The organism is Negadavirga shengliensis, from assembly GCF_042652345.1.
GTDB lineage: Bacteria > Bacteroidota > Bacteroidia > Cytophagales > Cyclobacteriaceae > Negadavirga > Negadavirga shengliensis.
The window spans coordinates 57,672-115,342 of record NZ_JBHSJJ010000007.1; the positions used below are offsets into that span (position 1 = coordinate 57,672).

The window sequence follows — 57,671 nt, forward strand, 5'->3', positions numbered from 1 at the left end:
CGTCCAAGCAGACCATGGCTGCCCTGAACCTTCAAGCAGATAGGCATACTGAACCTGCTTTTTATCATGGAATCCGGGAACGGCAAAATTGAATTTAAGATTGGTCACATGATGAGGAAGAAATAATGGAGCGTCTTTAGAATTGTGAATTTCACCATTGTATCCCTCCTGTTCGAGCGAATAAGTAATGCTTCTAAATACTACCCCGCTTTTATTTTTTTGGCTACCATAAGTGAGATCAAATGCAAAAAGTCCCTTTCTCGTACCCATCAATACCAGCGACCGGTCAATGGGCAAGATACATTCCATCGATCTATTAAACTCTCCCTTCAGCATCGTGAACAGTCCTTTATTCAGTTCCGGTGAATTGCTCAGTTCCAGGTATCCTGCCTCATCATCATGCACAAACCAAAATTTACCCTGATCCTCCAACACCTTTCTTACGTTGAGTTCGGTTCCAAAATATCCATTCAGTTGAGATTGGGGAACAAATTGATTATTGGAATCATCAAATGTAAAAATACCGTGATTAGTCGTGAAGATGGTTTCTCCATTGAATTCGAATACATTGACACTGTATGGAGAAGGGAGGCCATTTTGGTCTTTATAATGTTCTATTCCAGCCACTTTCGTAAAACCGTCGTTTAGCCTGATTCTATACACTCCCTTGTATCCATGACAAACCCAAAAAGTATTCGAGGCCTTACTTTGTAAAATATCCCTTGATGATTCCTCAAAACCTTCGATTTTCTGTATCAACCCAAACCTCTTGTTTGAGCCGTATTCTAAAAGATACAAGCCGTCATAGGCACAGGCCAGATAAAGTTGACGTTTGCCGTTTATTGGTATTACTTTCCACACCCCTTTGAGGTGGGGTAGGCTATAGGTTTCGCCATCGGGACTGATTACAAATACACCTTTATCATGGCTTACCAGGACATTCCCTTCAAACTCCTGCAACGTCCAGGCCTGTCCTTCCATTCCTTGAACCTTTGAGAATCCCAATTTGGAAAAGTAAGCTGATTCTGAAGCCTTTTCAGAGGCATAAACCCCCTGATTGCTGGCAATGTAGACTTTATTTTGGGCAATTTTCACATCATAAACTGAGGCCTCTTCAAACACAGTGGTCACGGGTGATGCTAAATCAATACAATCCAACCCATTATTCAACAGGGCCCAGATATTCCCCTCACCGGTTTCATAGATATTCAATACGGTCTGGTCCTGAAGTTGTTGGAAGGCTTCAGTCACTTCCAGTTTTTCCGCCAGGGAATTGAGAATCAAAATTTTTGAACTCAGTGTCCCCAAAAAGTAAAGACCCTCTCTGGATTTGTGGGCACAGGTGATCAGATTATTTGAATGAGGAGCTATGACCCTCGTCATGAAACTTAATGCGGATGAATCCCTGTCCAATTTCAGTATGGAGCCTTGTTTGGTGATGACGAGTAGTTCATTTTTTTCTCTTCCCTCCAGCAAGGCTACAATGTCCTCGCCTGAAAGCTGGTGTTTTGATAACAGGTTTTCGTACTGAAGGTTATCAAAGTTAATGGTTTTTAAGATACCGTTATCCACGAGATAGAATACCCCGTTTGTTACTGTTGAAAAAGTGAAGGCCTGATCTGAGGGAAGCACTGTAGCCCTGTGATTGGAAACAGCAATCAACATTTTGAAGGAGCGGAATACAATATGGTCCTGAGCCTCTTGAATATTCCAAACTGACTCAAAATTTTGATTTTCCCTGTTGATTAATTCCAATAATGACTCAAATTCATAAATCCCATACCTATTCCTCCTGATCAACCCGAACTCGTTAAACCCTCCTGCATATACATTTCCATCAGAAGCATGGTACAAGCTCCTCACCGAGGAACCATTTGGCAGGATTACCTTTTGCCAGGATTCGCCATCAAAAACCAAAGCCCCGTCATTGTTCCCGAAATACATGACTCCTTCGTTGTCTTCACACATCGCCCAAAACTGGGGATCTGCATTGAAATCCGATCTGTTGTAATGCACAATATTGGGAGCTCCGTTGAATTCTCCTAAAGAAGACACACCAGTTGTTGAATTGGCCTGTGCAGGAAACACATCGCACCCTATGAAGAAAAATGGGATCAGCAGCGCCAGTAATCTACACGTCTTTAATTTTTTCATTCTTTCCGAAAGCCAGCTTCATATCAGCCGCGAATTTAACAATAGTATCAGATATCTGTTTCATGAAGCTGGTTAAATCCAAATAGCGTAATCATTCTTCTCCAAAAAATCCTCCTATTCGAAATACAATTATACAAAAAACGAAAAACTTAAACCATTTATTTTCAAAAGTTTATGAAAAAATGAAGTATAGATGACGTAAGGCCGGTTTCAATGAAGTGATTTAAGTGTAGTGATAAATATGGGCGGGAATAAAAGGCAAAATATATTTGACCGGGTGTGCATTTTTGCTACTTGTCAAAAAATCATTTAACAAATTAAAACCCATCACATATTTATGAAAAGTAAAATTTTACAAAGCAAGATAATAGCGGTCTATATGACCCTATTATTGTTTTCCTTAGCTGGCTTTCCGCATGATTTACATGCCCAGTCCAGGAGAATCAGCGGAACGGTGCTGGACGAAGCCAGCTTGCCCCTGCCTGGTGCAAGCATTTTGGTCAAGGGAACAGGAACAGGAACTGTTACTGATTTGGACGGAAAATTTTCGCTGGACTTATCGGATGACAACGCCATCCTTGTTATTTCATTTATTGGCTACACGAGTCAGGAAGTCAATATAGCCGGACAAAATCAAATCCATATTTCCATGAGTCCAGACGTAAGCTCCTTGGAAGAAGTGGTAGTGGTCGGTTATGGAGAGCAAGCCAGGAAAGACATTACCGGATCTGTCGGCGTAGTCGGTTCTGAAGTTTTTGATGCCCGGCCAAACAGCCAGTTTGGCAATTTAATCCAGGGCAAAATGGCCGGAGTTCAGGTGATCACCCCATCTGGCAAACCATCTTCAGGTTTTAGCATCAGAATCAGAGGCACCAACTCCATTTCCGGCAGCAGTGATCCTTTGTATGTAGTGGATGGTGTGCCCACTACCGATACCAGGACCATCAACCCGGCTGACATTGAAAACATATCTGTTTTGAAGGACGCATCATCGGCAGCCATTTATGGGGCGCAGGGAGCCAACGGTGTAGTACTGATCACCACCAGAAAGGGAAAAGCCGGTGCCCCTAAGTTTGAATTCAACTCTTATGCTGGTTTCTCCCAACCATGGAGAACGCTAGAGGTCTTGAATGCTGAGCAATACAGAGATTTGATGACAGAGTTTGGCCAGAATACGGATTGGAGCAGGTATACATCAAATACGGATTGGCAAAAAGAGGTTTTCCAAAATGGATCATCGCAGAATTACCAGTTGTCAGTATCAGGAAAAAACGACCAGACAACCTACTACATTTCCGGTGGCTGGACGCAGCAGAAAGGTGCTGTCAGAAGTTCCGAGATGGACAGGTATAATTTTAAAGTTAACCTGGAGCAGTATATGAACAGTTGGTTGAAGATCGGGACAAACTTCAACTACATGCAGTACCATGACGTTGATGTCGCCGACAATCAGGCTGTAAATCAAGGTGGGGTTATTTTAGGCATGCTTTCCACACCGCCAAACATAGGCATCTATAATCCTGATGGGACATTCACCAGCAATCCGTTCCAAGATTGGGAAAACCCCATATCAAGTACCGATGGCTCCCAAAGAGGCTACAAAAACCAGAGAGTGTTGGGTAATATCTATGCTGAAATTGATTTCACTCCTGAATTGAGATTGAGAAGTAATGTGGGCATCGATCAGAACACAGGGGTTTATGACTATTTCCTGGACCCCTTCCGCACCAGTTACGGCAGGGCAACCGAGGGTATTGCCAGAAACAATACCGATCACATGAGCTATCATATCATTGACAATACTTTAAGCTACAGAAAGATCTCTGGTAACCATAATTTTTCTGCCCTTTTAGGGTCTGTCCTGCAGAAATATCAGTGGGAAAATAACCACATCGAAAGAAGGGGATTTGCCAATGACGTGGTCACGACTACCAATGCCGGATCCATCATCCAGTCAGCCGGCAATACAAAATCAGAAAAAGCAAATGCCTCATTTTTAGGAAGAGTCACCTATGATTTCAATGAAAAATATCTGCTGACTGCAAATTTCAGGGCTGACGGTTCCTCTTCGTTTGGCCCGGGTAACAGGTGGGGATATTTTCCTTCATTCTCTGTTGGATGGAGATTATCACAAGAACAGTTTATGGAAACTATCAGTCCGGTGGTTGAAGATTTGAAAGTCAGATTTGGTTGGGGTATCGTAGGAAACGATCAAATCTCCAGTTCCAACTATGCCTATGTAGGCAGGGTTTCCTATGGCGCCAATTATCCGTTTGGGGGTGTGATATTCCCCGGAAGCTACCAAAGCTCTATTGAAAACAGGGACTTAAAGTGGGAGTCTACAGAACAGTTAAGTTTAGGTATAGATGCGACATTCTTGGATTCAAGGTTGACGATCATGGCAGATGCTTATATCAAAAACACTTCTGATTTATTGCTGAACGTCCAACTTCCGAGATCTACGGGCTTCAATCAGGGAATCCAAAACATCGGTGAACTGCAAAACAAGGGCTTGGAGCTCCAAATCAGCTCGGTGAATAGCCAAGGCGCCTTGAGATGGGAGACCGATTTCAACATTTCCATGAACCGAAATAATGTCGTAAACATTATCGGGGAGGAAATCATCGCAGGGGGTATTGCTGGGAGAGGTGATGTGAGTTATTCTGTTGAAGGCCAGCCCTTGGGGATGTTCTATGGGTATGTCTACGGAGGAGTGGACCCGGCAACAGGGAATGCATTCTATATCGATAAAAATGGAGAAAGCACTTTCACGCCTGCTTCCGATGACAGAAGATTTATCGGAAACCCGCATCCTGATTTCATTTATGGCATGACCAACACCCTGTCCTTCAAGAATTTTGACTTAAGCATATTCTTAAGAGGTGTGCAGGGAAATGATGTGTTCAATGCCACCAGAATGGAAACCGAAGGAATGACAGATGCCAAAAACCAAAGTTTGGCAGTGAAAGACAGGTGGAGGGCACCGGGTGATATAACAGCTATACCAAGGGCTTCTTGGGGCAATACCAACAACTCCAGAATTTCTACCAGGTTCGTTGAAGACGGATCTTTCTTGAGAGTTCAGGCACTGACTTTAGCATATAATGCTCCGGGAAATATTCTTGATAAGATGAAGCTTACCGGATTAAGGGCCTACGTGACAGGAGAAAACTTATTGACCATCACCGGATACAAAGGCTTTGATCCTGAGGTCAATGCCTTTGGAGCAAGTAATACCGTCATGGGGGTAGATTTTGGCACGTATCCTCAATCGCGTAACATCATCGTTGGTCTAAACCTTTCATTCTAATTTAATCAGTCATGAAAATCAAGTCAATACATATTTTTGCCGCAGCCTTATCAATGGCGTTGGTTGCCTGTGATGATTATCTGGATTTAGACCCGATATCAGAAGCGACCTCAACAAATGCGTACAACTCTGCCAGTGATGCCGAAGCGGCACTAACAGGAGTCTATGATTCTTTTCAAGCTGAATATTATATCTGGGATAATGTGATTTTCTCGGATGTAATATCTGACAATCATTATGCCGGCGGAGATAATCCCGAAATTTTCGCCGTGGACAACCTTGACATCCAACCTGTCAATAACAGGCTTTTCAATAACTGGAGCCAAATCTATAGTGCCATTGCCAAAGCCAACGTGGTTTTGCAAAAAGTCCCTGAAATCGATGATCCTAAAATTGATGTGGGAAACAGAAGAAACCAAATTCTGGGAGAGGCGGCCTTTTTGAGGGCTTATCATTATTTCCAGCTTGTAACGCTGTGGGGAGGAGTGCCATTGATTTTGGAACCTGTCACCTCTACCAATCCAGCTGAAACGCAAAAACCCAGAAATTCAGAAGCAGAGGTATATTCCCAAATCATTCAGGATTTGGAATTTGCTCTGGCTGACCGGTTGCCTGACAGCTATGGATCAGATGCCGGGGTAAACAAAGCCAGGGCCACAAGAGGAGCTGCGAATGCCTTGATGGCGAAAGTGTATGCCCAAATGCCCAATAGAGATTACGCCAAAGTCCTGGAACATGCCGATGCCGTTATAAGCAGCCCGGCAGGCTATCGTTTATTGGAAGACTTTAGAAATCTGTTTGATGGCAACAATTACAACAATGCCGAATCTATCCTGGAGGTACAATTCATCGGAGGACCGGAAGCCAATTTTGGCCCGCAATTGCTCCTGCCCCCCTCGATAAGCGGGGATACTTGGAGGAAATTTGTGACTCCTTCCAAAGATCTGATCGCTGCCTTTGACGAAGCAGGGGATCTCATTAGAAAAGAAGCCAGCGTATTGTTCGAGAGTGCCCCTTGGGCGGATGAATTTTGGTCCTTGCAGGTAAACGGCATGGTTCCTTTCGCCTATAGATGGAAAGATGCCAATGGTTGGGCAAGCACAAACAGGCAATACATCTTCAGGTTAGCCGACATCATCTTGTTGAAAGCTGAAGCTTTGAATGAACTGGGAAGAACCGATGACGCTTTGGTTGAACTCAATAAGATCCGGACCAGGGTTGCCTTACCGGCAATTAATTCGGCAACGCCTGCTGAATTCAGACAACTGGTAGAAAATGAAAGACGTCTGGAATTGGTCCAGGAGGCTGAAAGGTGGAATGATCTGAAGCGTTACGGCAGAGCTGTGGATGTAATGAACAGTCTCGTTGAAATCGATTTGCGCACCAATCAACCCAAGGTTTTCAACATGGATGAAAGTAAGCTTTTGTTACCTATCCCTCAACAGGAGATCAATAGAAACCCCAAGTTGAATCAAAATCCAGGTTACAATTAATCGACACCCAAAAGATGAAAAAACATATAAATTTATACTTCAGTTTCCTATGCCTATTTGTGGGGGCCTGTGAGATGGACGGTAATATGGAGCCGATCGGAAATTGGACCATGACAGAACCGACTCTGGTGACTTCAGAGGAAGCGATAGTGCTCAATGAAAATGAACCTGACGCACAAATCAGTCTTGAATGGACTCCTGCCGTCACCAGTAATAGGTTTATCGTTTCCTACAGATTTATGTTGGTTCCCGAAGGCGGCACAGATTTCAGCGATGCCTTGATGGAAATTATTCCGGCAAACTCCGGAAGGGCTTTATCTGTAGCGCCAAAGGCTTCTGACATCAATTATGCACTTTGGGCGGCCTGCTATCCGAAAGGAGAAGCTGTAGAACTGGAATGGGTCGTCATTGCAAAGGCGATAGAGAAGGAAACCATCACCAGGCAAGCCGTTTCCATTACTCCCTATAGCACGGAGTATATTCCTTCTTCCCTGTTCGTCTCAGGATCGGCAACCGAAACGGGCCCCGCTACAGGTGATGCCATTGCTATGAACGAGAGAGTGAAAGCGGATGGAAGCAGAACCGGTATTTATGAGGCGTATACGGCATTAAAAGGGGGTGAAACATTGTATTTCAGAGATAAAGCCGAGGTTGGCTCAAGAAAGTTTGGTGGTAACCAGGGTATACTTGAAGCTTGCGGTGAAGCCATAACAGCACCTGAATCAGGGGAATACCGGGTAATTGTCAACCTAAATGACAACACCTACGAGTTCACCAAAATTGACCGATGGAGTTTGGTGGGAGACGCCGTAGAAGGCGGATGGGGAGGAGATGTCCCGCTTACTTATCAGGGAAATGGGAAATGGAGTGCGGAACTTGATTTCTTCAAGCCCTACGAAACAGCAGGATTCCTTTTCCGGGCTAACGGAGACTGGGGAAAGTTGTTGAAGAGAATCAAAGGCACTGACACCGATAACAATCTGGGAGGACAACTGGTGATGGAGTCCGTTGCCCCATCTTTAGGGATAGAATTTGAGGACATTCCAGGTCCGCTTGAAGGCAATTATACGGTTACTTTGGATCTTTCTTCATCCGGTCCAAAATACTTGCTTGAGGCCAATGAAATCGTCTCTCCACCGGTAAATTCCGACGCAGTGATAGGAAAGACAAACAATCCTGATGGGGATGCGGTCACGGGTAATTTTGATTTCGGGACTTTTGATATGCCTGATAAACTTTATATGATTTCCGATGGCCAACCGGTTGCTGAGTTTACTAAAGACGGGACTGTTTTCAACTCCGAAAAGTACCTTGCCTTACAAGAGGGCATGACTTACTTCTTAAACTCAGAAGCTGATGGATCCGGAACCAACTACAATGAATTGGGAGATGGTTCAATAAGTATAGAAAGAAGCCAGGCTTATCAAATATCAGTGAATTTCGAGACAGGGAAGCTTCACTGGAAATATTACAACATCAAGGTTTTCCATTGGGATGAAGTGAATGGGGGGTGGGATGCCAGAGATGAGGTCAGAATGACTTATATACACCCCTACCAATTTGAAGTAACTGCAAATCTTAAGGGTGGTTTTGATGTAAAATTGAACTCTCCCTGGGATATTCAATTTGGAACTGATGCTAAGGCATTAAGTGGTACCATGACCAATAACGGACCGAATTTCAAGGGAATCACCCAATCGGGACAATATAAAATCAGTATCACTGTCGCTGAGGATTACAGCGAGTGTAGCTATGAATTTGTAAAACAGTAATCAAATTTTCCGGCAGTGCGATTCGATCTATTGAATCCCGCTGCCGGATACTTCAATATATCAAACCATGTGGATCAACACACAAATAACAAAATTTGGCTTACCCATCCTCATCCTTTCTCTGGCAGCTATGTCCTGTAACGGCGGGAAAGCTGAACATCACAATCCGGTATTTCAACACATCAGCAAATGGGAAACAAGCGGGGATCGATCCTTATTGCTGGAGAAGAATACGGATGATTTTCAAATTTCTTCCAATGATACAGAACTCCCAGTTATTCAAGTAAGCGAGTCAGAGATCTATCAAGAAATGGACGGTTTTGGTTTTACGCTCACAGGAGGGAGTGCCATGTTGCTTCAGAGCAAACTCTCGGGGACGAAAAGAGCCGAGTTACTCCATGAGTTATTTTCAAGATCAGAAGAGGCTGTCGGCATCAATTTTCTAAGAATCAGTATAGCTTCCTCCGACTTGGATGAATACGTCTATTCCTATGCTGATGGAGAGAATAACCAACCGGATCCCGATTTAAAGACGTTTAGCTTGGCATATGATTCTCTTTATCTGGTGCCTGTCCTTCAACAAATACTTAAAATCAATCCTGATTTAAAGATCATGGGTTCGCCTTGGAGCCCTCCAGCTTGGATGAAAACGAACAACAGCCCTATTGGTGGGAAATTGAAACCTGAATATTATGCTGCTTACGCACAATATTTTGTCAGGTACATCCAAGCCATGAAAGCGGCGGGTATTCCCATTTATTCGATAACCATCCAGAATGAACCTGAGCATCCCGGTAACAATCCCAGTATGCTGATGGAAGCGAATGAGCAAGCTGAATTTGTAAAGGCACACTTGGGACCGGCATTCGAAAAAGAGGGAATCGATACGAAGATCATCATCTTTGATCATAACTGTGATAATCCAGGATATCCGATTGAAGTGCTTAACGATACCGAAGCCAGAAAGTATATCGACGGGTCTGCGTTTCATTTGTATCTTGGAGATATCGGGGCTTTGTCAGAAGTGAAAAACGCGCATCCTGACAAGAATCTTTATTTCACGGAGCAATGGACTTCCTCCAAGGGAAAATTCGATGAAGACCTGCACTGGCATACCAAAAACTTAATCATAGGGGCGAGCAGAAACTGGGCTAAAACCGTCTTGGAATGGAACCTTGCCGCAGATCCTGATCAGAAGCCTTTTACTCCTCACGGAGGTTGTTCCATGTGCCTGGGTGCATTGACTATTGGAGAAGATTCGGTCAGTAGGAATGTTGCTTATTACATCATTGCCCAGGCTTCGAAATTTGTTCCTTCAGGATCGGTAAGAATTGCATCCACCCCATCCGAGGATCTTCCCAATGTGGCGTTCAAAACGCCTGAAGGCAAATATGTACTCATTGTATTGAATGAAGACAGTTCGGATAAAGAATTTACAGTTTCATTGGGTGAAGCGGCTGTTTCCAGTTCGGTGAAGGCTGGCGCTGTAGCAAGCTTTGTATGGTAAAAATCAGGTTATGGGTTCAATCAGTGTGAGACTTAGGGACTTGGTATCTCTTACGATAGGGACTTTATTGCTTGTCCATTTGAACGCTTGCTCTGGGGATGGCCCGCCGGGCTATGAGCCTCCAAAACAGGCGGAGGAAATCGGAAAAGCCTCTCTCTGGCTGACCACGGGAGATCGCAGTAAATTGCTGAACCAAGAGACGGATATTCCTATTACCAAACTGGATGATTCAAGCCTGCCTGCCATCACACTATCCTTAGAAGACAAAAAGCAGCACATTGAGGGATTTGGAGCCGCCTTGACCGGCTCCGCTGCTTACCTCATCCAGCAAAAAATGAATCCTTCGCAGCGGCATGCCTTGTTACAGGAGCTTTTTGATCCGGGCGTTGGTATAGGGCTTTCTTATTTAAGAATGACCATAGGATCATCCGATTTCTCCTTGAGTGATTACACTTACAATGATCTTCCCCATGGGCAAACAGACTATAATCTGGAACGCTTTTCGATTGAAAAAGACCGGGAGGATGTGATTCCTGTTTTTAGAGAGATTATAAATATTGCTCCAAACCTAAAAATCATGGGTTCCCCTTGGAGTCCGCCGGCCTGGATGAAAACCAACAACAATCTGAGGGGTGGTAAATTAAAACCGGAGGCCTATGAAGTGTATGCTGAATATTTTGTTAAGTACATCGAAGCTTTTCAAGCGGAAGGCATAACTGTTGATGCGGTTACGGTTCAAAACGAACCCCTGCATTTCACAGCCGGATATCCCTGTATGGAAATGAATTCGGAAGAGCAAAATGTCTTTATCAGGGATTTCCTGGGTCCAAAATTCAAAAGCAAGGGAATCAGTACAGACATCATCTTATATGATCATAATTGGGACAACACCCATTTCGCCATTTCCATTTTGAATGATCCGGAAACAAGAGAATACGTCTCCGGATCAGCCTTTCATGGGTACGCAGGCCATGTTGACGCTACGGGTATCGTCCACAGTTCGCACCCGGATAAAGGGCTGTATTTTACGGAAATTTCAGGTGGTGAATGGGCAACCAACTTCAGTGACAATCTACAATGGAACATGTCCAATATTTTTATTGGGACCACGAGGAACTGGTCAAAGAATGTCCTGATGTGGAACCTGGCCCTGGACCAGGATTTTGGGCCGAAAAATAATGGCTGCCAAAACTGCAGGGGCGTGGTCACCATCAACAATAACAATGGTCAGGTTACCAGAAACGTAGAATACTATTCATTAGGTCATTTCTCAAAATTTGTAAGACCCGGCGCCTGGAGAGTGGGAAGTAATACTTCCGGTAATATGGACGGAATCGAGCACGTCGCGTTTTCAGATCAATCCGGAAAGAAAGTTGTAGTAATTTCCAACAATAACAATGAAGCCAAAGAATTAAAGGTCAAAGCGGACGGGGGACAACTCATTTACAATCTTCCGGCTAAATCTGTCATTACTTTGGTTTGGAATTAAATTATATAGAAAGTTGCGATTACGGAAAAAAAGGAAAAGTACTTAAAGGCTCAGGTTCATTATCCAAATCAGGCCAGTCCTTTTTAAATAACGAAATTATTATTATTTTAAAATATTTTTTTTGTATTTAAATTACGTTTTTATATATTTGAATCAACCAGTATTTTCAAAAACCGCTACTACTTAGCATTCGTTTTTAATTTAAGTTTTTTATTATGATCGGCATATCCATATTTTCCAACGAAGAAGGATGGGAGAATTCTGCATCAGAGCCAGATGTTTTGTTCTCCAATTCCGACCTGATTGTTACCCACAACAGTAGCTATCAGTATCCCATCTGTTTCGAAAAAGCCCCAGGCAATATTATGTTAATATTTGAAGGCAAAGTATATGACAGACCTACATCAAACTTGATGGCGGATATTAAAAATCTCATCGATTGCGAAGTCGCCATCGAAAGGTATCTATTCGAGGTAGATGGCGAATTCTATTTGTATCTCATTGACATCGACCGTCTAACGGTAAAGGTTTTTGGTGACCATCTTAACCGGCTGCCACTTTTTTACGGATATAGAGAAAACAAATGGGCTGTATCAAGGGATATTGGATTCGTCCGGCATTTTTTAAACGCCTCGATCAACAAGCTCCATCTGGCCGAATTTCTGGTGTTTGACTACAACCTGGGAGATCACACCCTGTTTAACGATGTATTCCACCTTCAAATTTCCAAAAAACTCAAGGCGGATTTATCGTCCCGGAAAATCAATGCCCACCATAAAACTTTTTATTATGATTTTTCCCAAAAGCACATCGAAGACGTAGACGACAAGTTGTTCGATGAAATGGCGTCTGTTTTTCTAAAAGCTTCAAAACACCGTGCAAGCCAACACAACATACTGTCCCTGAGCGGTGGCATGGATTCAAGATCTGTTGCAGCGGCGCTATGTAGAACCCGTGCGGAGGTTATGGGTGTCACTTTCGAGGATGAAGAAAAATCAGCTTCCGAGGATGTGGTCATCGCTCAAGAGATCGCCCGGTCACTTGATATAAAATGGAAAAAGGTGAGCTTATCGACAGACAATTTCCATCATGACGTAAAGGAATCCATCCGGTACAAGTTAGGCATCCAGCCGGCGAGGTATTATTTTCTCAACCAGTTTTGCCAGAAGGTCCGTGATTTATTTGGGACCAAAATCACTTTTTTTACAGGGGACGGAGGGGACAAAGTTTTTCCCGATCTGTCAAACGGGATAAATTACCATAATGACAATAAGCTCTTCCAACAGATTATAAAAGAAAATTATGAATTTCCTATTGCCCAGGCTTCCAAATTGACGGGGATCCCCCGAAAGAAGCTGGAACTCCATATAAAAAACACCATAGCCGGATTTCCAGGCAAAAACAGTGGTGATAAGCATGAGTATTTTGTTCTTACTTGCAGGATGAAACGGTACATCTTTGAAGGAGAAGATAGAAACAGACGCTTTTTTTGGTCCACAAATCCATTTTTAAGCAAGCCTTTTTTTGAATTGATGATGAAAATAAGCAATACAGTAAAACAAGACGGGAATTTTTACAAAAACTTTGTCCGCCGGCTTGATAAAGATGTGGCGCAAATCAGGGATGAGAATTATTCCAGTGGCAAAATTTCTGTGGGCAAGGGTTTTTATCAGTTTGCAAAAGATAGAGCGAATTCATTTTTGAGCAGGAAATATAAAGAAAGGCTAAAAGCTTTGTTCGAAGGGAGAAAATCTTCGAAAACTGTGGAACTTTATAAAACCCTTATCCAGGAATACAAGACAAAAGATGTTCCATTAGACGTGGATCAAGTCGAAAAAAGTCTTCGGCATTATAGCACGGGGCAGTTGTCACTAATTGCTACTACCCTGATGGTCAGCCAATATATTTCCAAAACTTCCCGGCGCTAATGAACGGATTTCTTTTGGGGCATGTAATAATAACTTTATTCCAACGGTAAGAAAACTTTGTCTTGCAAATGTTTTCATCAGTTAATCTGGTTATATTGACACTTGTCCCAACACATTCAGCCTTTGAAGCGCTATACACCCCATACCATTAAAGTCCCTAAGTTCTGTGAGGAAAACGGTTTTTATACCACCAAACAGAGGTCTTATAATATGTCCAGAATCAGGGGAAATGACACCAAACCCGAGCTGCTTCTAAAAAAAGCTTTATGGCATGCAGGGATGCGCCACCGCAGCAACAAACGCAGGTTGCCCGGCAAGCCCGATATTACCTTTATCAAATACAAGCTGGTTATTTTTATCGATGGTGCTTTCTGGCATGGACACGATTGGGAAAGAAGAAAGGAGAAAATAAAATCCAATCGCGGTTTCTGGATTCCCAAGATAGAGAGGAACATGCAGCGGGACGGAGAGATCAATGCTTTTTATCTTTCCAGAGACTGGACAGTTTTAAGATTTTGGGATTTTGAGATAAAAAAAGAATTGGGTTCCTGTGTAAAACGTGTGGCTGATGCCTATCACGCAAACCATTTATAGCAGGGCTCAACCTCTGCCCTCTGGAAGTGATTTTGAGTCTGATCGTTTAAGGATCTTGTCAAAAGTTGGTTACCTTGCAGGAAGGGTATCTTGATTTAAAAAATTAATTCATATACGTTTTATTAAAAAAATGATGGGCCAAGCGACATTAAAAGATATAGCCAAAGCATTACAAATTTCTTCATCAACTGTTTCCAGAGCGTTGAAAGATTATCCTGGGATCAGTTTGGAAACCAGGAAAAAAGTGAAGGAGTTGGCGGAGAAACTGAATTATCGCCCCAATGCAGTCGCCTTGAGCCTTAGGAAAAACAGATCATTCACTATCGGTGTGATCATTCCTGAGGTGGTTCATTTTTTCTTTTCTACTGTGATCAGCGGCATAGAGGAAGTTGCCATTAACAATGGGTATAACGTGATCCTTTGTCAAACCAATGAAAACCATGAACGGGAAAAAAAAATAGTGGAGACCATGATTTCCAGCCGGGTAGACGGGGTATTGGTCAGCTATGCGCGTGAAACCCATACTTTTGAGCATTTCCAAAAAATGAAAGACATGGGATTACCTGTGGTGTTTTTTGACAGGATACCCGATATGGATGATACCGTAAACGTGATTGTCGATGATGGCAAAGGTGCTTATCAAGCTGTGAAACATCTTTTGGACCAAGGATATGAAGACATACTCCACCTTTCCGGACCTAAGAACCTGGCCATCAGCAAACTCAGGGAAGAAGGATGTAGAAAAGCTTTACGAGAGGCAGGCAAAGTCCTGTCAGAAGACCGTATCATTGAATGCCCCAACGGAACTATAGGGGAAAGCGAAGGTATTTGCAGGAGGATATTTGCCCACTCTCCGCCGGATGCCGTTTTTGCCTCGAATGATATTGCGGCTGCCGGTGCCATGCGGGCCGCTAAAGAAATGGGGATCAAAGTTCCGGATCAGTTAGGAGTTATGGGATTCAGTAACTGGCAGTTCAGTTCCATGGTAGATCCGCCCTTGTCCACGGTTTCCCAGCCCGGTTTTGAAATCGGTGAGAAAGCAGCTTCCCTTTTATTGGAAATGATAGAAAATCACCGGTACATCCCCAGGACCGAGGTTTTGGAAACCCAACTCATTGTAAGAAAATCCACGTTGCCACAAAAGACCGGTTTTTTTGATTTTTCAGCTTCCGGCCAGCAGGCGGGGCTTGAATAATTACGCTGGCCATTCCGGCAGCAACGAAATCGGTAAAACCTTTTATTCCAATTCAGGTTTTTTACTCCTACATTAGTTAATAAATTAGTCCTGAATAACTGTGACAGACCGGAAGTGATATTTTATTCCATACCTTATGCGCTATGACCGCTATTTCCCTTTCACCAGACATTGTTATCCCCGGATCAATATTGGAATACAGTCCATGTGATACGGGCATTATTGGCAGAACCGAAAATGGATGCTTTAAACTTACAGTTTATTCGGCCAATATCATCAGGGTCCAGGTCAGCAGGGCCGGTAATTTCGCAGCTAATCCCTATTCGGTTGTCTCGCAACCTGTAAAAGGACTACACGGGTTTTCCGAAAATCAAGATCACATCCTTTTCAGCACCGCAGCTGTCTCGGTTTTTATCCAAAAAAGCAATTTTGCACTTACATTTAAGAATAAGAATGGAGAAATCCTCAATGAAGATGTCCCGGCCTTTGGGATAAACTGGCTGGGGACTGAAGTTAGCTGCTATAAAAAACTGCGCAGATGGGAAAAATTCATTGGCCTGGGGGAAAAAACCGGCGGACTAAACCGCTACGGCCAGGCTTATGTCAACTGGAATACCGATCATTTTTCGTATGGCATAGAAGATGACCCGTTATATATTTCTATCCCCTTCTATATCGGACTTCATCACCATCTTGTCTACGGCATCTTCTTTGACAATACACACAAAACGGTTTTTAATTTTGGAGCCAGCAACAATCATTATGCTTATTTCAGCGCTGAAGATGGCGACATGGATTATTATTTTTTTCAAGGTGATACAGTATCTGATATCATTACGGGCTACACTGACTTGACGGGGAGGATGGAATTACCACCTCTTTGGGCACTGGGATACCAGCAATGCCATTATTCCTATTTTCCCGACAAAGAAGTCATGAGGCTTGCGCAGACTTTCAGGGAAAAGGACATTCCAGCAGATGTCATTTACCTAGACATCCATTATATGGAGAAATTTAAAGTTTTCACTTTTGACAAGAAGAATTTTCCCGACCCTAAATCCATGATAAGCACTTTGAAATCACACGGGTTTAAAGTCGTGGTGATATTGGACCCGGGTATAAAGATTGAAGACAATTACGATCCTTATATGGATGGACAGGATAAGGATGTATTCCTGAAATATCCAGATGGCAGTACTTATGAAGGGCCGGTTTGGCCGGGATGGTGTGCTTTTCCTGATTTCACCAACGGCAACTCCCGGAAATGGTGGACTGAAAAAATGCGTTATTACATGGATCTGGGAGTAGATGGTTTTTGGGTAGACATGAACGAACCTTCCGCCTGGGGTCAATTTATCCCCAACATTGTCCAGTTCAACTATGAAGGTGCGGGAGGCAGCCACAAAAAGGGAAGAAATATATACGGCATGCAAATGGCGAGAAGCAGTAAAGAAGGGGCACTACTTCATTCTCCCCAAAACAGGGCCTTTGTACTAACCCGATCCGGATATTCGGGTGTACAACGTTTTGCCGCGGTATGGACAGGAGACAATGTAGCCAGTGATGAACATATGCTGGCTGGAATAAGGCTTGTCAACAGCTTGGGAATTAGCGGAATGGCATTTTCCGGATACGACATAGGCGGATTTGCGGGCAATGCATCAGCCGGCCTATTCGCCAGATGGATCGGCATTGCTGTTTTCTCTCCTCTATTTAGGGTACATTCAATGATCAATAGCCATGACTCAGAGCCATGGTCTTATGGAGAGGAAGTGGAGGAAATCTCCAGAAACCACATCAAACTAAGATACCGTCTGCTTCCTACTATTTATAATGCTTTCTACAAAAGCTCTTTAGATGGCTTACCTATTGCGAAAAGCCTTGCCGTGGATTACCCTTTTGACGATCTGGTGTTCCACGGCAGTTATCAAAACCAATATTTGTTTTGTGACAGTTTTCTGGTAGCTCCCGTTGATAGCCATAAGGAAATTATCAAAATATACCTGCCTCAATCAGAGTGGTATCATTTTTTTGACGACCGAAAATACAATGGGAACCAGGAAATATATTTCGACACGCCTTTAAATTACCTACCTGTTTTTGTAAAAGCGGGGTCCATAATTTTTCTACAGGGTAACGTCGCTCATTCTGGAGACCCCCACGACGGGATATTAAGAATCCACTTATATAAGGGAAACGGCGAAACCCATCAGATCTTTTATGAAGACGATGGGATATCCAACGCCTACAAATCGGGAAAATATTACCTACGAAACATATATCTCAATCACGATTATCAACACCTTAGATTGGAGACAATGGAGGGAGAATATCAAAGCAGCTATCGAATACTAAAGCTTTATTTTCACGGATTTACAGCTCAATACGCGGAAATAAACGGAAAAGAGACCATCCTCTCCCATGAAGACGTCCCTTTTTTGGATAAAATCAATGAATATGACCCTTTCCCCTCGGGGAGGCACCCTTATAAGTACTGCCTTGCGGTCCCCTGTCTTGAAATCAACCACGATCATGATCCCATCCATATTCAATTAAAGTAAAGACGATGGCGCCGACACAAAAAATCCGGACCACAAGGCTTTCCTTTTGGCAGATTTGGAATATGAGCTTCGGATTTCTCGGAATACAAATGGGCTTTGCTCTCCAAAATGCGAATGCCAGCCGGATTCTCCAAACATATGGAGCCTATATGGAACACCTCTCTTTATTTTGGTTAGTGGCACCCATAACGGGAATGATCGTCCAGCCGATCATTGGGTATTACAGCGACAGGACATGGACAAAGTTAGGACGGAGAAGACCTTACTTTTTAGCAGGTGGGGTATTGGCTGCTATCGGATTGATCCTGATGCCCAATGCTTCCATGTTTACCGCTTACTTGCCGGTCCTGTGGATAGGAGCTGGTTTTTTGATGATCATGGATGCGTCATTTAATGTGGCCATGGAACCATTCCGTGCCTTGGTGGCCGATAAACTCCCTACGGATCAACGGACTTTAGGATTCTCGGTACAAACCATGCTGATTGGTATAGGTGCCGTTCTCGGCTCCTGGTTACCCTATGTGCTTGCGGAATGGGTTGGGGTAAGCACCACGGCTTCGGAGGGGATCATACCGCAAAATGTGTTTTTTTCCTTTATCATCGGCGCGCTGATATTGGTCGGCAGCCTGATTTGGACTGTAGTGAGAACATCAGAATCCCCTCCAGATTGGGACCACGAGGGTACTGAAATCATTACTCCTGGCACGGGCCTGCGCAACATCTTTACTGATTTTTGGGATATGCCAAAGGCCATGAAGCAGCTTGGATTGGTTCAGTTTTTTTCATGGTTTGCCTTATTTTCCATGTGGGTATATACCACGCCCGCGGCCGCCCAGCATGTATGGAACTTGCCCCCTACAGATACTTCTTCCCTTGAATTCAACACGGCGGCAAACTATGTTGGGGTAATATTCGGAGTATACAACCTGGTCTCGGCTGGATTTGCTATCCTACTTTCGGTAATTGCCTCTAAAGTAGGAAGGAAGGGCACCCATTCCTTATGTCTTGGCGCAGGCGGATTGGGTATGGCCTCTTTTTTTCTAATCACAGACCCTTCCATGAAGTGGATGTTGAACATATCGATGATTGGTGTGGGAATTGCGTGGGCAAGCATTTTGGCTATGCCTTACGCCATATTGGCGGGATCTATTCCTGCCCGAAAAATGGGCATATACATGGGGATTTTTAATTTCTTCATTACAGCCCCTCAAATTGTCAATGGACTTGTAGGTGGCTGGTTAGTGAAACATCTTTATGGTGGCCAGGCTATATATGCATTGTTGACCGCTGGTATTTTTCTCTTCGTGGCTGCCGTCTCTGTGATGTTTGTGGAAGACGAGGATGATGTGACCGGTATGAGCCCGAAAAAGAAAAACAAAGGCCATTCCGGTAAGGCGGGAAAAAACAATCACTGATTTGTTAAAAGGCCGGTATCTCGGGGATCTTACCTATTTTGCACAAAAAACCCGAGTCAGGCACTTGAGCCTGATCCGGGTTAGGTACGGAAAAATCGGGTTATTTTTTGTTTTTATTATAGTATTCCAGTGCTTCGGGCATCTGTTCGTTTAACCTTTCGATCCTCCTGTTTGGACCCGGGTGGGTAGATAAAAATTCAGGAGGCCTTGCTCCTTCGGCACGGGCATTCATTCTCTCCCAAAATTCGGGAGCCTCTCTGGGGTCGTATCCGGCGATGGACATGAAAATTAACCCCAGCTGATCTGCCTCCAATTCCTGATCCCTGGAAAATTTGAGCATCCCGACCTGCCCTCCAAACCCTACGGCCTGCAGAAAAATAGTTTGTGTCAGGCTGGGGTTTTGGCCCATAGCAGCCTGTAAGCCGCCCAGCAAACCGTTTGCCACCATTCCCTGAGACATTCTCTCTCTGGCATGGTTAGCGATGGCATGGGCTACTTCATGCCCCATTACCACTGCCACGCCTGTCTCATCTTCGCAAATAGGCATGATCCCGGTATAGAAGGCCACTTTTCCGCCAGGCATGCACCATGCGTTCACCTGATCGCTTTCAATCAAATTAAACTCCCAGGCAAATCCCTCAGTGACTTCGGAATAATTGTTTTCCTTGAGATAATTTTCCACAGCCGCCGCTATTCTTCTGCCAACATTGATCACTTTCTGGCCATCAGCTGTATTAGTGACCACTTTACTTTCCTTCAATACCTGATTGTACTGGTCATATGACAGGGGAAGTATTTCCGTATTGCCGATAATACTTAGTTGTCTTCTCCCACTTAGGGGCACTTTGGCACAACTATATACCAGAATCCCTAAAAATAATAGTACGGTTAGTTTTTTAAACATGATAATATGCGTTTTCGATCGAATGCAAATTACCAAAAAAGATGCCAGAAAAATCAGTACTATTTTCAAAAATTCGTATTTTGAATGAGGGAATCAATTCGGCCCTCCCCGTTGACAAAATGCTGTAATCCCATGTCCGATCTAAATGCACAACAAGAAAAATTCCGCAAAAATATGCTAAGGCCTTTACCTTTTTTTTGGTTTATGCTGACCAAACTGCCTTCTATAACGTTCTGGAATATTCGTATCAAGCAATTGGGCAAAAATGGCTGCCAAACGATCTTACCGTTTACATGGCGTACGCAAAACCCGTTTCGTTCTGTTTATTTTGCTACCCTGGCCGGAGCGGCCGAACTGGCTTCAGGAGCACTTTGTATGCTGCACCTGACAGGAAAAAAAGAATACTCCATGCTCGTCACGGATTTTGAAGCCACTTTCTCCAAAAAAGCCACAGGCACTGTCTCCATGACATGTGAGGATGGTCCGTTGCTTCTACAAACGTTGGAAAAATTAGAAAAACCGGGCGACGTCCAAACCCTCAGGATGGCTGTCACCGGCACCAATGAAAACGGAGATGTCATTGGGAATTTCGCCGTCACCTGGTCCTTTAAAAGAAAAGGGTAAGGGCAGGTCATACCCTCTCCGCCTCATGCTTTTCAATGGTCTGTACAAGTTGGTGTGCAGAAACCACCCCGGATTGCCGCCATAAAGGTTCCCCTTTCCGAAACAAAATCAGGGTAGGCACTCCTCTTATCTGAAATTTATTTGCGGCTACGGGGTTTCTGTCCACGTCTATTTTGATAATTTTTGCCCTGTCGCCAACTTTAGCGGCCACCTCCTGGAGGATAGGTTGCATCATCTGGCAAGGGCCGCACCAAGTGGCGTAGAAATCGACCAGTACCAGCTTATCCCCCTTTATCAGTTCAGAGAAACTCTTCGTATTTGACATTAGTTCAACATTTTAAATTTCCACACAAATTTACGACCTGATCTCCCCCTTTGTCAGTAACCTAGATCACAAATCCGGGATCACATCATGGGATGGCATCGTACCGTTCTTGAAACAAACGGATATGGTGCTCCATATGGCCCGCCAATATATAGGCGATGGCCCTGAGCGACATAGGGTGAGCATCCACCAGTCCGGTTTTTTGCCAGTCATCTTCCCTTAAAGAATCCATAAAACACGCCCAGGAAAGCCTGTTCAGTTCAAAGGATTGAATCAATAGGTCTTTTTCCATTCCGTTGAATCCTGCTGAATCCACAAACTTATCCTGATCGAAACCCGGAAGGAAGGTTTTTTCGTCCCGGGCTATACAAACGCCCCTGAAATGGAATACCTTCTCGGTATCTATCAAATGTCCCAATACTTCTTTAAACGTCCATTTTCCCGGCGCATAGCTTTTTAAAGCGCGTTCTTCGTCAAGTTTTTCGTAGTAGGCTTTGATAAAGGCAGTCTGTCTATCCAGCATCCCATCAATATCAGTTCCTATTACTGAGGCAATGTATCTTTCATAATAAGGTTTGTACTCTTCCGGACCGGGAGCCATTAATCCCTGAATTCTCCCCATAATTTTACTATTTTTGTTTCTATTCTAGAACAATACCACAGCAAATATGAATCCATTATTGGAAAAGTTTAAAACGCCCTTTGAAACAGCACCCTTTCACCTCATCAAAAATGAACATTATTTACCGGCTGTGCAAGCCGCAATAAATGAAGCCAAAAAAGAAATTGAAAAGATCAAGAAAGTGTCCGATCCGAATTTCGAAAATACCGTGGAGGCTCTTGAAAATTCTGAAAGCGGGCTTTCTGTCATTTCAAGCATATTTTTCAATCTCAATGCTGCCGAGACCAATGAGGAAATCCAGAAATTGGCGAGAGAAATATCACCTCTCCTGTCTGCCCATAGCAATGACGTATTGCTTGACGAACAGCTTTTTGAAAAAGTGAAATGGGTATACGACAAAAAAGACAACCTAACCCTTGAAATTGAGCAACAAACCCTTTTGGACAAGATGTACAAATCTTTTATCCGGAATGGGGCCCTGTTAGATGAAAGGGGAAAAAAGCAGCTTAGAGAAATAGACCGGAGCCTATCCCAACTTGGCCTTAAGTTTGGAGAAAATGTTCTCAATGAAACCAATAAATATGAATTGGTGATAGAGGATGAGGCCGATTTGAAAGGGCTTCCGGAAAGCGCCAAAGAAGCAGCAGCCCAGCTGGCAGAGGAGAAAGGGAAAAAGGGGAAATGGGTGTTTACATTGGCTTTTCCCAGTTATGTGCCTTTCATGACTTATGCGGAAAACAGGAACCTTCGGAAAGAGCTTTTCATTGCCTATAACAGTAAGGGCTGTAAGGGGGATGACTTGGACAACAAAGAGATCATCAAAGAGATATTGAAATTAAAGGATGAAAGGGCAAAGCTACTTGGATATAAAAATTATGCCGAATTCATACTGGAAGAACGTATGGCCGGAAGCGGGCAGAAAGTACTTGATTTTCTTTATAATCTTCTTCAAAAAGCCAAACCCAAAGCGATATCCGAAATGGCCGAACTGGAAGCATTCGCCAAAAAACTGGACCGGATTGATGCACTTAAAAAATGGGATATCAGCTATTATGCGGAGAAACTGAAAAAGGAAAAATACGAGGTAGATGACGAGTTGTTAAAACCCTATTTTGAACTCAACAACACCATCGAAGGCGTGTTTGTCACGGCTAAGAAGTTATACGGTATGGAATTTATACCTAACGCCGACATCCCTGTTTATCATCCTGAAGTGACAGCATATGAAGTGAGGGACCAGGACCAAAAGCACATCGCAGTATTCTATGCCGACTTTTTCCCACGGCCGGGGAAAAGAAACGGGGCTTGGATGACGTCGTACAGGGGTCAGAAAAAAACAAACAAAGGTGAGCAAAGGCCACATATATCGATCGTTTGCAATTTTAGCAGGCCCACGAAGAGTAAACCCTCTTTGCTTACTTTCAATGAAGTAACTACGCTTTTCCATGAATTCGGGCATGCCCTTCACGGCATGTTGGCTGAAGGCCGATATGAGTCACTTTCTGGCACCAATGTATATTGGGATTTTGTGGAGCTTCCTTCTCAAATATTTGAAAACTGGTGTTATGAAAAAGAATGTTTGGATCTTTTTGCCAAACATCACGAAACCGGGGAAAAAATCCCGTTGGACCTTATTGAAAAATTAAAAAAAGCCGCCAATTTCCATCAGGGTTACCAGACAGTACGCCAAATCAGTTTTGGGCTGTTGGACATGGGGTATCATACCTCGAATCCCGCTGAAATTGACGAAATAGCCGAGTTTGAGAAAAAAGTAATGAGAGACACAGAATTGCTGGAACCTGTCGAAGGCACGTTGATGAGCAGCGCGTTCTCCCACATTTTCCAAGGAGGCTATGCGGCCGGATACTATAGTTACAAATGGGCTGAGGTGTTGGATGCAGACGCCTTTGAACTTTTTTTGGAAAAGGGAATATTTGACCCTGAAACTGCCTTGGCTTTTAAAAACCACATTCTGAGTACGGGGGGAAAAGAGCATCCGGAAGTGCTGTACCAGCGTTTTAGAGGAAGAGCACCTAAACCTGATGCCCTATTGAAAAGGGCAGGTTTACTTCATTAAAACAAAACTAAAAAGGGGCTTATGAGGGGAGCCCCTTTTTAAAAGTACGTTTGTAAAAAACATTTATATTGTTGGTGGAAAAATCAATATAAAACAAATTTGCAAATTCATTTTAAATGATGATAAATCCAATTATCAACAACCATATTAACGCGGACACCATAATAAGTACAGTAAATTGTTTATCTTTCATAGCCCCGAAATTTTAACGGTGGAACATTGGGTTTAAATTACAAATAATTTGGCTCAAAAGCAATAATACCCGATGTTAAACGCGAAAAATATGAGGAAAGGCTAGAGAAAATAATTTCATAAAGCAGTCCAATACATAGGAATAATTACATTATTTCTAAAAAAATGCTTAAAAAAATGGAATTTTGTCAATCAACCCTCTGTAATGATGGATATCACTGAAAACACGATAATGTGTCAGATTCCGTGATGGGTTTCTCTAATCAGTGGTAAAGCTAATCATTTTATTACCAGGATATTAGACAGATCAGCTCTCCTGGTTGGATTCGGGAAGAAAGGTCAATTCATGATAATGCTTCTGGTTCTTTGACATATTCTCCGCGTTCCATCGGATCTTTTTGGACTTAGGGTATTTTCTTACCGGACAATCCCTGACCTGACAATAATGACAGCAGGATTCGGGAAGACATGGATCGGCATGTACAAATACCTCTGTATTGCCTGGCAGGTTTTCTTCCAAAACTTCCTCCACGCGATGCACCTCATCATGTACCTGTATCAAGTCAAAATAATAGGGCAGCGTCAAGTGCAAATCTATATGGCTATCCCCGCCATACTGCTGCACCCTCATGTTATGGATATCAATCCAATTTTCCTTCCTGCTATCATTCAAAACCTTCACTGTTGTGTTGATGGCTTCAGGGTTCGTTTCATCCATCAAACCGGCAACAGATCTACGCACCAAAAAATACCCATTGTAGATGATATAACCGGCAAACAAAATTGAAAAAACGCTATCCAAGAAAAACATACCGGTAAAATAAATGATACCGATCCCAAATATCAGCACAAAGCTACTGATGGCATCAGTAAATATATGTCTTCCGTCAGCTTCCAGGGTCAGGCTGTTTAACTCCCTGCCCTTTATTTGTAAAACGTAGCCCAGGACGCCGTTCACCACTCCTGAAAAACCAACCAACGCCATACCATAAGGCAGAAAAGCAAGTTGCTGGGGATATATTAATGAATAAACAGATTGATAAATAATAAAAATTCCTGCCAATATGATAAGGGTACCCTCAATACCCGCACTGAAGAATTCGATTTTCCCATGACCATACGGATGATTTTCATCTTTCGGAAGAGAACTCAGGTAAACACTATATAAAGCAAAACACGATGCTACCACATTCACAATGCTTTCCAAAGCATCTGTCAGTATAGCATTGGAACGTGTGATATAAAAAGAATAAAACTTGATTACCAACAAGATCAAACTTACGGTAACCGATATGATGATAAGACGCCTCTTTACTGAATCCACTAAACGACCTTTTTGGGTAACTATCCGTCAAAATTAAATTAATTTTATTTTAGGCACAATCTAAAAATAATATCTAATCAGGGAAAAGAAGGGGAGCTGACGGAGATACCATCTCCTATACACAAAACAGCTGAGAAGAAATAGGGACAATTGTGAGGCGATAAAACCCCAAAAAACAAAAATTATCTTAAAAGCAAGGTTACATGCCATCAAAATACATAAACATGATTGCTTCCTGCTTTTAAGATAACCCTTTTATCACCGTTAGTTTTCAAAGCTTTTACTCAAAAAGCATTCTTTTGAGTTCATCCTGAGCAACTCCGGTTCTTTTCTGAAGCCTTCCGAGCAATTGGTCTTCCTGTCCTTCTACATACATCAGGTCATCGTCCGTTAACTCCCCGTATTTGGCTTTTAGCTTACCTTTAAGCTCATTCCAGTTTCCTTTAAGTTTTAATTTAGTAGACATGGTTGTAATTAGTTTAAGTGAAAAATTTTATTATAATTTGTATAAAATTGTACAATAACTATTCCAAACTACTTTTTTTTATGAATGAAATCAAATTACCCGGGTACCTGAAAGCGCTTGTTGTTCTTTTATTGATCATTGTGATCATATTCATCCTAGTCATTGGGAGAGGGCTCTTGATTCCTCTGATGCTGGGAGGATATATTGCTATGTTGATGATCCCCGCATGCAATTGGATGGAAGAAAAAAAGATCCCAAGGGTATTGAGTGCCGTAATCGCCCTCCTGACTTCCATTGCGGCAATTGTTGGGATCGCTCTTTTGGTGATTCTCCAGATAAGGAATTTCGCGAGGGACTTGGATGATGTGAGTGAACGGCTGAACCGGTATCTGGCCGACATAGACGCATTTGCCACGGAAAAATTCGGTGCCGATCTGGGCATCAGCAACGGAATGGACAAAAGCCAGATCTTCCAAATTATCGAATCAAACAGTGAAACCTTATCCAACTTTCTGCTGAATACCGTAGGCTCTCTTACCGGGGTAGTCCTTGTTCCGGTATTTATTTTTTTCATGTTGATATACAGGGATCATTTGGGCAGTTTCATGGCCAAATTTTTCAGGGATAAGGACAACGGTTTGGTCAAAGCAAAAATCAGCGATCTAAGAAAAGTAGTACAGTATTACATCATCGGCATGTTTAAAGTCATGGCCATCCTGGCGGTACTTAATACCGCTGCCCTGTATATGATAGGCGTTAAGCATGCACTTTTTTTTGGCCTTTTTGCTGCTTTGCTTAACATCATTCCTTATCTGGGTCCTTTTCTTGGCGCCATTCTTCCCTTTATTTTTGCTTTTCTTACCATGGATGGGCTGATCTATCCGTTTTTGGTAGTAATTTGCTTTACCATTATTCAGTTGATAGAAAGCAATTTTCTGACGCCAAAAATCGTGGGCAGTAATGTCAATCTAAATGCTTTGATTACCTTTCTCGGCCTGTTGGTAGGGGGCGCCATTTGGGGAGTAATAGGGATGATCCTGGTAATTCCTACCCTGGCGATATTAAAAAGGATTTTTGAACTCAGAGACAGCACCAAACCCTTCTCTTTTTTGTTCGGAGAAGAGGATGAAATAGAAAATGACTAATTGATGCGCTACTCATTGTTTTTGCTATTATTGTTGCTTATTTCCTGCGATAGCCAGGAAAACAAAAAAGGAAGGTTTTTGCTGAAGGGCAATGACAAACTTCAGGAAGGGGATATCACCGGGGCTTTGAAATTTTATGATGAAGCCCTTCGCATCGACAACCGGTTTTACGATGCCTATTATAACCGCGGCCTGGCTAATTTAAAACTTTTGAATTATCCAAAAGCCATCGAAGACTTCAGCAAGACCATAGAAATCCACCCTGAACACCATGCTGCTTATCAGCAGAGGGCTATGGCTTACCTTGATTTTGGGGAGAATTATAAGGCGCTCGCGGATGCCGAACAACTCCTGCGTATCAAGCCCGAAAGCAGTGAGGCTTACTTTATCCAAGGACTTACCTACACGGAGCTGAAAAACTATCCGGAAGCCTTGGCTGCCTTTGAAAAAGGAGTCCACATGGACCCGGACAACCCGGAATGGTATATCAACCGGGCCACTGTACATTACTACCTGCAACAATACGACGACTCCTGGGATGATTTAAAAAAAGCCAAACAACTGGTCCCCTCCCACAGCTACATTTACAACATGGAATCGCTGGTCTACTTTGAGCAAAACCAGTATGAGGAAGCATTGAAGGCCATCGAAAAAGCCATATCATTAGATAGAGACCAACCTTATTATTACAACAACAGAGGACTTTATAAAATTTTCCTGGGGCAGTTGGAAGACGGGTTGGAAGACATCAATTATAGCCTCAAGCAAGATAACAAGAACTTATATGCCCTGAGAAATAAAGGATTATATCATTATTTCAAAGGGGATACGCAGCTGGCCAGAAAATACCTGGAAGATGTATTGGCGAAAAACCCGGATATTCCTTTGGCTGCTTTCTATATAGAGCAAATGGATTGACTAGATACCAAACTCTACCTGAAAAGCACCTGTCCAGTTGCTTTCCAGTCCCTGTATACTTGTGACCCCTTCCAGCCACCGGTAACCTAAGTTTGCCTGGACTTTTATTCTATGACCATTTAAGTATTTGGTGTATCCGAATAATAACTCGTCGATATGGTTTTCAAAAGCAGACATATCAGCAGTAGGAGAAATAAAAGCATACCGTATCGCCACTTCCGATTTCTGACTGATCATCTTACTTACCTGGTTATTCATCCCATGGCCCGTTAATGCATACCTGATCTCGCCTTGTTCATTTTGGGTAAACGGGTGATCTGCCGTCCTGTGCAAGTACTCGGACAGCACTGCCCAGCCTCTGTATTTAAAAACCGCATCTATGATAAGGCTGTTGAGGTCGGTTTCTTCATACAAGGGCAAGCCGACCTGCCCACCTGACCGGGTAGCCTTATGGTTTTGACTGTAGGTGAGGGCCAAAGAAAGCTTAGGGGTAAACTCAAATTCCAGATCACCTTCCGAATAGTCCCCGCTATTGATAAAACTACCAAAAGGGAGGTATTCCATTCTCCCGGTATAAGCAAAGCCTTCATTATTATTGTATGAATTCCTTCCCTGCCCCGTAGTAATAGCACCTTTCAAAGACAAAAGAGAATTTCCCATCAGAGGTTGGGTATAGTATCCAAAAAAACCGAAATCCCTATCTATGTTAAAAAAGGCGTTTGCCACAGAACGGTCGGCGAACTGCAAATTTCCTGAGCTCACTACCCGTTGGCGGTTGCCGGGAAGTTTTGACTGTCCGAAACCTACGTAGAAATTGCGGTTAAAGGTATAATAAATGATGGCATCCCGCAGCGGCTGGGCAGTATTCCCGAATTCCAGATCCATGTCCGCCCTGGAGAAGGCCATTTGGACATAATATTGCAACTTTGGACTTACCACAAACCCATCCAGTCTTAACCTCATCCTCCTTACCTTGAAATCATATTTGTCCACCGCGATGTTATCCCCTCTTACATTATTATATCCTGCACGGTTCTGGATCCTGAATCTTAAGTTCAATAAAAACAATGAGTCCTTTTTAATACCCAAACCTTCTTCCACGTCTATGAGCGGCCGTTCGTCGGATTCAACCTGTTGCGCCCGGCCCTCGGTACTGAAAAAAACAATGCCTGTAAAAAACAGAAAAAAAATAGTGACATGGATAGTGACATGATCTGTCTTCAAAACCTGACTCATATATTTCATTTTAATTTTTCAAAACTAATAATCCTACGCAAGCCATCAAAAAAAAGGCCATGGCGGGGAGCCATAACCTTTTTTATTTTATTCCAACGGTCAGGTGTCCCTGTAATCAGACATCTTCCCATTTTTGTCGGAGCATATTGCTACACTAGATCGCGTTTTCTTTCACTAAATTCAAAGCGGATCCTGCCTTGAACCAATTGATCTGGCCTTCATTATAGGTATGGTTTACCTTGATTTCATCTTTGCTGCCGTCACGGTGATTCAACACAACGGTCAACTGGCGGCCCGGGGCAAAAGATTGCAAACCCACGATATCAATGCTGTCATCTTCCTGGACCAAATTGTAATCAGCCGGATTATCAAAGGTCAGGGCAAGCATTCCCTGCTTCTTCAGGTTAGTTTCGTGGATCCGGGCAAAAGATTTTACCAAAATGGCCCTTACCCCCAAAAATCTGGGCTCCATAGCCGCATGTTCTCTGGAGGATCCTTCCCCGTAGTTTTCGTCTCCGACAACCACCGATCCGATATTATGCAATTTATACTGGCGCTGGACGGCAGGCACCTCTCCATACTCCCCGGTCAACTGGTTTTTCACTTTATTGGTCTCTTCATTGAAGTAATTGACCGCTCCGATCAACAGGTTGTTGGAGATATTATCCAGATGACCTCTGTATCTCAGCCACGGACCCGCCATGGATATATGGTCCGTTGTACATTTACCTTTGGCTTTAATCAACAATTTAAGTCCTGCTAAATCTGTTCCTTCCCAAGGCTGGAAAGGCTCTAGCAATTGCAGCCTTTCGGATTTTGGATCCACGATTACCTCTACTCCGGATCCATCCTCAGCGGGTGCCTGATAACCTGCATCCTCTACAGCAAACCCCTTAGAAGGCAGTTCCAAACCTGCGGGCTCATCCAGTTTCACTTCTTTTCCTTCCTCATTCACCAATACATCCCTCATGGGGTTGAAGGTAAGGTCTCCGGCGATGGCCAAAGCTGTTACCACTTCCGGAGATGCTACAAATGAATGCGTATTGGGATTCCCGTCAGCTCTTTTGGCAAAGTTCCTGTTGAAAGAGGTGATGATGGAGTTTCTCTCCTGCTTTTCGGCGCCATGTCTTGCCCATTGTCCGATACAAGGTCCACAGGCATTGGCCAAAACAACGCCTCCCATGTTTTCAAATATTCCCAAAAAGCCATCTCTATCCACCGTGTATCTCACCTGCTCAGAGCCTGGGGTGATGGTGTATTCGGATTTGGCCTTCAGTTTTTTATCCACTGCCTGCTGTGCCAAAGAGGCCGCTCTGGATATATCCTCGTAAGAAGAGTTGGTACATGATCCTATCAGGCCCACCTCGAGTTTTTGCGGCCAGCCATTTTCTTTAACCGCGGCGGCAAATTTTGAAATGGGCCATGCCAAATCCGGAGTAAAAGGGCCATTTATATGCGGCTCAAGTTCAGAAAGGTTGATTTCGATTACCTGATCAAAATACCTTTCGGGATGGGCATACACTTCGGCATCCCCGGTAAGGTGCTCTTTTATGCCGTTGGCAAGATCAGCGACCTCTGCCCTTCCGGTCCCTCTCAGATAAGCTTCGGACTTCTCATCATATCCAAAGATGGAAGTGGTCGCCCCGATTTCGGCGCCCATGTTACAAATGGTCCCTTTACCGGTAGCTGAAAGGGATTGGGCCCCTTCTCCAAAATATTCCACGATGCTCCCCGTACCGCCTTTTACGGTGAGAATACCTGCCACTTTCAGGATCACATCTTTTGCTGCAGTCCATCCGGAAAGTTTTCCTGTCAATTTCACGCCGATGAGTTTTGGAAACTTGAGTTCCCAGGGAAGGCCAGCCATCACATCACAGGCATCAGCCCCTCCTACTCCTATCGCCACCATTCCTAATCCGCCGGCATTCGGTGTGTGGGAATCCGTCCCGATCATCATTCCCCCTGGAAATGCATAATTTTCCAATACTACTTGATGGATGATGCCCGCGCCGGGTTTCCAGAAGCCCAGTCCATATTTGTTGGACACGGATGAAAGAAAATCATAGACTTCTCTGTTTTTGTCCTTTGCCTTTTCCAAATCTGTATCAGCCCCTACTTCAGCCTGAATCAAGTGATCACAGTGCACTGTGGAAGGAACGGCAACCTGTGCCCTGCCGGCCTGCATAAATTGAAGCAATGCCATCTGCGCGGTAGCATCCTGCATGGCCACCCGGTCAGGCTTAAAGTCCACATAAGAAACACCTCTTTCATAACCCCTTGACGCCTCCCCTTCAGAAAGATGTGCATAGAGAATTTTCTCTGTAAGGGTAAGTGGTTTTCCGACCACTTTTCTTGCGGCAGCTATACGGTTGGGAAACCCAGCGTATACTGACTTTATCATCTCTATATCAAATACCATCGGAAATGAATTATATTTATTGTTGTTTTAGAAGTTTCAATTGGCCGCAAAGATATAAAAATCATGCACATATCGCCTACAATGCCACTTTTATCTGCTTATTTATAAAGAATATAAAATACTTTTAGGGAAAAAGGGGGCTACGCATGACTATATTTCACTGGTATTTGCCAAGATCCAGAAGAAATTTCATCGTATCTACCCGGTCCGCATAATCAGCTACACCGGGACATTGGGCAGCTCCAAAAGGAATGCTGCCACTGAACCAGCCTTCTCTACTGACTATGCACTGGATTTTGTCTCTGTTCAAACGCAGATTGTCTTCCAGCCATTCCAGGTCGGGATAAATTTGATAATAGGCAACCGCAATCGGAGAAACGAGTTCTTCACTCTCTTTTAACAAAAGAAATCCATTGTCCAAATGGGGTTCTTTATTGACCAAATAGATGGATTTATTGTAATCGTAATTGTTATTGTATTTATGATGATCTACTTTGGTCCGGTAGTCTTCCATCGCCTGCAAGAACATACCCACGTGGGCCTTATCAGGAAAGAAAATTTTGGACACATTGCGGCAGCCCAACCCGTAATACTGAAAAACATCCTCTGCCAAAAGGCCCCAATCGCTTTTAATTTCCAGCCCATCAATTATGGCCACCGAAGTGCGGTTTTTTCTGATAATATGTGGGTATTTGCCGAAATAGTATTCAAAATAGCGGGCTGAGTTGTCACTCCCTGTGGCAATATAAGCATCCATCCCCGACAGTCTTTCATCAAAAAACACCTTGTCTCTAAAACCGGGCGCAATGGAAACCAAAAGATCCATTAGGAAAGGGATAAGCACAATATCGGTAGAACTTAATTTAACATGCGCTATGTGGCCAGCCATCAGCACGCACAATAAATCATGAAAGCCTACCCCGGGAATATTGCCTGCCATGATAATGCCTACATGCTTGGCTTTACTCAGCCCGGTATCGTACTGGTTCAACCAATTTTCCAGCTGCTCTTTGGAAAGATAATGGGCTATACCCTTCAAAGCCTTTTTGGATTGCTCTTCCCGGAACCAGGAATTGTTATTTTCTATTCTCACCAACAGGGGTTCCAAACTTTGCTTATCAATTCCATTTATTTCTTCCCCTAATGAGATGAAAGCTGAAAGCCTTTCTTCCAAGTTCATACTTATTGGATGGTTAGTCATTGCGTACGGTGATGCCATTAATTTAAGGGATACCTGACATCGCTTTCCCAATCTGCAAAGATAGGAAAAGGGAATAAAGGCGGGCAGCGCCAAGTGTTTAAATTTGTTTAGCATAACAAATAATGTATAAATATATTTCCATTGGCTTGTCATTTTCCTTGTGTGATTGTAATTTGGTTAGTAGTTTTGCGTCGAAACAAAAAAGAGGAGCAATAATGGCTATAATGATAACTGACGAATGCATCAACTGTGGTGCATGCGAACCTGAGTGCCCGAATACCGCCATTTACGAAGGAGGGATAGAATGGACATGGGGCGGCGGTACCAGCCTTAAAGAAGTTACGTTAGAAGATGGCACGGTAGTGGACGCTGACGAAAAGCAAGAACCATTATCAGATGAATTTTATTATATAGTTACCCAAAAATGTACGGAATGCACAGGCTTTCACGAAGAACCTCAGTGTGCCGCCGTGTGTCCGGTGGACTGTTGTGTGGATGATCCTGACCATAGGGAAAGCGAGGAAGAGCTGCTTTCGAAAAAGAAATTTCTCCATGGAGAATAACATTGCAACAGCAATATATGCCTTTCATATTCACAAAATTGTCTTTACAAACAATTAATTTGGATATTATCACAAAATCTGTAAAAAAAAAGCTCTGATCACTTGAATTTTATGGATGAAATGATTTAACTTGGCATAAAATTCATTTTTGATAACATAAAAGTTTGGACAGTGGAAGATAACAAAGATTACGACAGGGATGAGATTTTCTCCAAAAGGGTAAAGGCCGGAAAGAGGACCTATTTTTTTGACGTGAAATCTACCCGCTCTAATGATTATTACTTAACCATTACGGAGAGCAAAAGAAAAGTCAAGGATGACAACTTCTTTTATGAAAAACATAAGATTTTCTTGTACAAAGAGGATTTTGGAAAGTTTGTCGAAGCGCTTCAAGATGCGGTAGATCATGTTAAAAATGATTTGATGGCTGACTTTGATTTCACGCAATTTGATGTAGAACCGGAAACGTCAGAGACAAATCAGGACAAATTCGGAGAAGATCTAAAATGGGATTAATCCCTTTCTTTGAGACCCAATAAACACACGTTTATATTTATTGGGAGTTTTGCGCAACACTGGCTTTGTCATTCAATGCCGGGCATTTCACATGTAAAGAAACTGGGAACAGAAACGAACCTATGGAATCCGGTGCCCTTTAGCTTTAGCAAAAAGCCATCCGGAAACAATTCCCCAAAGGTTCGTTTTTTGTTATTTTTAGGATTATGCGAAAGGTAGTCATTACAGCGGTCATTTCGATTATACTCCTCCTTTTCATAGGTTGGTATTTCTCGAATATTTTTCTCTATTTCCTATTCTCGCTGGTCATCGCCGCTGCTTTGCGGCCAATGACCAACAGGATCAACAGCTTTTATATCATGGGAAGACATGTTCCCAGGGCTGTCGCCATATTGGTGTCATTTCTGTTTATCCTTCTGATAATCTTTTTGCTTATACTTCTATTCATCCCGCTTTTCAGGTCCCAATTGGAACTGTTACAGGACCTGGACATCAATTACCTATATGAACAGGTACAAAAACCCATTGGATATATTGAATCCATTCTGATCCAGTTTAATCTTACCGCCAATGACCCCGGGTATTTGATCGCTTTGGTAAGGGAAAATCTGATTTCAAGCTTGAACGAAATCGATGTTCAGGGATTCATCAACAGCATCATTTCTACTACCAGTTCCTTTTTCGTGAGTATCCTTGCAGTGGCATTCATCTCCTTTTTTCTTTTACTCGAAAACGGACTATTAAGAAGAAACATCATCAATTTCATCCCGAATAAATACTTTGAGCTGTCCGTGGCCACTTTTCATAAAGTGGAGAGGTTATTGTCCAATTACCTGATCGGCCTGCTTATTCAGATGACGGCCATATTCTCCATCGCCTCGATAGGTTTGACGATTGCCAATATCGACTATGCCATGAGCATTGCTGTATTCGCCGCAGTGGCCAATCTGATCCCTTATGCAGGTCCTATATTGGGAGCTACTTTCGGAATATTTGTGGGACTTTCAACGGGAAACTTCTCGGAAGCCAGCGAAATATACTTTTTCCTGTTTAAAATTCTCGCCGTATTTTCTGTTGTACAACTTTGTGACAACATATTTTTGCAGCCATTCATTTTCTCTAAATCTGTGAAAGCCCATCCACTTGAGATATTTGTTGTTATCTTTGCAGGAGCCAAAATAGCCGGTGTACTGGGAATGATTTTTGCCATTCCGGTCTATACGATTTTCAGGGTTTCGATTAAGGAGTTTTACAGAGGATATAAGGAATACAGAATATTTAAACTAGATAACATTTAACATTCATGGGATTAAAATGCGGGATTGTTGGGTTGCCCAACGTCGGAAAATCAACTTTATTCAACGCGCTTTCCAGCGCCAAAGCAGAGGCAGCCAATTTTCCTTTTTGCACCATAGAACCTAATATCGGGGTCGTCACCGTACCGGATCATCGGCTTAAGGTGTTGGAGGAGCTGGTCAATCCACAAAAGGTCATCCCAACGGTAATCGAGTTTGTAGATATTGCGGGACTGGTGAAAGGAGCCAGCAAAGGGGAAGGGCTTGGCAACAAGTTTCTTGCCAATATACGGGAGGTAGATGCGGTCATCCACGTGGTGCGCTGCTTTGATGATGACAATGTGGTTCATGTTGCAGGCAGTGTTGATCCTATATTTGATAAAGAGGTAATCGATTCCGAACTTCAATTCAAAGACCTTGAATCAATTGAAAAAAAGATACAGCGCATCGAAAAAATCGCCAAAAGCGGGGATGCCAAAGCAAAAAAAGAACTGGCAAGCCTGCTGAAGTTCAAGGAGGGGTTGCAATCAGGAAAAAATGCGAGGGCAGTGGAGATAGAGGACGAGGACATGGAAGCCGTTAAGGACCTCCATCTTCTCACCATCAAGCCCGTATTGTACGTTGCCAATGTGGATGAAGGCAGTATCCAGAAAGGCAATGCCTACGTGGAAAAGCTGAAGGAAGAAGTGGCCGAGGAGAATGCTGAAGTAGTCATTTTATGTGCCGCACTTGAGGCGCAGATTGCGGAGTTTGATGATGAAGAAGAAAAACAAATGTTCTTATCCGAATACGGGCTCGAGGAAAGCGGCCTGAACAGACTTATTTCGGCCGCATATAAACTGCTGAACCTGATCACATACTTCACGGCAGGCGTTCAGGAAGTGCGGGCCTGGACCATTCGCCGAGGGTGGAAAGCTCCTGCAGCCGCCGGGGTTATCCATTCGGATTTTGAAAGAGGTTTTATCAAGGCGGAAGTCATCAAATTACAGGACTATAAGCAGCATAAAACGGAGGCTGCTTGCAGAGAAAATGGAAAAATCGCAATTGAAGGCAAAGAATATGTAGTTCAAGATGGAGATATCATGCATTTTAGGTTCAATGTATAGATAAATCTGAAATATTATTATTAAGTTTGTTGCAACTTATTTATCCACTAAATAGTTTATTGTGTATAAAAGATGTATTAAATAATTGTTTAACTTTTCATTTTTAAAATCGTGAGAATTAGATTAATATTTTCCCTGAAAAACAAAGGTGCTTATTTACCCTTTCACCACCAGTACATCCTGGCACAATTCCTCAAAGGTCTGATTGTAAAAGGAGGACAGGAGGAGTTTTTTAACTACAATTACTTTAACTTCTCTGGTTTGAAAGGTCAAACCAAAGTGAGTAGAAGCGGTTTGCATTATTACTCCAGCTTAGTTACCCTTGTCGTGTCAGCTCCGGATGAAGCTTTCATTGACTATCTGCTTGAGCAAGTATTTAAAACGCCGAAAATTGAGTTAGGAAACCTTATTCTATCCCCTGAGTACACAGAAAAAGAAACAGAACCAAAACTGGAGACTTCCAACAAATTTGTCTGCATTTCTCCGTTGGTCCTGCTGACCCCTACCTTTGATGATGAGTCAGGAAAGCGGTTTATCAATCCGGACACTGACGAATTCTCGGACTTACTGTATGAATCCACCCTGACCCGCATGGAAAGATCGGGATGGTATTCTCAGGACCAAATGGAGTCCTTCTATAAGTTTCAGGTTGTCCCGGACATGAACTATGTAAATAAGCTCCGTGAGCAGCAAAAGAAATTCGCAAGAATTTACTCTGTCTACGACATGGATGTGAAGTACGAAGTAAGAGGTTATACCCTGCCTTTCACACTCTATGCCGCGGAAGAAGTCCAGGATTTTGTCTTTAAGTGCGGTTTGGGCGCCTTTACCCACAAAGGGTTTGGCATGTTGGACTTGGCCAATAACATGCCCAGCCAAAGAACAGAACCCTACAAATTCAAAAGAGAAGGGTTCATCCCCTATCGGTCCCAGACACACGAGCCCAGAAAAAATGACGAGAGGGCGACTGACGAACGGCCTGATGAAAGAGAAACTGAAGATTAAAAAAATACCCGAGTAATTTCGGGTATTTTTATAACCTCCTTTTATTGGGGTTCAAAACAGTGTATCCTATTAGTTCATCGTATCTGGATCCCATATCCCGGTAGTAGAAAAATATTTCGTATTCATTCTCTGTCTGGAAGTGAGACCCCTCAAAAGGCTCCATATCCCATCCCTCCTCCGTGGGCAAACCATACTGGTAATCATACCACCCCTGTTTTAGTAACAGCGTAGCTTGATATAGTCCTTTTTTCTTGTCATAAACCATTCTGGCATCCGGGTTTGTACCCCACCCACTCAAAGACCCCAGCACGTACGGGGTTTCGGAAAGCTCATCAGTTTTCAGGTTAAAGGTCACCAACATATATTCACTTTCCAGTTCGTGGTTTTGTCGCTCCACATTGAGCACGCCATACTGGCCATTCAGATCCAAATATTCCAAATAACCCTGTCCCTTTCTACTCTCATCGATGCCCGCTTCAGCAAACACCACGTCTTCTTCCATACGCACGGCTGAAATATTCCTTCCCCTGGTACGGACATACCGGAGGTCAATAAACCGGAATTCATTGCCCGCCCTGAATGTATTGCTGCCATCAAACAGCTGGTATTGCAACTCCCTTCTGTCCTCTCTAATAGAGGTATGCTTCAAGCCAAAAACGGCATTATCCCATCTCTGATTCTGACGGATCACTACCATGGTGTTGTTGGCTGGATCCAAAAGCTCCCTATTTTGATAGTTGACGTTGATATTGATCTGCTGTGAAGTACGGCGGTCTTCATTTTTACTGGGGGGAACAAGCTGAGCCCCCATGCCCAAAACATTCTGGTAAACCATAAAACGCTTTGTAAAAACCGTTTCCGACTCATTTCTGCCCCTGTAGACTTTGATGATATAATTTCCGGAACGGTTCACTTTCGGTATTTGAAAAGTATAGTGGATATAAGGGATCCTGGTATTGATCGCATACTCATAGGTATTCAGGTTGTATTCATTGTACTGTCCCAGATAATCCGCATCCCTCAATCCGGATTTGGTCCAGTCAGCATTACAGTGGATGATCTTGGCTGAATACATGTCCGCCTCATAAGCAATGTCATCAAAATGAAGAACAAGAGGTTTGGGCGAATTCAAAGCTATCACTGGCGAATTCATCTGATCGGAAAAATCACCCGACATTGGAAACAGCCTCACTGATTGTATATTTTGATCATACACCCTGTCCTCATATATTTCCTGTGCATTCAGGTAAAAAACCGCCGGAAACATAAAAAGAACCGTGAAATAAGTTATTCTCAAGTACTTCATCGATTGATATTTACAAAGTTGGATTGTAGAAAGAAATCCGGTTTTTGATCATAAGCGATTACACAACATCCGCTAAGATATACCCTAGCATAACGCGAAGTCCCCTCATATTAGTATTTACCGGAAATGTTCCGTCAACATCTCAGGCCTGCAAGCTCTCAATCTGTTCCCCCAGCTGCTCCCACTGTCCATTAAGGCGGGATTCCTGGTCCTTTAAGGCTGCATACAGTTGGTTAAAACGGGTCAATTCCTTTTCATTTTCGTAAATCTTAGGGTCAGCCAGTTGGTCTTCGACTCTTTTCTTTTCCTGCTCCAGCCTGGTGATCTCCTCCTCCAGCGCCGCCATTTCCTTTTCCTTTTCTTTCAATATTTTCTTAGCCTGACTGTTTCCAGCACCTGAATTTTTAACGGGAGGAGTGGTTTTCAATTCTTTTTTGTCTGCCGATGCTGATGTCCGTTTGGGTACCTGTTGGGAACGCCAGTACACGTATTCATCGTAGCTTCCAGGATATTCCTTGATTTGATGGTCTTCGATGTACCAGATCTTGTTGGCCACGCCCTTGATAAAATGCCTGTCGTGTGAAACGGTCACAAAGGTGCCTTCGTATTGCTGGAGGGCCTGGATCAGTATATTCACCGATTGCATATCCAGGTGGTTCGTAGGTTCGTCCAACAGCAAAAAATTGGCTTCCGAAATCAGTGTTTTTGCAAGTGCCACACGTGATTTTTCCCCACCGGAAAGTACCTTGATCTTTTTGAATACATCGTCGTTCGTAAACAAGAAGCAGCCCAAAACACCCCTGAGTTCCGTTTCCGTTTTGCTGGTGCCCTCTTGTGCCAGCTCCTGCAAAATTTCATTGTTAACATCCAGTGCTTCTAATTGATGCTGGGCGAAAAAGGATTTAATCACGTTATAACCTTCTTCCCTTTTGCCTTCTATGGGTTCAGAACCGTTAATAATCCTCAACAACGTTGATTTTCCTTTACCATTGGCCCCGATTAAGGCAATTTTGTCCCCTCTTTCAATTCTTGCGTGGGTATTCTGAAGAATGCGAAGGTCCCCAAATGACTTGGACACACCGTCAAGGATGACCACATCCCTACCCGATTTTTGGGAAAATTTAAATTTAAAGTTAACGGAAACGTCATCTCTCACCACTTCAGATACCCTATCCATCCGTTCCAAAGCCTTTATCCGGGACTGGACCTGGTTGGATTTACTGGCTTTGGCACGGAACCGCTCAATGAAGCGCTCCGTCTGCTTGATCATCTGCTGCTGATTTTCATAAGCATTTTGCTGTATCTCTTCCCTGGCAGTTTTTTCTTTTTTATAGTAATCGTAATTCCCCGGATAACTGGTTAAAGTATGCTGGGAAACTTCCACCGTGGTTTCTGTACAGTTATTTAGAAAGGTCTGGTCGTGGGAAACCACCACCACAGCCCCATCATAGGTTTTCAGGTAATTCTCCACCCATTGGATAGAGGGGAGGTCAAGGTGGTTGGTGGGCTCATCCAACATCAGCAATGACGGTTTTTCCAAAAGCAGTTTGGCCAACATCACCCGCATCCGCCATCCACCGGAAAAAGTCCTCAAAGGTCTGGAGAGGTCTGCTGTTTGGAAGCCGATTCCCTCCAGCACTTCTTCAGCCTTGGCTTTTATGGTATAGCCTTCATTGGCTTCAAACCTTTCCTGAAGGTCCGCCAGCTTCTGGATAACGGCTTCAGAATGATCTGTCTCCATCTGTTGGAGTACTTTCTCTATTTCCACCTGCAAAGACAAGGTCTCCTTAAAAGCTTCCAGTGCGACATCAAGAATGCTGTCTTCCGACTGGTATGACAAAAGGTCTTGGTTCAGAAAACCGATGGTACAGTCTTTTGCTTTTTGAATCTCGCCGGAACTGGGCTGGATATCTCCATTAATGATTTTAAGCAAGGTAGATTTGCCGGTTCCGTTAAGTCCGACAAGACCCATCTTGTCTTTTGGTTTGATATGCAGGGACGCGTTTTCATACAAAGGCCTGCCCCCGATGTAATAAGAAAGATTGTTGATCGATAACATGCCGCAAAATTAAGAAAAGTCGGGGTTTTATCGCAGAAAAGAAAAAGGGAAATACAAAAGCTGCCCGTGCTTTGCAGCCGGTCTTCTGGTTTCATTGCTTTCCCAGCTACTGTCGGGGATTGTCATGGGCTCTTGGAAAGATTTTCAGAAGCTCCTCACGTGCCCCGGAAATCCCCTGCCGCGTTGGGTATAATCTTCGGCGGAATACGGGTGTGGCCCCGGAACTTTTCCCTCAACAGGTCCCCCGACGGGCCTTGTGGCTATGATTCCCTTGCCCTGATTGCCATTCCGCACTTGGGCATACGTTATAATTTTGCCGTAAAAGCAAAAAGCCCTTCCTCAAACGGAAAGGCCAAGTGCGCACGAGAAGATTCGAACTTCCACACCCGAAGGCACCACCCCCTCAAGATGGCGTGTCTACCAGTTTCACCACGTGCGCTGGACGGGAATGCAAAAGTAGAAATATATTATCAGCAGTGCAAGAAAAACAGGCTTCAAAAAAACATCTTATTGTTCCATCCTTTAAAACACTAAAGCACCACTTCCATCTTGACATCACAGCGGTCATATTTACCCGGCTCTATGGGGACTGCCCTGAACCCCATTTTTCGATACAGCCCAACGGCAGGTGCCAATATCGAATTGGTATAGAGCACCACTTTTTTTGCTCCTTTACTTTTAGCCAGCTCCAAAGCTGCCTTTCCAAGCAAAAAACCGATGTTTTTCCCCTGCGCCTGGGGCAACACCCCCATTTTTATCAGTTCATACTGAGACTCATCCATTTTTTTTAAGGCCACGGTTCCCACGATTTCGTCTTCCCATTCCGCAAACAATATTTCTCCCCCCTCTGCCAGGATGGTCCGGTCAGGGTTTTCAAGCTGTTCCACATCAAACGGCTCCATAAAGAAATATTGATCTATCCATTGTTTGTTGATGGACAGAAAAAACGGCGCAAGCTCGGCGCTAAAAGGCCGGATTTTAACAGTTTCCATACTCAAAAATAAGAAAGCTTGACGATATTAAATATGACCCGAAAAAAAATTCAAAAGCCAAGATCAAATTGCCTGCCGGGTTTATCGCTTGCCTCCAATTGCAATAGTTTCACTTTTCTCCACAAACCGCCGGCATATCCTGTGAGTGCACCCGACCTTGCTATGATCCTGTGACAGGGAATCACAACCAAAAGCGGGTTGACCCCATTTGCCGCCCCCACTGCCCTCACCGCATCAGGATTATTTATTGACCTGGCTATATCTTCATAAAAAACAGTCTCCCCATAGGGAACTTGATTCACTTTCATCCAAACCTGCTTTTGAAAAGTAGTTCCCGAGAGACCAATGGGTATATCGAAGATTTTCAATTGACCATCAAAGTAGGCTTTCAACTGGGATTTTACATCCAAAAAAAGGATGTCATCGGAACTTTCCTGAATCGGCTGCTCAGTAAACTGTAATGACAAAAGATAATCCCCCTCTGCTTCCAGACGTATGTTGCCCAAAGGGGATGTTATTATCTCTGCTTTCATACCTTTTACCGCTTAAATCAACTAACATGATGATGATTGGATGTTCACTTTAAAAACAATCTCGTCTACGCTACCTTGCTAGGGTAACAGTAAGTAAAGGTACTTCATTTTCGAGCTATTCTATGAATTCTTTACATTTATCTCAATTCAGAATTAATTTTATCCAACTTTTTCACACCCGGGCAAAGATCTTTTTCTGTCAATCTGTTTAAGGGTGTCTCATTGGTTTTCAAGGTTTCATGAAGATCTCCAAAATCCGAATTCACATAAAGGAGTCCGGTTAATATTTCATTTCTCGATCTGGCGCGCTGGATAGCATTCACTGCAGACAGCCGGTCTTCGGGATCCCAGTCCGGTGCGAGCTTGTTAAGGTTCATATAACTTCCGTCGTGAAGCCTAACGCTCATGGTCGTGCCCGCTTTATACTCCGCGGAGATCTCTTCCTTTATCGGTACAAAATCCAATGTGCCCGTGGTTTGCATGTGTTCACGGACATAATCGTAAGATTTTGTGGAACCGGAATTGTTGTTGAAGGTGACGCAGGGCGATACTACATTCAGGAAGGCGAGGCCTTTGTGCTGTATGGCGGCTTTTATTAAAGGAACCAACTGTTCCTTATCACCACTGAAACTCTGGGCCACAAACGTAGCGCCTAATTCCACAGCCAAGCTGGCCAGATCTACCGGATGGAAAGGGTTGATGGATCCTGCTTTACTCACTGATCCCACATCGGCAGTGGCGGAATCCTGTCCCTTGGTCAACCCATAGCAGCCGTTATTCATGACAATATATACCATGTCCAGATTCCGCCGGATCACATGAACAAACTGTCCCATTCCGATGGAGGCGGTATCCCCATCACCGGAAACCCCAAAATAAACCATGTCCTTGTTGGCCAGGTTTGCCCCGGTGGCCACGGAGGGCATCCGTCCGTGAACCGAATTGAACCCATGTGAGTTGCCCAAAAAATAAGCCGGGGTTTTGGAAGAACAGCCTATACCGGAGATTTTGGCTACATGATGGGGTTCTATGGAAAGCTCGTAACAGGCCTGCACGATGGTTGCACTGATGCTGTCGTGACCACAACCGGCACATAAAGTAGATAAAGCTCCTTCATATTCCCGTAATGTGTAGCCCAGTTTGTTTTTGGCCAGTTTGGGGTGCCTAAATAAAGGTTTCAGATAAGTCATGGGGTACCGCGTTTTTTTTCTTTAAATAATCAGAAATCTGGAGGGCAATGGCATCCGCAGTGATGGGCATACCGTCATAATTAAGAACCGGAATCAGTTTTTTCGGATCTGTGTCCATTTCCAAAATCATCAATCCCCGCATCTGCGCATCCCTGTTCTGCTCAATGACGAACACCCACCGGTGAGTGCGCACAAATTCCTCCACTTCCTTTCCAAAAGGAAATGCCCGCAAGCGCAGGGCATCCAAAACGACACCCTGACTCTCCAGTAAATCTTTAGCTTCTTCTGTGGAATAGGTCGAAGTCCCAAAAAACAATATCCCAATCTCACTTTGATTAGTATCCTGATAAAGTTGCGGCTTTGGAACCCGTTTTTTTGCCGTACGCCATTTTACCATCAGCCGATCCATATTCCTTTTGTATGCAGCGCCATCCTCGGTATATACGGCATATTCATCCCTGGATGTACCCCGGGTAGTGAAAGCACCCAGGGTGGGATGGGTGCCTGGATAAGTCCGATAGGGCACGCCGTCCCCATCAACATCCAAATACCTGCCATACCTGCCGATGTCCTCCAACTCATCCGCAGAAAGTACCTTGCCTCTTTTATACTTCCTTCCTTTTTTCCATCGAAACGGCTCGCTCATATGGTCATTCATCCCCAAATCCAGATCTGTCATAAGAATGATCGGGGTCTGCAATTCATCGGCCAGGTCAAAGCTGTCTGCGGTCATCTCAAAACACTCCGCAGGCGTAGCGGGAAACAGCAATATGTGCCGGGTATCTCCATGGGAAGCATAGGCTGCCAATGTGATATCTGACTGTTGGGTACGTGTAGGCATGCCCGTACTTGGCCCTGTTCTTTGCACGTCAATCAATACTGCGGGAACTTCCGCAAAATAGGCCAGCCCTATAAATTCGTTCATTAAAGACACACCTGGCCCGCTGGTTGCCGTGAAGGCCCGTGCGCCGTTCCAGTTAGCTCCAATGACCATACCCATAGCCGCAAGCTCATCTTCTGCCTGGACTATGGCATAGTTGTTTTTCCCGGTGGTTTTGTCTACCCTGTATTTTGCCGCGTATTTTTCGAAGGCTTCGGCCACTGAAGTAGAGGGGGTAATCGGGTACCAGGCCACCACTGTGGCACCGCCATAGACGGCGCCCAAGCCGCAAGCGGTATTCCCGTCCACCAGGATTTTATCTCCAACAAGATCTCTTCTTTCCAGACGAAAGTCCAGGGGATATTCAAAATGCTCCCTGGCATAATCCATCCCCAGATTCAGTGCCTGAATGTTGGGGGCAATGAGCTTTTCCTTGCCCGCAAACTGTTCCTCCAATAACGTCTGCAACGCTTCAAATTCAATCTGCAGGAGCACTGACAATGCCCCTACGTAAATGATGTTTTTGAAAAGCTGCCGCTGCCTGGGGTTGGAAAAGTTGGCATTCGCCATTTCCATCATAGGCACGCCTAAGTAATGGATATCCGTTCTTTTGAACTCAGGTGCCAATACTTTGGTGCTGTCATACATAATGTAGCCCCCGGGGCGCACGCTCTTGACATCCTGCATCATGCTCTGGGCGTTGACTGCTATCATTAAGTCCACCCCTTCTCTCCTTCCCAAATAACCTTTCTCACTCACCCTCACTTCATACCAGGTCGGGAGCCCTTGGATGTTTGAAGGAAAAATGTTTTTGGGAGTGACCGGGATACCCATTCGGAAAATGGCTTTCGCAAAAAGGAAATTGGCACTTGCAGACCCTGTGCCATTGACATTGGCAAAGCGGACTACAAAATCATTTATTCTGGCCTTGGGTCTGTGATTTATTTTTCCAGTAGTCATAAACTGCCTGCTTTGGTTACATTATAGAAAAATTTCTGCATGTCCCATGCAGAAGTAGGACATCTCTCGGCACAAAGGCCGCAGTGCAAACAAACATCTTCGTCTTTAACCATGACACGCCCTGTTTTCAGGTTATCGGATACCAGCAAATCCTGGGTCCGGTTTTCCGCCGGAACCAAAAGTTTCTTTCTTAAAGCCTCCTCTTCATCATTTGTGGTAAAGGTAATGCAGGAAGTGGGACAGATATCCGTACAGGCATCACACTCAATACAACGGTCTTCTGTGAAGACGGTCTGGACGTCACAATTGAAACAACGCTGTGCCTCCTTATATCCTGTAGGTGGATCAAATCCCAGTTCCACTTCACGCTTCCTATCCACCAGTGTGATACTTTTACTCGCCTGTGGCACCACAAACCTATGATCCGGCGCTATTTGGCTATCATAGCTCCATTCATGTATCCCCATCTTGGTGCTCATCAGGTTAGTATAGGGAGAGGGGCGCTGATACATGTCTTTTTCCTGACACAACAAGTGCATGGAAACCGCCGCCTGATGGCCATGGGCCACTGCGGTTATCACATTTTCCGGGCCAAAAGCCGCGTCCCCACCAAAAAAAACTTTCGGATGGGTGGACCGGAAAGTCACTTTGTCTACCACCGGCATTTCCCATTGGTCAAACTCCAGCCCGATATCCCTTTCTATCCACGGGAAGCTGTTTTCCTGCCCAATGGCGATCAATACTTCATCCGCTTCTATAAACACGTCATCTTCTCCGGTGGGGAGGAGCTGTCTTTTGCCTTTCTCATCATATACCGCTTTTACTTTCTGGAATTTCATCCCTATCAGTTTTCCCTCTTCAACTTCAAAACTAAGCGGAACATGGTTATCATATATCTCTATATCTTCATGCATGGCATCTTCTTTTTCCCAGGGAGATGCTTTCATATCCTTGAAGGGGCTGCGCACCACCACTTTTACCACTTCTCCGCCTAACCTTCTGGAGGTCCGGCAACAGTCCATGGCAGTATTTCCCCCGCCTAAGACAATCACCTTTTTACCTATGGAATGGACATGCTCAAAAGCCACATTGGCCAGCCATTCAATGCCTATATGAATGAATTTATCCGCATCCTTTCTTCCAGGAAGCTTGGGTAAATCCCGGCCTCTGGGAGCTCCGGTCCCCACAAATACCGCATCATAATCCCTATCCAATACTTCCTTAAGGCTGCTGACATAGGTGAGAAACTGGGTATGAATGCCCATGTCCAGGATATAGTCCACTTCTTCGTTCAACACTTCCTCCGGCAAACGGAATGCGGGTATTTGGCTGCGCATCATACCGCCACCGGCTATTTGCTCATCAAAGAGGTGTATTTCATACCCTAATGGTGCAAGGTCCCTGGCCACAGTGAGGGAGGCGGGGCCGCCCCCGATAAGCGCGATCTTTTTCCCGTTGGGTGTAAAAGGGCCGTGGGGCATCAGGGACTTGACATCGCCTTTGTTGTCAGCCGCGACACGTTTCAGCCGGCAGATCGCGACAGGTTCCTCCTCCACCCTGCCCCTTCTGCAGGCAGGTTCACAGGGTCTGTCGCAAGTCCTTCCCAGTATACCCGGAAACACATTTGATTCCCAGTTGATCATATATGCATCGGTATATCTTTCAGCTGCTATCAACCGGATGTATTCCGGCACCGGAGTATGGGCAGGGCAGGCATATTGGCAGTCCACCACTTTGTGGTAATATTCCGGATTTTGTGTGTCGGTAGGCTTCATGATTACTGTGGGTTAAGGCCACACGGCTTCCGTCCGGCCTGTATGTCAATTCACCGAATAATTTTATAAATTAAAAACTGGAAAACAAATTATTGGGAGAATATTTTAGAAAGGTAAAAATGGTGGTTAAATGGAGCCAAAGGGCCATATTTGGAGGTTTCAAGTTGATTTTCCACGTTAAAACATTCATTGCAGATGCATGGAAAAACCATTTTCTGCCAAATCGGACGCCCCGATCAACTTGGAGCACTTCAAATTCATCTGCATATTCGCAAAAAAATATAAAGTATTTTCATTTTTCGACACTTGTGACGGTGTAAAAGTAAATGTGGGAAAGGTTGGATTAAAACCAGGCTTTTTTTAGATATTAAAAAGAATTTACTTCTCCATGTTATTTTAACTACATATTTATTAGCTATTTGTTTTACGTTTTTATATATTTATAATACATAAATCATAATTTCAATATATGAAACACTGACCGGTTTTTTATTCCGGTGTGATATAAGTATGATTAAACTGTTGTGGGGGGTGACTTCAACCCGGGTATAAACCATGGATTTTTAACCGGAAATTAGGAACCGTATATGAAAATCAGGAGCGTATGATTTGAAATTTTGCCCTAGTCAAACTTCGATAGAGAGAACCTTAGTCCACTAAAAGAACCCAAATGAATATACTATGAAGCAACTTGTACCCTTTTTGTTATTCGCGGTATGCATGTTTGTAACCTGTTCCGCTGTTCCTGCACCCGGTGATGCCCCCGCATCCGATTCGAAAGCCAAAAACCTTTTCCCTGCCGCACCTCCCGTTGATGGGTTTTCGGAAGAAGCTTTTGACAGTCCCCTTGAAGCATTTAGACGGGAACATGAGATCAGACCTTATTATTTAAGGGAAATAAGACGAATCAATTCAGGCGGAATGTTTTTTCCGGAAGAAACAGGGTCTTGGAATTTTGATTTCCTATTTAATGGGGGAAGAACTTATTCCACGACGGATTCTATAGCCAACACCCACTTGGACCCCATCTATCAAACCGAAAGATATGGTGATTTTTCCTATGAAATACCGGTCCCGGAAGATGGTTTTTATACTGTTGAGCTTCATTTTGCGGAGATCTTCTGGAACAGTGGTAATTCAAGGATTTTTGATGTAGCCATTGAAAACGATCAGTTTTTAGAAAACATCGATCTCTTCAAGGATTATGGGGGGAAAAACTATGCAAGTAAGATCACTGTAGAAGATATCCATGTAGTGGATGGCCATTTAAGTCTTGATTTTATTACAAAAAAGGACCAGGCAAAGGTATCGGGCATTATAGTGTATCAGCAAATACTCCCTAACATGGTCAGGATCAATACGGGAGGTGCTAGACAAATTAGCGGGTGGCTTAAGGATCAGCATTTTCATGGAGGAAAGATTTACACCATCCCACCAACATTTCAATTTTCGAATGAAGTGTACACTACTGAAAGGTTTGGAAATGATTTTGCCTACCGTCTTCCGGTTCCAAAAGAAGGCCTGTATACTGTTGAACTGCATTTTGCGGAAATATTTTGGGATAGCGAAGGAGCGAGAATTTTTCATTTTGACATTGAAAAAGGGCAGTTCACGCAAAATAATCTGGATCTCTTCGAATATTTAGGAGGTGCCAGACGGCCTGGAGTAATTGTGGCAGATAATATTGAAGTAACCGACGGAGTTCTTGACATTGTCTTTTCCAGATTGGAAAAAAATGCAAAAATATCCGGTATCGTGATCTACAGCCAGGATTTTACTCCCGAATCTCCATTATTGGAGACCTTTGAGGATGTCACCTTGGATGTGGGAGAAGAATGGGCTTTCCAGCCTGTGGCCACTTTCCGGGGAACCAATCCAAATCCTTGGGGAAACAATTCAGGTTTGGTAAATCATTTTGTAGTAGGCTTGCCCTTGGGACTTACTTATAATCAGGGAAGAGTTTCAGGAAGGACCACGAAGGAAGGTTCGTATAAAGTCTTAGTACGCGCCTCGGATAATATCAGTCAGGAATTCTCCATCACCACGTTCAATGTAAATGTAAATTCCCCACAAGAAGTGGCAAGGATCAATTCGGGTGGGGGCCCCATACAGTTTGGTGAAGAACAGTGGCAAAAGGATAGTTATTTCCTTGGTGGCAGAACTTACAGCAATGACCTCTCTATTTTCAATACCCAGAATGATCTTCTGTATCAGTCTGAGAGAAATGGGGATTTCTCCTATGAAATTCCCGTTCCGGAAGCAGGTTATTATATCGTGGAATTACACTTTGCTGAAATTTTCTGGGACAGAGTCGGCGCCCCGGTAAGGCAGTTTGATGTCTCTGTGGAAAACCAGCAATTCACCCAGAGAATACAAACACGTGGACAAGTCAACTCCTTATTGGGTTATAGGTATGCACACGTCATAGAGTTAAAAGACATAAAGGTTGTAGACGGTTTTCTAACGGTAGACCTGACCACCATCAGGGACCGCGCGAAAATTTCCGGTATTGCCGTATTTAAACAAAGCCATGCTTATGCCCGAAAGACTTTAAGGGTCAATTCCGGGGGGCCTACCATTTTTCACGGGGCAGAAGAATGGTCGGCGGATAACTATTTTACCGGAGGACAGACCCATACAAGCACTTTTTTACAGCAAAGGACAAACTTTGAAAACACATACAATCACAGGTTATACCACACGGAAAGGTATGGCAACTTCAGTTACAACCTGCCCGCGCAAGAGGAAGGCCTCTATACCGTAGAGCTGCATTTCGCTGAAATCTGGTGGGATGAAGAGGGAAGAAGAGTCTTCAATGTGGAAGTGGAAAACGAACAGTTCAAACTGGAAAACATCGATCTGTATAAAGACCATGGCGGCAAGTACTCGGCCAGCGTGTTTATCGCTGAAAACATCCAGGTCAATGACGGCACGTTGGACATTGAGTTTAGAAGCAAAGTGAACAATGCCAAGGTTTCCGGGGTCGTCATTCGCAAACAGGATGACCTAAAACCGGACATGAACGCCTCGGCCAGGCTACTCGCAGAACCGGAATCCGCGGAAGAACCGTCACTTGATGTGAGGTTCGGGGAAGCCAAACTTTATCCCAACCCCACAAGTGACCGCGTAAGGCTCGATTTTGACACGGATCAGCATGCCAGCTGGAGCTTCGTTTTGGTCAGTCCAAACGGCAAAACCTTGTTCCTGGATAAGATCGATCTCGAAACCGGTTCGCATTCGGTTGACTTCGACCTGAGCGTCCACCGCCTGAGCTCCGGTATCTACTTCCTGCAGGTTTCCGATGGAAAGGGCAATGTCAAGGTCATGAGGCTGATCAAACATTAACTACAGCTACTGGATAAAAAAAACATTCTTTGTGAAATTCAAGCACATTTCCCCAAACGGCCGGGCCAAAAGGGAAATGTGCTCTTTTATTAAATTGATGTAAGTGACGAAAAGATGAATTGGTGAAAAATGTTATTTTTCTTAAGTTGGACATTTCTTAAGCGTTCTTTACACAAAACCATCTTAAATGAAACTGAACAAATTCCTCTTTGCATGCCTCATCGCCATTGCCGGATGCCAACCCTCATCATCAACCAAAAATGAGGGTAATACCCTGCGGGTCATAGAGGACGAAAACGCGGGTACTTTTTCGATTTACAGAACTGAAGCAGAGACTCCCCTCCTGGTCCAAAACGCACAGGCCGGAATCCGGCCCTATATCCACCCCATCGTGGCACCGGACGGAAAGGGGGTTCTTACCGAATTCCAACCGGACCACCACCTGCACCAGACGGGCCTTTACTGGGGATTGAAGCGGGTAAATGAACGGGACTTCTTCATGAACTGGCAGGAAAATCACTGGCAAAAAGCATCGGCGGAGGTCATCAGGGAATCAGGATCACAGGTAAGCTGGCAAACTTCCTATAATATGCTGGATGAAGCAGGCGAGGTCGTCATGACCGAAACCCAGGAATGGGTATTGCAGGATTTTGGTGACAAATATTTCCTCGACTTGCTATGGACAGGGGAGGCCAAAAAAGACATAACTTTTGGACAGTTTTATGTAGGGGGCCTGTTTCTCCGGATGCCTTGGAGAAAAGGCATGGCCGGGGAAGTGGTCAATTCCGAAGGTCAGCGAAACGGGGAAGCCGAGCAACAGCGGGCCAAATGGCTGGACCTGGGGCTACAGGTGGATGGACGTGAAGACCTCGCCCATATCGCCATACTTGATTTCCCTAAAAACAATGATGCTCCCATCTCCTGGCGGGTGGATGGGGAACTGGGCGTGGGACCATCCAGACAGATCTCCGGGGATTGGAGACTGAAAAAAGGTGAAACCGAAAAGATCAGGTACAGACTGATTGTCTACACCGGCGTACTGGACCCAAATGAGTTGGAAAATCAATGGGAAAATTTTGTAAATGAATTTGATTGATGATGTCATTCAAGACGGGAAATTGTGAAATAACACCCAATATTTGAAATTTTTCATTTGAATAAACCCGGGTTTTTTCGACATTTAGTACTTAACTCTATTTTAAAACGTATTATGAAGACAACTACTTTAAAGACTTTGTTAGGGATATGTCTGCTACTTGCAGGACTGGCACCGATGGCGCACGCCCAAACCACCATGGATGAGTTTCTTGCCAAGTGGGAGAACAGCAAACAGTTTACTTTGGAAACGCTGGACAAAATGCCCGACGACCTGCTGGATTATAAGCCCCATGAAACGGCCATGAGCTTCAAAGAGCAGGTGACCCATATAGGCGCCAGCATCGCTGGGCTGTCAAAAGGCTTTCTTCTGGGTGCCGATATGGATTTTGACCCGAAAGCTACACCTCAGACCAAGGCCGAAATCAAAAAATTTGTAGAGCAATGCTATGATTACGGAAAGAAAACCATCACCTCCCTTTCTGAGGCGCAGTTGAATGAAGAGATAGATACTTTTGCCGGCAAGGTCACCCGCAGGCAAATGGTGGGCCTGGTGGATGACCATGCCACGCATCATAGGGGCGCTGCCATCTCCTACATCCGCTCCCAGGGCATCGACCCGCCGGGATTCAGGGGGTTGTAAATCGACCAAAGACGATTGTTGCCGTGGTTTTCGCGGTTGTCCATGATCTGGCAACCGCGAAGCCGCACAACTGCAAAGCAGGGAAACTAACCACCTCTTATCTTATATTTTTATACCGATCACCTCTTACTCTACTCCCGTTTAAAATACACCAATGGCCCATCCAAAGCGGGATTATCCACGATTACCATTTTATCCGGGGATAAATAACAACCATATGTCCTTTCTCCAATTGTCAAATTACCAAACAACGAATACCCCTGCCAACTGGTGGTATCTTCGTCATAAAAATCATAGGCATGTTCACCTTCTCCCGGACCCCAGGATGGGGCACCGGAGCGATGTGCTATATGCAATGATCCATCAGCCTTAAACTCATAAATTATACGGTCTTTAGAATGGTCGACGGTTACCATACTCCTCGTTTCTACCAACTTCCATTTTCCGGTAATGGTTGTATTCGGTTCTTCCTTTTTCCCACATGCTGCGTAGCAGAAGAAAAAAAGGATAAATACTGCATAATATTTTTCTTTCATGATTAACAATTATTTTGAAACTTCTATTCACAGAACAAATGCATAGCAAGGTAGCTGTTTCCTATTTTATGAAAGATTTATATCCTCCGCTTGATCTATATGCGGCCTTTTATGTCTTCTCGGTGTATGCGAAAGAAACAGGACAGCACATTCCATCTGCTCCTTTATGTTTATGATGACTTGACTGAGAACTTATCTGTTCGACGACATTGTCCTCAACTATTCTAGCTTGCTTCCTGCGTTACCCTCACCAGGGTAAGCAGTGGACCCTCAAGAGGTCTATCATCCAACTCCATCACCCCCTCCAAAATAGAACAAAGGTAATTTATAGTACTGCTACCACTACCCAATTTCAGTAGGAAACCGTCAGTCGCATATATGGTATCCTCGACTAACTCATAGGGTTGGCCATCCCCAAATGCTCCCAGATGATCCTCAACATCACTTGAGATGGAGAGGAGGCCGTCATCCCGGAAATGATAGATGATATTATCACAGGAATAGTCTTCCATTCTGGGAGCAGCCGGGTCAAAAACATGTTCCCCTATCACAAGTTTCCAGGTTCCGGTAACATCATTATCATCACCCGCCACGGGCTCCACCTCACATTCCATATGAGGCTCCTCTGCCTCGCTGCACGCCGTGCAGCAGCATATCATGAAGGCTAATAGTGCTGCAAAGATGTATTTCATGGTTTATATTTTGTTTTTTATAGGTCACATGCTTGCGTGCCGTAATGCACTTCAGCATGCAGGCATGAAATCTCGCATGATAGATAATCATCCCTCCGTGGGTCGCTTGCGTCATGCTCGATTTCATCTGTTTATAATTTGTTTTTCAATGGTCAGATGGAATCTCGCATGTTTTATAATCATCCCAGTTTGTGACGATCTCGTCATGCTCGATTTCATATGTCTATAATTTGTTTTCATTGATCATAACCTATCCCACACCACAGGTCGGGATAGCCTGCCCCGAAACAAGTTCGGGGCAGGCTCGCAGGAATTATAATCATTTCTGTGTGTGCCGTTTACGTCATGCTCGGTTTCATGACTGACAATTTCAATAGTTCATTAACTATACAAGTCCCTTCTGTATTGTTCGCTATATCTTCGAGCAACCAATAGTTAAAAAGAGATACAGGGTCACAGGGGGTTGGAGAAAACGAGTCCCTACAACTAAATTTTTTAACGCCTGACAACAACCCTTTGCGCAAACTCCCCTTCGGGATGATGGATACGCACATAATAGACACCTTGCTTCCAGCCCGTAGTGGAAATACTTTCTTCCTTACTGTCCGTCTCTTTCTCCCATACAATATCTCCATTTTCGTTGTAAATCTCTATGGTATAATGTTCAGATTGGACCATCGATACCTTTTCTTTTTCGCTGTCCAACCGGATATAAATTGTTTCGGAAGCGGGATTGGGGTATACCGTAAAGGCACAGAAGCTGCAACCACCTATAACATCCCAGTATGTTTCCCGCCACCAGCCCCAACCGCAGGCGTTACGAGCCCGAATATATATACGTTGTTGGGCGGGCTGCGGTGAATGCCAATAATCGATTTCCACATCGGCATTGTCAGGTGGTCCCCCGCCCCACTGGGGTGAAATATTCCAGTTGGAATGGTCCCATATTTCCCATTCGTACTCCTGCAGGCCATGCACCAACAGGTGGTAATTCCCCCTGTTTACATTCACCGTATCATAAGCGGCTTCCGCAAAGGTAGTAGTGGAAGGATCAATCCTTCTTTGGGCTGGTGGTCCCCAATGTGATGCGGCGGCTATCAACATATCACTGGGAGGTCCTACCCATATAAATCTCCGGATTTCCATATCTTCACACAAGCCCGTCACTGTCGCTTTAAGAGTAACGTGACCATTAAAGTTACCTACAGGCGTCAGGGTACGTGAAGTACCACTACCCGTGATGTTTACCGCACCAGCAGGACTCGCTGTCCAGGTTACGGATGCACCAGAAGGTAAAACCGAACTCAAACTGTATACAGAAGAACTACACAATAAGGACGAGCCAGAAATGGATCCAGAAAAACATTCGCACAGACACGTGGCATTATGGACACTGTTACGGATTACATTACCTGGCTGGAGACCAAAACCGAGGTTAAAATTTATACCGGGATTATCGGAAGTATGGCAGTAACTCATTATTGTTCCCCCTCCAGAAGGAGTAGGTGGTTGAGGACAATTGTTACAGCTTCCATTTGTAGGGTCTGGGTGTTCCTGACAATTGTGACAACCGTCTATAGCTGTATTGTTGCCGTTCCATACGCAAGCATGGGTATGTCGAGATCCCATTAGATGACCAAACTCGTGGGTAACCACCAAAACTGACCAACTGTAGTTAGGAACCAGCTGATAGTTGTTGTTTAGCCGTGATACAGCCAATCTTGCATTCACATCCGAATTGCAAATGCCATCATAGCCCGCTGCTCTCCCCCCTCCCACAGGCCTAAAAGTTAACAAATGTCCCAAGTCACCATTAATAGCAGTAGTTTCTGCTCGAAACTGGTTTAAAAGATCTTGAGTATTGGTCGCTGTATATGGGTCTGGAGTTGTCCAAACATGGATTTCTGAAATTGCCGTTTCGATGTTTTCATTTTGATAGAGTAGTGCTACCTGATTATATAACCCAGTAATAAACCCTTCCACACCCTCCACACTTTCTCTTGCCTGAAAGATATCATGCTCTGTTTCAAAATAAAACCGGACACAGTTATGTTCTGATTGGATGGCTGTTTTTGAGGTTCGCTGTAATACATTGGCATTATAACGAAATCTTTTGTCCCCTTCCACTTCACATTCGAACATCAATTTTTCTTTTAAGTTTTTGTCATTGTATAAGATATATTTTCCACTTGAGGGATCCCAAACAAGGTTAAAATTTCCCTCGTCTGTGGCGATGAGTCCCATGACTTCCCCTTTCATAAAGCTAAATGCCGCAATACTGCCCGGATCTTTACAATACCCCTGTAATGCCGTACGCTATGGTCAGCAGACAATTCCTCTCCCTCGCTAGTAGTCACCTTATAACTGTAAAAGGAAGCAGGTACTTCCACAAGCTCAAGCTGTAGAACCTTTTGCCGTATGGGTACCGATAAAAATATTCCTTCCCAAAGCGGCTCCATCAGAAAGCTTTGGTCATATTCGAAAAAAAAGACTTCTTCCGAATTAATAAAATGATCTGTGCGGCTTTTGACCGTTGCAGCTTGTTTAAAAGCATTTGAGATTTCCCTGAAACTCATCCCTTTTGCTTTTTCCTGTTGCACCATCTCATAAATCAAATTCTCCTGCGCCCATCCATTCAGCGAAAAGACAACCATTAGGAGAAAAACAGAAAGCTTGTAAACCCTTTTTTCCATAATAGTAGACATTTAAAGAATTATATTAAAAATCATAAATGTTTGCTGGCTTGGCATTCACTTGTTCATGATATCTTATATCCACAACCAAAATAACCATGGCTTTCGTTCTCCTATTTCATCCGCCATGGAAGTCATAAATTTAGGACTTTAACGCGCTTCTTTAGTATTAATACGTTTTTAAACCTAAAAGTGCTACTATAAAACTATAAAATTATAGATAAATCATCAATTTACTTTAATTTTTAGTTATTTTTCAATGGGAGCTATACTATTTTATAAAAGTTGCATTGAAACCACCTGTTATTCAATAAGAAAGGACTACTTACCTATGTTAGATAAAACTTCATATCAAATCCTCCAAAGAAATAGTCAATTTACCGGCACCGGTTAGCCGCCAAGACAGGGCACGGCAGTCCCATTCCCAAACTTATATCCCAAGGTTCCCCTACCTACCCTTGGCCTATCGTCGAAGTTTTCGTTATTTGCTTCCCAAATAATCCAGGGTTAAATGCCCCAGTGCCCGCACGCCGAGAATAAAACCGCTTTCATCCAGGTAAAAGTCGGGCGTATGGTGGGAAGGGGCTTTTTTGGGATCACCATCCTTGGGCATGCCTCCGAGAAAGATAAACAAACCCGGCTTTTCTTTCTGAAAAAAACTGAAATCCTCCGCCCCGGTGGCCAGATCATGCTGCACCAGGTTCTCCTGGCCCGCCACTTTCTCCAGCGTGGCAATCATCTTTTCCGTAAGGCCGGGATCATTGTAGGTAACAGGATACATTTTTTTGATCCCCACCTCAGCTTTTGCACCCGCACTTTCGGCTATTTTTGAAGCAACCTCATTGATCCTATTATGTATCAATTCCTGTTGGGATTCGCTGTAGGTCCTTATTGTCCCCACCATTTCCACTTCCTCGGGTATAATGTTGTGCCTTACCCCTCCATGGATCGAGCCGACGGTGACAATGGCCGGAATCTCCGTGATATTGACGTTTCGGCTGACAATCGTCTGTAAGCCCATTACGATTTGAGAAGCCGTGACCACCGGATCCACAGAGGACCAGGGGTATGCCCCATGGGCCTGTTGGCCTTTTACCATAATACGTAGGTTGTCCACAGCAGCCATGGCGGGACCGGATCGGTACTTTATCGTTCCCACCGGGGTCTGTGAGTTGATATGCAATCCAAATATGGCATCCACATCCTTCATCACCCCTTCCTCCACCATTTGCTTGGCTCCCCAGGTTTCAGCTTGTGTATCCTCCAAGCCTTCCTCAGCCGGCTGAAAAATAAACTTAACGGTACCGGACAGGTCCTCCTTCATAGAAGCCAGTACTTCCGCCAAACCCATCAATATGGCTACATGGGAATCATGCCCGCATGCATGCATCACACCCGTCTCCTGCCCATTATATACCGTCCGCACCTGAGATTTAAATGGAACATCCACCCTTTCCGTCACCGGCAAAGCGTCCATGTCGGCTCTTAAAGCCACTGTCGGGCCTGGTTTGCCACCTTTTAAATAGCCGATCACGCCGGTTACCGCAACCTCCTCTTCCACCTCCATTCCCAAAGCTTTAAGATGGGCCGCCACGATTCCCGCCGTCCTGACCTCC

43 protein-coding genes and 1 tRNA gene (2 of these 44 cut by a window edge) are annotated in these 57,671 nt (G+C 44.0%); 22 read left to right on the forward strand and 22 right to left on the reverse strand.

Annotation, left to right across the window (positions count from 1 at the left end):
• On the reverse strand, positions 1 to 2,154 hold the 5' portion of the coding sequence (locus tag ACFPFU_RS13370; protein WP_377065266.1) for a triple tyrosine motif-containing protein. It extends 846 nt beyond the left edge of the window; the window shows 2,154 of its 3,000 coding nt (coding positions 1-2,154); it begins with the start codon at positions 2,152 to 2,154; its stop codon lies off the left edge, out of view.
• Positions 2,155 to 2,491: 337 nt separating this feature from the next.
• Between ACFPFU_RS13370 and ACFPFU_RS13375 the strand changes: the two genes are divergently transcribed.
• The 10 genes from ACFPFU_RS13375 (at position 2,492) to ACFPFU_RS13420 (ending at position 19,418) form a co-directional block, all read left to right on the forward strand.
• On the forward strand, positions 2,492 to 5,464 hold the full coding sequence (locus tag ACFPFU_RS13375) for a SusC/RagA family TonB-linked outer membrane protein (protein WP_377065267.1): 2,973 nt from the start codon (positions 2,492 to 2,494) through the stop codon (positions 5,462 to 5,464).
• 11 nt (positions 5,465 to 5,475) lie between these two features.
• Positions 5,476 to 6,957 carry a RagB/SusD family nutrient uptake outer membrane protein gene (locus ACFPFU_RS13380; protein ID WP_377065268.1) on the forward strand — a complete coding sequence of 494 codons (1,482 nt, stop codon included), beginning with the start codon at positions 5,476 to 5,478 and terminating at the stop codon, positions 6,955 to 6,957.
• A gap of 14 nt (positions 6,958 to 6,971) precedes the next feature.
• Positions 6,972 to 8,729 (forward strand): SusE domain-containing protein, encoded by a 1,758-nt coding sequence (locus ACFPFU_RS13385; RefSeq protein WP_377065269.1) that lies wholly within the window; start codon positions 6,972 to 6,974, stop codon positions 8,727 to 8,729.
• 67 nt (positions 8,730 to 8,796) lie between these two features.
• Entirely contained in the window at positions 8,797 to 10,236 is a 1,440-nt protein-coding gene (locus tag ACFPFU_RS13390) for a glycoside hydrolase family 30 protein (protein ID WP_377065270.1), read from the forward strand.
• A 10-nt stretch (positions 10,237 to 10,246) separates the two neighbouring features.
• A complete protein-coding gene (locus ACFPFU_RS13395) occupies positions 10,247 to 11,725 on the forward strand; it encodes a glycoside hydrolase family 30 protein (protein ID WP_377065271.1) in 1,479 nt (492 codons plus the stop codon).
• 215 nt (positions 11,726 to 11,940) lie between these two features.
• The gene (locus tag ACFPFU_RS13400; RefSeq protein ID WP_377065272.1) at positions 11,941 to 13,653 is read left to right on the forward strand and encodes an asparagine synthase-related protein; all 1,713 of its coding nucleotides are present in this window, start codon (positions 11,941 to 11,943) and stop codon (positions 13,651 to 13,653) included.
• A 123-nt stretch (positions 13,654 to 13,776) separates the two neighbouring features.
• The gene (locus tag ACFPFU_RS13405) at positions 13,777 to 14,247 is read left to right on the forward strand and encodes a very short patch repair endonuclease (RefSeq protein WP_377065273.1); all 471 of its coding nucleotides are present in this window, start codon (positions 13,777 to 13,779) and stop codon (positions 14,245 to 14,247) included.
• Between the two features lie 130 nt (positions 14,248 to 14,377).
• Entirely contained in the window at positions 14,378 to 15,442 is a 1,065-nt protein-coding gene (locus ACFPFU_RS13410) for a LacI family DNA-binding transcriptional regulator (RefSeq protein ID WP_377065274.1), read from the forward strand.
• Between the two features lie 143 nt (positions 15,443 to 15,585).
• Positions 15,586 to 18,003: a glycoside hydrolase family 31 protein gene (locus tag ACFPFU_RS13415; protein WP_377065275.1), complete on the forward strand. Its 2,418-nt coding sequence runs from the start codon at positions 15,586 to 15,588 to the stop codon at positions 18,001 to 18,003.
• A gap of 5 nt (positions 18,004 to 18,008) precedes the next feature.
• On the forward strand, positions 18,009 to 19,418 hold the full coding sequence (locus tag ACFPFU_RS13420; protein WP_377065276.1) for an MFS transporter: 1,410 nt from the start codon (positions 18,009 to 18,011) through the stop codon (positions 19,416 to 19,418).
• Between the two features lie 100 nt (positions 19,419 to 19,518).
• Here the strand turns inward: ACFPFU_RS13420 and ACFPFU_RS13425 are convergent, their stop codons facing one another.
• Positions 19,519 to 20,322, reverse strand: a complete 804-nt coding sequence (locus ACFPFU_RS13425; RefSeq protein WP_377065277.1) for a M48 family metallopeptidase — start codon at positions 20,320 to 20,322, stop codon at positions 19,519 to 19,521.
• A gap of 204 nt (positions 20,323 to 20,526) precedes the next feature.
• Between ACFPFU_RS13425 and ACFPFU_RS13430 the strand changes: the two genes are divergently transcribed.
• Positions 20,527 to 20,946: a DUF4442 domain-containing protein gene (locus tag ACFPFU_RS13430; RefSeq protein WP_377065278.1), complete on the forward strand. Its 420-nt coding sequence runs from the start codon at positions 20,527 to 20,529 to the stop codon at positions 20,944 to 20,946.
• Positions 20,947 to 20,953: 7 nt separating this feature from the next.
• On the opposite strand, the gene trxA is transcribed toward ACFPFU_RS13430, so the two are convergent.
• Both trxA and ACFPFU_RS13440 read right to left on the reverse strand, forming a co-directional pair.
• Complete coding sequence (gene trxA / locus ACFPFU_RS13435; protein WP_377065279.1) at positions 20,954 to 21,271, reverse strand: thioredoxin; 318 nt, start codon at positions 21,269 to 21,271, stop codon at positions 20,954 to 20,956.
• An 85-nt stretch (positions 21,272 to 21,356) separates the two neighbouring features.
• Positions 21,357 to 21,893, reverse strand: a complete 537-nt coding sequence (locus ACFPFU_RS13440; protein WP_377065280.1) for a DinB family protein — start codon at positions 21,891 to 21,893, stop codon at positions 21,357 to 21,359.
• 46 nt (positions 21,894 to 21,939) lie between these two features.
• Here ACFPFU_RS13440 and ACFPFU_RS13445 point away from each other — a divergent pair, with 46 nt between their 5' ends.
• Positions 21,940 to 23,970: a M3 family metallopeptidase gene (locus tag ACFPFU_RS13445; protein WP_377065281.1), complete on the forward strand. Its 2,031-nt coding sequence runs from the start codon at positions 21,940 to 21,942 to the stop codon at positions 23,968 to 23,970.
• A 499-nt stretch (positions 23,971 to 24,469) separates the two neighbouring features.
• On the opposite strand, the gene ACFPFU_RS13450 is transcribed toward ACFPFU_RS13445, so the two are convergent.
• Positions 24,470 to 25,486 carry a cation diffusion facilitator family transporter gene (locus ACFPFU_RS13450; protein ID WP_377065282.1) on the reverse strand — a complete coding sequence of 339 codons (1,017 nt, stop codon included), beginning with the start codon at positions 25,484 to 25,486 and terminating at the stop codon, positions 24,470 to 24,472.
• A 280-nt stretch (positions 25,487 to 25,766) separates the two neighbouring features.
• On the reverse strand, positions 25,767 to 25,952 hold the full coding sequence (locus tag ACFPFU_RS13455; protein ID WP_377065283.1) for a CsbD family protein: 186 nt from the start codon (positions 25,950 to 25,952) through the stop codon (positions 25,767 to 25,769).
• Between the two features lie 80 nt (positions 25,953 to 26,032).
• Between ACFPFU_RS13455 and ACFPFU_RS13460 the strand changes: the two genes are divergently transcribed.
• Positions 26,033 to 27,097: an AI-2E family transporter gene (locus ACFPFU_RS13460; RefSeq protein WP_377065284.1), complete on the forward strand. Its 1,065-nt coding sequence runs from the start codon at positions 26,033 to 26,035 to the stop codon at positions 27,095 to 27,097.
• Positions 27,098 to 27,100: 3 nt separating this feature from the next.
• Positions 27,101 to 28,015, forward strand: coding sequence for a tetratricopeptide repeat protein (locus ACFPFU_RS13465; RefSeq protein ID WP_377065285.1), 915 nt, complete (start codon positions 27,101 to 27,103; stop codon positions 28,013 to 28,015).
• On the opposite strand, the gene ACFPFU_RS13470 is transcribed toward ACFPFU_RS13465, so the two are convergent.
• The 3 genes from ACFPFU_RS13470 to ACFPFU_RS13480 all read right to left on the reverse strand — a co-directional run bounded on the left by ACFPFU_RS13470 (position 28,016) and on the right by ACFPFU_RS13480 (position 32,850).
• Positions 28,016 to 29,251 (reverse strand): porin, encoded by a 1,236-nt coding sequence (locus tag ACFPFU_RS13470; protein ID WP_377065286.1) that lies wholly within the window; start codon positions 29,249 to 29,251, stop codon positions 28,016 to 28,018.
• 154 nt (positions 29,252 to 29,405) lie between these two features.
• Positions 29,406 to 31,670 carry an aconitate hydratase gene (locus ACFPFU_RS13475; protein ID WP_377065287.1) on the reverse strand — a complete coding sequence of 755 codons (2,265 nt, stop codon included), beginning with the start codon at positions 31,668 to 31,670 and terminating at the stop codon, positions 29,406 to 29,408.
• Between the two features lie 157 nt (positions 31,671 to 31,827).
• The gene (locus ACFPFU_RS13480; protein ID WP_377065288.1) at positions 31,828 to 32,850 is read right to left on the reverse strand and encodes an aldehyde dehydrogenase family protein; all 1,023 of its coding nucleotides are present in this window, start codon (positions 32,848 to 32,850) and stop codon (positions 31,828 to 31,830) included.
• A 236-nt stretch (positions 32,851 to 33,086) separates the two neighbouring features.
• On the opposite strand from ACFPFU_RS13480, the gene ACFPFU_RS13485 reads away from it, so the two are divergent.
• From ACFPFU_RS13485 to cas6, 5 genes are all read left to right on the forward strand, one after another.
• Positions 33,087 to 33,434, forward strand: a complete 348-nt coding sequence (locus ACFPFU_RS13485; protein ID WP_377065289.1) for a 4Fe-4S binding protein — start codon at positions 33,087 to 33,089, stop codon at positions 33,432 to 33,434.
• Between the two features lie 171 nt (positions 33,435 to 33,605).
• Positions 33,606 to 33,950 (forward strand): DUF3276 family protein, encoded by a 345-nt coding sequence (locus ACFPFU_RS13490; protein WP_377065290.1) that lies wholly within the window; start codon positions 33,606 to 33,608, stop codon positions 33,948 to 33,950.
• A 206-nt stretch (positions 33,951 to 34,156) separates the two neighbouring features.
• A complete protein-coding gene (locus ACFPFU_RS13495) occupies positions 34,157 to 35,248 on the forward strand; it encodes an AI-2E family transporter (protein ID WP_377065291.1) in 1,092 nt (363 codons plus the stop codon).
• A 5-nt stretch (positions 35,249 to 35,253) separates the two neighbouring features.
• Positions 35,254 to 36,351, forward strand: coding sequence for a redox-regulated ATPase YchF (ychF, locus tag ACFPFU_RS13500; RefSeq protein WP_377065292.1), 1,098 nt, complete (start codon positions 35,254 to 35,256; stop codon positions 36,349 to 36,351).
• 111 nt (positions 36,352 to 36,462) lie between these two features.
• On the forward strand, positions 36,463 to 37,356 hold the full coding sequence (gene cas6 / locus ACFPFU_RS13505; RefSeq protein WP_377065293.1) for a CRISPR-associated endoribonuclease Cas6: 894 nt from the start codon (positions 36,463 to 36,465) through the stop codon (positions 37,354 to 37,356).
• 28 nt (positions 37,357 to 37,384) lie between these two features.
• On the opposite strand, the gene ACFPFU_RS13510 is transcribed toward cas6, so the two are convergent.
• From ACFPFU_RS13510 to ACFPFU_RS13545, 8 genes are all read right to left on the reverse strand, one after another.
• Entirely contained in the window at positions 37,385 to 38,662 is a 1,278-nt protein-coding gene (locus ACFPFU_RS13510) for a type IX secretion system plug protein (RefSeq protein WP_377065294.1), read from the reverse strand.
• 142 nt (positions 38,663 to 38,804) lie between these two features.
• Positions 38,805 to 40,721 (reverse strand): ABC-F family ATP-binding cassette domain-containing protein, encoded by a 1,917-nt coding sequence (locus tag ACFPFU_RS13515; RefSeq protein WP_377065295.1) that lies wholly within the window; start codon positions 40,719 to 40,721, stop codon positions 38,805 to 38,807.
• A gap of 357 nt (positions 40,722 to 41,078) precedes the next feature.
• Positions 41,079 to 41,160, reverse strand: a tRNA-Leu gene (locus ACFPFU_RS13520).
• A gap of 91 nt (positions 41,161 to 41,251) precedes the next feature.
• On the reverse strand, positions 41,252 to 41,713 hold the full coding sequence (locus tag ACFPFU_RS13525) for a GNAT family N-acetyltransferase (protein ID WP_377065296.1): 462 nt from the start codon (positions 41,711 to 41,713) through the stop codon (positions 41,252 to 41,254).
• Positions 41,714 to 41,763: 50 nt separating this feature from the next.
• Positions 41,764 to 42,246 carry a methylated-DNA--[protein]-cysteine S-methyltransferase gene (locus tag ACFPFU_RS13530; protein WP_377065297.1) on the reverse strand — a complete coding sequence of 161 codons (483 nt, stop codon included), beginning with the start codon at positions 42,244 to 42,246 and terminating at the stop codon, positions 41,764 to 41,766.
• A gap of 137 nt (positions 42,247 to 42,383) precedes the next feature.
• A complete protein-coding gene (locus tag ACFPFU_RS13535; protein ID WP_377065298.1) occupies positions 42,384 to 43,436 on the reverse strand; it encodes a 2-oxoacid:ferredoxin oxidoreductase subunit beta in 1,053 nt (350 codons plus the stop codon).
• Complete coding sequence (locus ACFPFU_RS13540) at positions 43,411 to 45,276, reverse strand: 2-oxoacid:acceptor oxidoreductase subunit alpha (RefSeq protein WP_377065299.1); 1,866 nt, start codon at positions 45,274 to 45,276, stop codon at positions 43,411 to 43,413. Before ACFPFU_RS13540 ends, ACFPFU_RS13535 begins: the two co-directional genes overlap by 26 nt.
• Complete coding sequence (locus ACFPFU_RS13545; protein WP_377065300.1) at positions 45,273 to 47,051, reverse strand: FAD-dependent oxidoreductase; 1,779 nt, start codon at positions 47,049 to 47,051, stop codon at positions 45,273 to 45,275. The genes ACFPFU_RS13540 and ACFPFU_RS13545 overlap by 4 nt, the downstream gene beginning before the upstream one ends.
• A gap of 681 nt (positions 47,052 to 47,732) precedes the next feature.
• Here ACFPFU_RS13545 and ACFPFU_RS13550 point away from each other — a divergent pair.
• From ACFPFU_RS13550 to ACFPFU_RS13560, 3 genes are all read left to right on the forward strand, one after another.
• Positions 47,733 to 50,396, forward strand: a complete 2,664-nt coding sequence (locus ACFPFU_RS13550) for a malectin domain-containing carbohydrate-binding protein (RefSeq protein ID WP_377065301.1) — start codon at positions 47,733 to 47,735, stop codon at positions 50,394 to 50,396.
• A 187-nt stretch (positions 50,397 to 50,583) separates the two neighbouring features.
• The gene (locus ACFPFU_RS13555) at positions 50,584 to 51,492 is read left to right on the forward strand and encodes a DUF6807 domain-containing protein (RefSeq protein ID WP_377065302.1); all 909 of its coding nucleotides are present in this window, start codon (positions 50,584 to 50,586) and stop codon (positions 51,490 to 51,492) included.
• 114 nt (positions 51,493 to 51,606) lie between these two features.
• Positions 51,607 to 52,134 (forward strand): DinB family protein, encoded by a 528-nt coding sequence (locus ACFPFU_RS13560; RefSeq protein ID WP_377065303.1) that lies wholly within the window; start codon positions 51,607 to 51,609, stop codon positions 52,132 to 52,134.
• Positions 52,135 to 52,265: 131 nt separating this feature from the next.
• Here ACFPFU_RS13560 and ACFPFU_RS13565 read toward each other — a convergent pair whose 3' ends face one another.
• The 5 genes from ACFPFU_RS13565 to ACFPFU_RS13585 form a co-directional block, all read right to left on the reverse strand.
• The gene (locus tag ACFPFU_RS13565) at positions 52,266 to 52,670 is read right to left on the reverse strand and encodes a hypothetical protein (protein ID WP_377065304.1); all 405 of its coding nucleotides are present in this window, start codon (positions 52,668 to 52,670) and stop codon (positions 52,266 to 52,268) included.
• Between the two features lie 224 nt (positions 52,671 to 52,894).
• Positions 52,895 to 53,362 (reverse strand): hypothetical protein, encoded by a 468-nt coding sequence (locus ACFPFU_RS13570; protein ID WP_377065305.1) that lies wholly within the window; start codon positions 53,360 to 53,362, stop codon positions 52,895 to 52,897.
• Positions 53,363 to 53,857: 495 nt separating this feature from the next.
• Positions 53,858 to 55,621 (reverse strand): zinc-dependent metalloprotease, encoded by a 1,764-nt coding sequence (locus tag ACFPFU_RS13575; protein WP_377065306.1) that lies wholly within the window; start codon positions 55,619 to 55,621, stop codon positions 53,858 to 53,860.
• Complete coding sequence (locus tag ACFPFU_RS13580; protein ID WP_377065307.1) at positions 55,618 to 56,055, reverse strand: hypothetical protein; 438 nt, start codon at positions 56,053 to 56,055, stop codon at positions 55,618 to 55,620. Before ACFPFU_RS13580 ends, ACFPFU_RS13575 begins: the two co-directional genes overlap by 4 nt.
• 481 nt (positions 56,056 to 56,536) lie before the next feature.
• Positions 56,537 to 57,671, reverse strand: partial view of an amidohydrolase gene (locus ACFPFU_RS13585; RefSeq protein WP_377065308.1) — the 3' portion only. It continues 161 nt past the right edge of the window; 1,135 of the gene's 1,296 nt are visible here — the last part of the coding sequence; its start codon lies off the right edge, out of view — the gene reads right to left on this strand; its stop codon occupies positions 56,537 to 56,539.

Excerpts from the sequence above, each read along its gene's own strand:
- ACFPFU_RS13375 (WP_377065267.1), top strand. The coding sequence starts at position 2,492 with ATGAAAAGTAAAATTTTACAAAGCAAGATAATAGCGGTCTATATGACC.
- ACFPFU_RS13380 (WP_377065268.1), top strand. The coding sequence starts at position 5,476 with ATGAAAATCAAGTCAATACATATTTTTGCCGCAGCCTTATCAATGGCG.
- ACFPFU_RS13385 (WP_377065269.1), top strand. The coding sequence starts at position 6,972 with ATGAAAAAACATATAAATTTATACTTCAGTTTCCTATGCCTATTTGTG.
- ACFPFU_RS13390 (WP_377065270.1), top strand. The coding sequence starts at position 8,797 with ATGTGGATCAACACACAAATAACAAAATTTGGCTTACCCATCCTCATC.
- ACFPFU_RS13395 (WP_377065271.1), top strand. The coding sequence starts at position 10,247 with ATGGGTTCAATCAGTGTGAGACTTAGGGACTTGGTATCTCTTACGATA.
- ACFPFU_RS13400 (WP_377065272.1), top strand. The coding sequence starts at position 11,941 with ATGATCGGCATATCCATATTTTCCAACGAAGAAGGATGGGAGAATTCT.
- ACFPFU_RS13410 (WP_377065274.1), top strand. The coding sequence starts at position 14,378 with ATGATGGGCCAAGCGACATTAAAAGATATAGCCAAAGCATTACAAATT.
- ACFPFU_RS13415 (WP_377065275.1), top strand. The coding sequence starts at position 15,586 with ATGACCGCTATTTCCCTTTCACCAGACATTGTTATCCCCGGATCAATA.
- ACFPFU_RS13420 (WP_377065276.1), top strand. The coding sequence starts at position 18,009 with ATGGCGCCGACACAAAAAATCCGGACCACAAGGCTTTCCTTTTGGCAG.
- ACFPFU_RS13425 (WP_377065277.1), bottom strand. The coding sequence starts at position 20,322 with ATGTTTAAAAAACTAACCGTACTATTATTTTTAGGGATTCTGGTATAT.
- ACFPFU_RS13430 (WP_377065278.1), top strand. The coding sequence starts at position 20,527 with ATGCTGACCAAACTGCCTTCTATAACGTTCTGGAATATTCGTATCAAG.
- trxA (WP_377065279.1), bottom strand. The coding sequence starts at position 21,271 with ATGTCAAATACGAAGAGTTTCTCTGAACTGATAAAGGGGGATAAGCTG.
- ACFPFU_RS13440 (WP_377065280.1), bottom strand. The coding sequence starts at position 21,893 with ATGGGGAGAATTCAGGGATTAATGGCTCCCGGTCCGGAAGAGTACAAA.
- ACFPFU_RS13445 (WP_377065281.1), top strand. The coding sequence starts at position 21,940 with ATGAATCCATTATTGGAAAAGTTTAAAACGCCCTTTGAAACAGCACCC.
- ACFPFU_RS13455 (WP_377065283.1), bottom strand. The coding sequence starts at position 25,952 with ATGTCTACTAAATTAAAACTTAAAGGAAACTGGAATGAGCTTAAAGGT.
- ACFPFU_RS13460 (WP_377065284.1), top strand. The coding sequence starts at position 26,033 with ATGAATGAAATCAAATTACCCGGGTACCTGAAAGCGCTTGTTGTTCTT.
- ACFPFU_RS13465 (WP_377065285.1), top strand. The coding sequence starts at position 27,101 with ATGCGCTACTCATTGTTTTTGCTATTATTGTTGCTTATTTCCTGCGAT.
- ACFPFU_RS13470 (WP_377065286.1), bottom strand. The coding sequence starts at position 29,251 with ATGAGTCAGGTTTTGAAGACAGATCATGTCACTATCCATGTCACTATT.
- ACFPFU_RS13475 (WP_377065287.1), bottom strand. The coding sequence starts at position 31,670 with ATGGTATTTGATATAGAGATGATAAAGTCAGTATACGCTGGGTTTCCC.
- ACFPFU_RS13480 (WP_377065288.1), bottom strand. The coding sequence starts at position 32,850 with ATGAACTTGGAAGAAAGGCTTTCAGCTTTCATCTCATTAGGGGAAGAA.
- ACFPFU_RS13485 (WP_377065289.1), top strand. The coding sequence starts at position 33,087 with ATGGCTATAATGATAACTGACGAATGCATCAACTGTGGTGCATGCGAA.
- ACFPFU_RS13495 (WP_377065291.1), top strand. The coding sequence starts at position 34,157 with ATGCGAAAGGTAGTCATTACAGCGGTCATTTCGATTATACTCCTCCTT.
- ychF (WP_377065292.1), top strand. The coding sequence starts at position 35,254 with ATGGGATTAAAATGCGGGATTGTTGGGTTGCCCAACGTCGGAAAATCA.
- ACFPFU_RS13510 (WP_377065294.1), bottom strand. The coding sequence starts at position 38,662 with ATGAAGTACTTGAGAATAACTTATTTCACGGTTCTTTTTATGTTTCCG.
- ACFPFU_RS13515 (WP_377065295.1), bottom strand. The coding sequence starts at position 40,721 with ATGTTATCGATCAACAATCTTTCTTATTACATCGGGGGCAGGCCTTTG.
- ACFPFU_RS13525 (WP_377065296.1), bottom strand. The coding sequence starts at position 41,713 with ATGGAAACTGTTAAAATCCGGCCTTTTAGCGCCGAGCTTGCGCCGTTT.
- ACFPFU_RS13530 (WP_377065297.1), bottom strand. The coding sequence starts at position 42,246 with ATGAAAGCAGAGATAATAACATCCCCTTTGGGCAACATACGTCTGGAA.
- ACFPFU_RS13535 (WP_377065298.1), bottom strand. The coding sequence starts at position 43,436 with ATGACTTATCTGAAACCTTTATTTAGGCACCCCAAACTGGCCAAAAAC.
- ACFPFU_RS13540 (WP_377065299.1), bottom strand. The coding sequence starts at position 45,276 with ATGACTACTGGAAAAATAAATCACAGACCCAAGGCCAGAATAAATGAT.
- ACFPFU_RS13545 (WP_377065300.1), bottom strand. The coding sequence starts at position 47,051 with ATGAAGCCTACCGACACACAAAATCCGGAATATTACCACAAAGTGGTG.
- ACFPFU_RS13550 (WP_377065301.1), top strand. The coding sequence starts at position 47,733 with ATGAAGCAACTTGTACCCTTTTTGTTATTCGCGGTATGCATGTTTGTA.
- ACFPFU_RS13555 (WP_377065302.1), top strand. The coding sequence starts at position 50,584 with ATGAAACTGAACAAATTCCTCTTTGCATGCCTCATCGCCATTGCCGGA.
- ACFPFU_RS13560 (WP_377065303.1), top strand. The coding sequence starts at position 51,607 with ATGAAGACAACTACTTTAAAGACTTTGTTAGGGATATGTCTGCTACTT.
- ACFPFU_RS13565 (WP_377065304.1), bottom strand. The coding sequence starts at position 52,670 with ATGAAAGAAAAATATTATGCAGTATTTATCCTTTTTTTCTTCTGCTAC.
- ACFPFU_RS13570 (WP_377065305.1), bottom strand. The coding sequence starts at position 53,362 with ATGAAATACATCTTTGCAGCACTATTAGCCTTCATGATATGCTGCTGC.
- ACFPFU_RS13575 (WP_377065306.1), bottom strand. The coding sequence starts at position 55,621 with ATGAAAGGGGAAGTCATGGGACTCATCGCCACAGACGAGGGAAATTTT.
- ACFPFU_RS13580 (WP_377065307.1), bottom strand. The coding sequence starts at position 56,055 with ATGGAAAAAAGGGTTTACAAGCTTTCTGTTTTTCTCCTAATGGTTGTC.